Raw genomic sequence first — 57,671 nt, 5'->3', positions numbered from 1 at the left:
TCCGGCACGCGCGCAGAAAGACTGGGCGCATTACGGCAACGATGAAGGCGGCAGCCGCTTCGCCGCGCTGGACCAGATCAACCGCGACAACGTCAGCAAGCTGGTGCCGGCCTGGACCTACCACACCGGCGACGTCGCCCTCAGCGACGGCAACGGCGCCGAAGACCAGATGACCCCGCTGCAGGTCGGCGACAAGGTGTTCATCTGCACGCCCCATAACAACGTCATCGCGCTGGACGCCGACACCGGCAAGCAGCTGTGGAAGAACGACATCAACGCCAAGTCCGCCGTGTGGCAGCGCTGCCGAGGCCTGGCTTATTTCGACGCCAGCGCCCCGGTCGCGCCACCCACCGATGGCAGCACGCCTGCGGCGTCGGTCGCTGTGCCGGCTGGCGCCAACTGCCAGCGTCGTCTGCTCACCAACACCATCGATGCGCGGCTGATTGCCGTGGACGCCGACACCGGCGAGTTTTGCCAGGGCTTCGGCAACAACGGCCAGGTCCACCTCAAAGCCGGCCTGGGCAACGTGCCCGATTCCTACTATCAACTGTCATCGGCACCGCTGATGGCCGGGACCACCGTGGTCGTCGGCGGACGCGTGGCCGACAACGTTCAGGCCGACATGCCCGGCGGCGTGATCCGTGGCTTTGACGTGGTCACCGGGCAGATGCGCTGGGCGTTCGATCCGGGCAATCCCGAAGACAAACAGGCGCCGTCCGCTGACAAGACTTACGTGCGTAGCACGCCGAACAGTTGGGCGCCGATGTCCTACGACCCAGCCATGAACACGCTGTTCCTGCCGATGGGCAGCTCGTCCACCGACATTTATGGCGTCAAGCGCACTGAGCTCGACCACACGTACGGCGCATCGGTGCTGGCATTGAACGCCACCACCGGCGTACAGAAGTGGGTGTATCAGACGGTCCATAACGACCTATGGGATTTCGACCTGCCGATGCAGCCGAGCCTGATCGACTTCGCCAAGCCTGATGGCAGCAAGGTGCCGGCGCTTGTGATCGGTACCAAGGCTGGGCAGATTTTCGTCCTCGATCGACACACCGGCCAGCCGCTGACCAAAGTGACGGAAGTCCCGGTCAAGGCGTCGAATATCCCTAACGAACCGTATTCGCCGACCCAGCCAAAATCGGTCGGCATGCCGCAGATCGGTGCGCAGACGCTGACCGAATCGGACATGTGGGGCGCCACACCGTTCGACCAGTTGCTGTGCCGGATCTCGTTCAAGAAGATGCGCTACGACGGCCTGTTCACTGCGCCGGGCACCGATGTCTCCCTGAGTTTTCCGGGATCACTGGGCGGGATGAACTGGGGCAGCCTGTCGACCGATCCGGTTCACGGCTTCATCTTCGTCAATGACATGCGCCTGGGCCTGTGGATTCAGATGGTGCCGCAGCTGAAGGACGCCATCGCAGCCTCCGGCGGTGAGGCATTGAACACCGGCATGGGCGCTGTGCCACTGAAAGGCACGCCGTACGCCGTCAACAAAAACCGCTTCCTGTCCGTGGCGGGCATCCCGTGCCAGGCGCCGCCGTTTGGCACCTTGACTGCCATCGACATGAAGACCCAACAGATCGCCTGGCAGGTGCCGGTCGGCACCGTCCAGGACACCGGCCCGATGGGCATCAAAATGCACCTGCCGCTGCCGATCGGCATGCCGACGCTGGGTGGCACGCTGTCGACTCAAGGCGGGTTAGTGTTCATCGCCGGCACCCAGGATTACTACCTGCGTGCGTTCAACAGCGCCAACGGCGAAGAAGCCTGGAAAGCCCGCTTGCCGGTAGGGAGCCAGGGCGGCCCGATGACGTATGTATCGCCGAAGACCGGCAAGCAATACATCGTCGTCACGGCTGGCGGCGCCCGTCAGTCGAAGGATCGCGGTGATTACGTGATTGCCTACGCGCTGCCTGACGGCAAGTAACCGCCCCCACAAAAAAACCGCTGACGCCTTGAGGAGGGCGCAGCGGTTTTTTGTTGCATCAGGGGATAGGCTCAGGCCGGATTCACCTGGTAGGGACGCATTCAACTTGTAGGACCGGCTTCAGCCGGGAAGGCGTCGGTTGTCACACTGCAAAATCCAGGGTGATTACACTGGCCTCTTCCCGGCTAAAGCCGGTCCCACTAAACACCGAGTGCAGTCTGTAGGACCGGCTTTAGCCGGGAAAGCATTGGATCTGACACCGCAAAAATTGGAGGAATACGCAGCAATCAATTACTCGCCACTTCCGCCGAGTTACCTGTGGTCACCAGCGCTTTGAGCGAAGCATCGAACTGCTTCAGGGCATTGATCTGCAGGTCGCGCTGCTGGTTGATCTGAGCGGCGATCTCCGGCGCGGCCTTGCCGCGGACCCACACCGAGGTCAGCTCTTTCGCACCGAGGCCTTCAGCCTTGCCGATGTATTGCAGGTTCGAGTCGTAGAACTTCGCGATGAAACGCGCTTCCACTTGGGAGTTACGCTGGGACACCAGCCGGCTGTAGGTGTCGAGCATGACCACCACCTCCGGCCGCGCCTGCATCAGCGCATCGAGGTTGTCGTACACGGTCACCGACGCAAACTGCTTCTGCAGCGAGCCTTTCAGCCAGTCCATCGCCAGCTTCGGATCGGAACTGCTGACAAACGCCTCGCGAATGCGCGAATCCAGCCCGCCATTTTTGACGCCTTTCAGCGCCACCGCGTGATAACGCTCAAGGTATTCGAGGGTGCCGACGGTGTTTTCGCTGTACAGCACACCAACGCTTTGGGAGGACTGCAGCGGCACGCGGCTTTCAACCACCGGCAGCAAATGGCACGCCTCGGCGTCCGCCGCTGAAGCGGTGCCTGCTGCAACAGCAGAACCCGTAGCGAAGAAACCGCTGGAGAGCACGGCGACAAGGGTCAGCAGGGTTGAAATGTTCATCGCGTGGCGTCCTTCAAAAGCAAATTCGGTACGGGGCCATCCTCCTCTCTTCCGGGAAAAAGAGAACTCGCCTACCGTGATGTTCACTATCGATTTCAGGAATGATATGGACTTTGAGAAACACCTTTACCGATGCGTCAACAATGCCGGATCGCCCTAGGAACGCCGCATCCCCCGTAAAAATATGACGCCAGGCGGTGGAGGGACGTTCAACCTGATTTGCACGCCTCGGTCAGAAGGTAAATAGCCCCCCCAAACGAAAAATGCCGGTCATCATCACCGGCATTTTCCGTTTATTACTAAGGCATCACTTGGCCTGACTGACGCGCCAGACCTTGTTGCCCACATCGTCTGCGACCAGCAACGCGCCCTGCTTGTCGAGGATCACACCGACCGGACGGCCCTGTGCGTCGCCGTCGGCGTTGAGGAAGCCGGTCAGGACGTCCACCGGCAGGCCGGTCGGACGGCCATCCTTGAAGCCGATGAACACGACTTTATAGCCGGCCTGGGGATTGCGGTTCCACGAGCCGTGTTCGCCGACGAATACGCCGTCAGCAAATTTGGCCGGCATGCCACGCGGGTCGGACCAGGTCAGGCCCAGCGGCGCGACGTGGGTGCCGAGGGCGTAATCCGGCGCGATGGCCTTGGCGACCATGTCCGGGCGCGGCGGCTGCAAGCGGCTGTCGACGTGGTTACCGTAATAGCTCCACGGCCAGCCATAAAACGCGCCGTCCTTGACCGAGGTCAGGTAATCCGGCACCAGGTCGCTGCCGATTTCGTCACGTTCGTTGACCACCGTCCACAGCTCGTTACTGCCCGGCTTCCACGCCAGCCCGTTGGGGTTGCGCAGGCCGCTGGCGAACAGGCGCTTTTGCCCGGTCTTGACGTCCACTTCCCAGACCGCCGCACGGCCCTCTTCGGCTTCCATACCGTTTTCGGCCACGTTGCTGTTGGAGCCCACGGTGACGTAGAGCTTGGTGCCTTCGCGGTTGGCAATGATGTTCTTGGTCCAGTGGTGATTGATGCCTGCCGGCAGGTCGGTGACTTTCACCGGCGTGGCCGTGCTTTCGGTCTGGCCGTCGTTGTACGGGACCTTTACCACGGCGTCGGCGTTGGCGATGAACAGCTCGTTGCCCACCAGCACCATGCCGAATGGCGACGTCAAGCCGCTGATGAACACCTTCTTCATTTCCGCCCGGCCATCGCCGTCGGCATCGCGCAGGATGCTGATGCGATTGGCGCTCTCGGCTTCGGCACCGACCCGGCTCATGACGATCCCGGTGGCGGTGCGCTTGATCCAGGCCATTACGCCCGGCCCGCCGTCCGTCGCGCCTTCAGGCTTGGGCGGCTTGTTGCTTTCGGCGACCAGGATGTCGCCGTTGGGCAGGCTGTACAGCCAGCGCGGGTGATCGAGGTTCTCGGCCAGTGCGCTGACCTTGAAGCCTTCGGCAGCCTTGGGCGTGTCGGTACCCTTCCAGCCGACGGCCTTGGACACCTTCACCGTCGGAATCAGCGTGCTGTTGGGCTCGGGGAGTTGCGGCTGAGCGCCTACGCCGGCCTGAAACGGCAGCTTGGCGGTCTCGCCACAGGCACTGAGCATCGCAGCAGTGGTCATCAACAGTGCAAATCGGTGCATCGCAATCATCGTTCAACCTCGCGGCGGCCATCCATGGGCCCATTGTTTTAAGAATTAAAAAGCGCTGAGAAACCGAGAGCTTTAGAGAAGCATAAGCTTCGAGGGACATAAGACTGACAAGTATCGCCACGTCGACCAACAGCAAACAGCCCATGGGACGCAAATGACATTTGCCCTTGGGGCACCCATAAAACGACCCCGCCATGGGCGCGAGGGTTCAATAATCCGCGTCGACACCTCGCTTGCGGGACCGAGGGGTTAGCCATGCTGGCCGATTTTAGATACGCTCCCTTCTATTACCCCCAGAGCCAGATCCAATGACCCGCCCAGAGTTTGCCTTGGATGTTGAGGCGATCCTTGAAATCCCCGCTGTGCCCGTGATTCTGAGCATGGTCAAGCACATGACGGGCATGCGCTTCGCCGCGATCGCCAGGGTCACGGAAAGTCACTGGGTGGCCTGCGCCGTCGACGACTCCATCAATTTCGGCCTCAAGCCGGGCGGCGAACTGGTGCTGGAGTCGACCATCTGCCACGAGATCAGGCAGCATCAGCAGCCCGTGGTGTTCGGCCACGCCAGCGCCGACCCGCACTTCGCCACTCATCACACGCCCCTCACCTACGGGCTGGAAAGCTACATCTCGATCCCCATCGTTCAGGCCGATGGCCGCTTCTTCGGCACGCTGTGCGCGATCGATTCGGTACCGGCCGATCTGACTGATCCCGCCATCGTCAAGACGCTGACCCTGTTCGCGCAGTTGATCGCCATGAGCCTGGACACACAGGGTCATCTGGACAGTGTCCGCGCCGAGCTGACCGACGCCAATGAGAACGGCCGGCTGCGCGAGCAATTCATGGCGGTGCTGGGGCACGACCTGCGTACACCGTTGAGTGCGATCCGCATGAGCGCCGACCTGCTTGCGACCAAAACCGAAGACAAGCGCTCCCAGGGGCTGGTCGCTGCCATACGGCAGAGTTCGATCCGCATGGGCGCGCTGATCGAGAACGTGCTGGACTTCGCCAGGGGCCGTATGGGTGGCGGCATTCCGGTGAAGTGCCAGGCCACCGACGATCTCACCGACGTACTGAAAGCGACGGTGGACGAGATCCGCGCCTCGCACCCGCAGGCGACGTTCAACGAAGCCATCGACCTCACCGAGAGTGTGTACTGCGACCCTCTGCGCATCAGCCAGTTGCTGTCCAATCTGCTGGGCAACGCGGTGACCCATGGTTCACTCACGTCGCCGATTGACCTGCACATCTGGCAGGAATCCGATCAGGTCATCATTTCCGTCATGAATCGCGGCGCGCCCATCTCGCCACGGCTGATGCCGTTGCTGTTCGAGCCATTCACCCGGTCCGAAGCGGGCGGGCGCGGCGAAGGCCTCGGTCTTGGGCTGTACATCGCGTCGCAGATCGCCAGCGCTCACAACGGCACCTTGACCGTGAGCTCATCGGCGCAGCTGGGCACCTGTTTCATCGCGCGCTTTCCCTGTGCCCAATCCGCTTGAGTGCTGAGAGGTGATGGCGCCACGTGCGCGCCATAGCATCGCGGGCACACTGATTTTTCGCTCGCCCCATTTTTCTGAAGACCACTTTTCTGAAGCCCACTTTTTTGAGGAGAGCACCTGACATGCTTCTGCACCAGTCCACATGGATCGAGATCGAGCAGTTTCTCAAACGCAGCCGCACGGTCGTCGTGCCCATCGGTTCGAACGAACAACACGGCCCCACCGGCCTGCTCGGCACCGACTGGATGTGCCCGCAGATCATCGCCCATGAAGCGCAGAAGAGCGCCGATATCCTGATTGCGCCGACCTTCAACATCGGCATGGCCCAGCACCATCTGGGCTTTCCCGGCACGATCTCGCTGCGCCCCTCGACGTTCATCGCCGCCATTGGTGACTGGGCGCGCTCGCTGGCGGGGCACGGGTTTGAAAAAATCCTCTTCCTCAACGGACATGGCGGCAACGTCGCGTCCATTGAGGCCGCGTTTTCCGAGCTGTACGCGGAGGCCAGTTTCGCCGGACGTTCTGCCGGCTTCGCCCTGAAGCTGACCAACTGGTGGGACCTTGAGGCCGTTGGCGAACTGGCCCATCGGCAGTTTCCGGTGGGCCACGGCTCCCACGCGACGCCGTCCGAGATCGCGGTGACCCAGTGGGCCTACCCGGACTCGATCAAATCAGCGCACTACTCGCCGCAAATTGCCCCTTCAGGGCCGATCCGCGAGGCGAAGGATTTTCGCGCGCGCTTCCCCGATGGCCGCATGGGTTCTGACCCTGCGCTGGCCACACCAGAAAAAGGCGGCGAGCTGGTGGCGCTGGCGGCCAAGGGGCTGGTGCGTGCGGTCGATGCGTTCAGTCGCGAACCGGCGCTGCATTAACGTCGCTAGTTGACAGGGGTAGCCGTGCGGCAATAGCGCGCGGGCGTTGAACTCGTCCGCCAAACGGCGGCCATAGTGGTATGCGCTTTTTGAAACGGTATGGGATCTGGGGCAGTCTGCAGCGCAACGACCTCGCCCGATCCCCTTGGCTGACAGGTGATATGTGAATACTTTTATCCCACTGGACAAAGTTGAAGAAATTGATCTGCAGGATTACCACGAGGTCTGGCTGACCACGTCGGAAACCTGGCCACAGGACCCGGCGACTGTTCACCGCAAGTGCCTGTGGCGCCAGGATCGCGAGATGACCGCCGATGTGGAAATCGACGGCGTGTACTTTGAAAATCTTCCGCACCTGTGGCTGCGTGTGGACGATCTCGATGACCAACAGGACATCGATCTGGTCATCGAAAAGCTTAAGACACGCATCGCCGCACTGAATCTGAAGGGCGAGTTCTACCCTGCAGAGCTGCCGACCGCGGCGCCTCACAAGGACGAAGACGAAATCAAGAAAGACCTGCGCAGCTAATCCGCCTCACCCCCCCGCTTCTCAGACGCGCGCCGCTGCTGATCTTCAGCACGGCGCCGTTTTTGTTTCTGCTGCACCCATTTCCGGTCAGTCCTACCCAGTTCACGCGCTGTATCAATGGGACCGGCTTCAGCCGGGAAGAGGCCTGTATGAACACCCTCAATTTCCCGGCGTGGCATCCGACGCCTTCCCGGCTAAAGCCAGTCCTACAGGTGCACGCAGTCCGTTAGTGAGACCGGCTTCAGCCGGGAAGAGGCGCGTGTGAACACCATCAATTTTGCAGCGTGGCATATGACGCGTTCCCGGCTAAAGCCAGTCCTACAGGTGCACGCAGTCCGTTAGTGGGACCGGCTTCAGCCGGGAAGAGGCCTGTGTGAACACCATCAATTTTTGCAGCGTGGCATCCGACGCCTTCCCGGCTAAAGCCAGTCCTACAGGTGCATGCAATCCCTCAAAGGGACCGGCTTCAGCCGGGAAGACGCCTGTGTACACACCATCAATTTTTGCAGCGTGGCATCCGACGCCTTCCCGGCTAAAGCCAGTCCTACAGGTGCACGCAGTCCGTTAGTGGGACCGGCTTTAGCCGGGAAGAGGCCTGTGTGAACACCATCAATTTTTGCAGCGTGGCATATGACGCCTTCCCGGCTAAAGCCAGTCCTACAGGTGCATGCAATCCCTCAGTGGGACCGGCTTCAGCCGGGAAGAGGCCCGTGTGAACACCATCAATTTTTGCAGCGTGGCATCCGACGCCTTCCCGGCTAAAGCCAGTCCTACAGGTGCATGCAATCCCTCAGTGGGACCGGCTTCAGCCGGGAAGTGGCCTGTGTGAACACCGCCCTTATGAAGTCTGGGCTAGAATCGCCCGCTCAGATCATCAAGGAGTGAGCCCCTGTGCAGATGTCCCCGGCGATACCGCTGATTCGTATTTTTTCCGAAGCCAAGGCGAAAGAGTTCTACGTGGATTTTCTCGGCTTCAGCCTGGAATGGGAGCACCGCTTTGAACCGGGTCTGCCGCTGTATGCCCAGGCCCGTCGCGACCAACTGGTTATCCACCTGACCGAACACCATGGCGACGCAACGCCAGGCTCGACGCTCTTCGTGCCGGTCAGCGACATCGCCGGACTGCAGCGCGAACTGCTGGCAAAAAACTACGGCTATTCACGGCCCGGCATTCAGGACCTGGACTGGGGCAAGGTCATGGAAATCGCTGACCCGTTCGGCAACCGCCTGCGCTTCTGCGAGCGGTCCGAGGACTGAACCGCGCCGCCCTCAGAGGCGGAAATACTGCCCGATCGCCCGCCGCAGCAAATCCACCGCGTCATCGCCGTGGGAGGCTGACGAGCGCACGACGATGATGTCGTGGTCGGCGATCAGCGGCAGGCCATCAAGGATGCGCATGCCGTCGGTGACCCGGGCGCGGTCGATCACGCTGATGCCCAAACCTGCTTCGACACAGGCCTTGACCGCTTGATTGGACGAGCTCTCGAGCACGATGCGCATGCGGTGGCCGCTGCGTTTGAGCGACTCGATCATCGCTTGCCGATACGAGCATTGCGCGGCATGCACGGCGAGGGGCAACGGGTCCGGCCAATCCCCGGCGTGATGTGCGGCGCCGACCCACACCGGCGTCGTCGACACCAGCAGTTGATCGTCCACGCCCAACTCGCCTTCCGGCAAGGCGATGACCGCCACTTGCAGACGCCCCCGCCGCACCTGATCACGCAGAATGAAGCTGGGTGCAGTCTTCAGCTCCAGGACGATGTTCGGCCACGCGGCGGTGAAAATCGGCAGCACGTCACGAATCAGGTGCGTGGCGTATTCATCCGGCACCCCGAGGGTGATGCGTCCCGCCAGCTGCGTGCCCTGCAGTTCGGCCAGCACGTGATCGTGAGCGCTCAGCAGCGCCGCAGTGGAGGTCAGAAAACGCTTGCCCAGCGGCGTCAGCGACACCGACTGATTGTCGCGATTGAGCAGTCGCCCGCCCGCCACCGCTTCCAGCCGCTGCACATGCACGCTGACCGCCGCCGGGCTTTTGTGCAGCTGTTCCGCCGCCGCGCTGAACTTGCCGATGCGCGCCACGGCGTGAAAGGTGCGGACCTGTTCGATATCCAGAATGGCGCTCATGGTTTACGTATCCCGAAGCACTGCTGTCGTTTATTTTGATTTATTAGATTACGGCGGTTGAGTACGTTGGGTCCATGAACACTTCAAACGAACTGACCAACGTGAGCCTCACCCTTCCGTCCCCACACCGGGCGATCCCCTTGCCGCTGCTGGAAGCCGGGCTGGTGGTCATCTGGAGTTCGGGCTTCATTGGTGCGCGCTTCTCCATCGATTACGCGCCGGCGTCGTTGGTGGTGTTCTGGCGTTGCCTCCTGGTCACGCTGTTGCTCTTCCCCTTCGTCGCCCGACAACTGCGCCAGACGCCGCCCGCCGTGCTGCTGAAAAACGCCGGCATCGGCCTGCTGGCCATGACCGGTTATCTGTTCGGCGTGACCGAGGGGATTGCCCTTGGCGTGCCCGCCGGGCTGGCGGCGCTGTTCGCCGACCTGCTGCCGATCGGCATGGCCGTGCTGGCGGCCGTGGTGCTCCGCCAGCGATTGACCCGCAGCGTATGGATCGGCTTGCTCATCGGCCTGGCGGGCGTGATGCTGGCGACCCACGACGCCCTGGCCTGGGGCACCGCACCGCCATGGGCCTATGCCCTGCCGGTGTTGGGCATGCTGTCGCTGGCGGTCGCCACGCTGTGGCAAAAACATTCCCCCGATCCGCAAGCGCTGGGCCTGCTGCCCAACCTGTGGGTGCAGTGCTTCGTCTCGACCTTCGTGTTTGCCCTCGTTGCCGGACTGCACGGGAGTCTCGCGCCCGTCCCCAATGCCGGCTTTGCGATGAGTGTGCTGTGGACGTCGGTGTCGACGGTCGGCGGTTACGGTCTGTACTGGATGTGCCTGCGCCGGGCCACGCCGACCCGCGTCGCCAGTGTGCTTTACCTCAGCCCGCCGCTGACGCTGCTGCTGGCCTGGGCCATGTTCGACGAGCCGTTGTCGTGGCTGATGGCCCTGGGCATGGCGGTCTCGGGGGTCGGCATCGGTCTGGTGATACGCGGCGAGGCGCGACAGGCGGCAGAGCATGCGTGATGTCACGTGGAATGGGCGGGCACGCTGCTAGAGTGACGCGGTCCCATGCTTCACGAAGGTGAGCTGCACAGGTCGTGAACGATCTTGCTCGCCCCGTTCGGCGCTTTCTCGCGCTGTACTCCCATCGTCTACTGGAGCGCATCCCCATGAAAATCGGCTTTTTGGGCCTCGGCAATATGGGTCAGGCCGTGGCTGGCAATCTGTTGAAAGGCGGTCATGAACTGCTGGTCTGGAACCGGTCCCCCGAGGCGGCGCAGCCGCTGGTCGAACAAGGCGCCACGGCGGTCACCGACCCTGCCCAGGCGTTCGCCGCCGACGTGGTGTTCAGCATGCTCGCCGACGACAAGGCCTTACGCAGCGTGCTGCTGGATTCCGGCCTGCTCAAGCCACTCAAGGGCCCGCTGATCCACATCAACATGGCGACCATTTCCGTGACCTTCGCCGACGAGCTGGCCGAGCTGCACGCCGCACAGGGCATCGACTACATCGCCGCGCCGGTGATGGGCCGACCTAACATGGCCGCCGCTGCGAAGCTGAATATCATGGCCGCCGGCGCTGCCCAGGCCATCGACAAGGTACAGCCGCTGTTCGACCTGATCGGCAGCAAGACCTGGCGAATGGGCGACAAACCCTCCAGCGCCAACGCCATGAAACTGGCCATGAATTTCATGCTGGTTTCGGCCATCGAGGCGATGAGCGAGGCTGCTGTGCTGGTCACCCGCCACGGTCTGAAATCCGCCGATCTGGTGGAGCTGGCGTCGGGGACGATCTTTCCCGGTCCGGTGTACGCCGGGTATGGCGCGCTGATCGGCGAACGCACCTACGAGCCGGCGGCATTCAAGGCGGTGCTGGGGCTCAAGGACGTGGATCTGGTGTTGGCGGCGGCCAGCCAGGTTTCAGTGGAGATGCCGAGCGCCGAGATGATTCGCGCCCACTTGCAGGACGCCATTGACCACGGTCAGGGCGAGATGGACCTGGCGGTGTTGGCCGAAGTGGCCGAGCGACGCAATCCGCGCTGAGTGCTTTGTCGTTTGCCTTTAATGTGGGGTGCAGACCTCTGCTCATGGCCGGGCGACGTGGAGCCGGTGCAGGGTGATCTTGCGCACTTCCTGCTTGCTGATTTCGATGTGCCGAGTCAGCAACTGCTGGGCCTGCGCGGTCTGGCGGTTGAGCACGGCGTCGAGAATCTGACCGTGCTCGTCGTAGGTGGCCTCAATGCGCGCCGCCTGGGTGAAATCCAGGCGGCGAATGATGCGGATCTTCTCGGTGATCTCCAGGTGCAGGCGTGCCATCTCGGTGTTGCCTGCCGCCTCCAACAGTGCGCAATGGAAACGCTCGTCCAGCGCTGAGACCCGCTGGGTGTCTTCAAGGCGCTCGGAGGGCGCAACGAGCCAGGTGTGTTGCAGCTCGGCGATGACCGGATGCAGTTCCAGATCCAGCGCCTGCAGACGCGCCAGTGCCGCGCATTCCAGCACGATGCGCACATCGTAAAGCTCTTCGAAATAGTTGAAATCGAACGCCCTCACCCGCCAGCCGCTGCGGAAATACACCTCCAGATAGCCTTCGCGCTCCAGCCGATACAGCGCCTGCCGCACCGGCGTGCGGCTTGCCGCCACGCGCTCGGCCACCTCGCCTTCGCTGAAGCGATCTCCCGGCAGCAGACGGAACTCGAAGATGTCGTCCTTGACCTGCTGATAGATGCGCTCGGCCATGTTGTCCGGGCGCTGTTTGGGTGTCTGTGAAGGGATGATGGCCTGGGTGCTCCGTCGGGTGATCTTTGCGCCTGACGCGGCGGCGTTTCGGGGCCGCGTCAGGCGTCAGGTCAGGCCTTTTTCAGGCTGGCGATGTACGCGCGCCAGCCACCGAACGAGGTGATGTCCAGCGCGTCATCAATCGCCCAGGGTTCGCAGATGAAGCCCTTGACGCTGCGGCCGTCCTTCAGCGTCAGGTTGCCGATGCCCAGTGGGGCGGGAATCTCGGCGACAAACTCGCCAAAGCGCGCCAACGGGATGTCCCACAGCTCGACGATGATCGACGCACCGCTTGCGGATTTCACCAGCCCCGGCTTGGGTGGCACGGTGCCGGGCAAGGCGTAGAGCCGGTAATCGCCTGCCGTGAGCGTCTGCTCAACGAGCACGGCATCGCGTGTCGTGAGCTGAACGTTCAGCGGCATGCCGGTCAGGTGTGCGCCCACCACGGCAACGCGGACGCTGCCGCGCGGTGCAGTCGCTGGCGAGAGTGTCGGCGCAGGGAGTGAGCGACCTGTGGCGCCCAGCGGCAAACCGACGCTTTGCTGCCAGCGCTGGCCGAATTGAGCGAGCGCTGTGTCGTGCCAGGCCGGCGCAATCAGCGTGATTCCCGAAGGCAAGCCATCGGCGCGCATACCGGCAGGCAATGCCAGGGCCGAGAGGTCCGCCAGGTTAGTGAAGTTGGTGTAGAAGCCGAACTGCGAGTTGTACAGCACCGGTTCGGCGGCCATTTCCCCCTGGGTGCGCAGGGTCGCGGAAGTGGGCACCACCAGTGCGTCGAAACCGGCCAACGCGTCGTTGATCTGCCGGCTGAGCGTGGCTCGCAGGTACTCGGCGCGGTAGGCGTCACAGGCGCTGTAAGCCAGGCCGCTTTCGACAATGCCCCGCACCACCGGGTTGATGGCGTCGGGGTTGGTTTCCAGCATCGTGGTCAAAGCGACTGTGCGTTCGGCAACCCACGGGCCGTAATACAACTGCTCGGCCAGGGCCTTGAACGGGGCGAAATCGATGCGGGTGATCTCGGCGCCCATGTCGCTCAAGCGATGCAGCGCCTGTTCGAACACAGCTTGATTTTGCGTATCGCCGAAGAACTCCAGGGTGTCCGGCACCGCCAGCTTCATCGCGACGCGAAAACCCACCGGTGCCGTGCCCGGGTTGTGGCGGGAATAGGCGTCGTCGCCATCGAAGCCTTCGGCCAGGCCGGCGACCTTCTGCGCGTCGTCCACGGTCAGCGCGAAGATGGAAACGCAGTCCACCGTCTTGCACGCTGGCACCAGTCCGGTGTTGGGCAAACGGCCCTTGGTCGGTTTCAGGCCGACGATGTTATTGAACCCGGCGGGCACCCGACCCGAGCCGGCGGTGTCGGTGCCCAGAGAAAACGCCACCAGCCCCCGCGCCACCACCGATGCAGACCCGGAGCTGGAGCCGCCGCTGACGTAATCAGGGTTGAAGCTGTTGGGCACGGCGCCGTAGGGCGAGCGGGTGCCGACCAGGCCGGTGGCGAACTGATCCAGGTTGGTCTTGCCCATCAAGATCGCCCCCGCTGCGCGAAGTCGGGCAACCACGGTCGCGTCTTTGCTCGCTGTGTAGGCAAACTCCGGGCACGCCGCCGTCGTCGGCCAGCCGGCTGCGTCGATGTTGTCCTTGATCGCGAACGGCACGCCGTACAACGGCAGTTGAGTGATGTCGCCGTTGACCGCGGCAAGACGCTCAGCGAGGGCATCGAGCTGCTCACCGAGCTGCGCCTGACTGGCCCGGGCGATCCACGCGGTGTCGGTTTCCGGGTAGGCGCTGGAGAGCGAAAGCAGGACTTCAGGCGACAACTGCCCGGTCTGATAGGCATTCAGCCACTCGTTGATTGTCCAGCCGAAATGAGCGTTTGGGAGGTCGTGCATGGGAGGCTTCCATCTTGTATCCAAGTTTGGATTCAACAAAAGCAAAAGCCGGGCCATGGGGGTGGAAGTCCCCTGCTGACGTGGGGTGCGGGTTGTTTTCAGATTATTGGAGCAGCCACCATGCGCTTCAAAGAGGCACTGCGTGCAGGGTTTTGGTGCCTCCCGCCAAACCGCGACCACCCAGTGGGACCGGCTTTAGCCGGGAAGGCGTCGGGTGGCATACCGCGAAAGTGATGGCGAACACACTGGCCTCTTCCCGGCTAAAGCCGGTCCCACAATGAGTGCGCGTTCCTTCAGCCAGACCGGTGCCGCGGAGCGTCAGGGGATGCATTCCCACGCGGAGCGTGAGGAACGATCAACAAAAGTGATGGCGAACACACTGGCCTCTTCCCGGCTAAAGCCGGTCCTACAATGAGTGCGCGTTCCTTCAGCCAGACCGGTGACGCAGAGCGTCAGGGGATGCATTCCCACGCGGAGAGTGAGGAACGATCAACAAAAGTGATGGCGAACACGCTGGCCTCTTCCCGGCTGAAGCCGGTCCCACTAAAAGCAGCGCGTGCCTTCAGTGGGACCGGCTTTAGCCGGGAAGCTGTTGATCTTGATCTTCGTACGCAAAAAGTCCAGACGACACCAATCGCGACTTTGGTGCAGGCTGAACGCAGGTCTCGCGCAGTGGGTCGAGCCGCATGGATGCGGCGAGAGCGCCGTCAGGACATGGATGTCCGTTCGGCGCGGGCCCACGGAGCGAGACCGGAGTGAAGGAACCCTGACGAAGGAAGGGCCCAACCAGGAGCAGGCACTTTTGCTTACTTTTGGTGCTGTTCAAAAGTAAGTCGCCGAAGGCGAAACAGTCTGCCCCCAGGCCGACGCTCTTGATCTTCTCCCAGCCTCACCTCAGACCAGATACTTCTTGAACCAATCCAACGTCCGGCTCCACGCCAATGTCGCGGCAGCGTCGTCATACCGCGGCGTCGAATCGTTATGAAAACCATGGTTGGCGCCCTTATAAATATGCGCCTCATACGTCTTCCCCGCCGCCTTCAATGCCGCCTCATACGCCGGCCAACCATCGGTGATCGGCTTGTCCAGCTCCGCGTAATGCAACAACAACGGCGCCTTGATCCGGCTGACATCTTCAGCCTTGGGTTGACGGCCATAAAACGGCACCGCCGCCGCCAGCTCCGGATAGGCCACAGCGGCGGCATTGGCGACGCCTCCGCCGTAACAAAACCCCGTAATCCCGACCTTGCCAGTTGAAGCGTGATGGGCCATCAACCACTCGATGCCGGCGAAGAAATCGTTCATCAGCTTCTCCGGATCGACCTTCTGCTGCAGCTCGCGACCCTTGTCGTCATTGCCCGGGTAGCCACCGACCGAGGACAAACCGTCAGGCGCCAGAGCGATGAACCCGGCTTTGGCCACACGGCGTGCGACGTCTTCGATGTAGGGATTAAGGCCGCGGTTCTCATGCACCACCATCACCGAGGCGACTTTGCCGTCAGCCTTCGCCGGCCGCACCAGATACCCGCGCACCTGGCCGTGACCTTTGGGCGACGGATAGGTGATGTACTCGGCGATGATGTCCGGGTCGGTGAACTCGACCTGCTCGGCCAAGGCGTAATTGGGGCTCAGCGAGGCAAGAATCGTCGTCGCCGCAAGCCCGCCCACGGCGAACACCGCGGCGCGATCGAGAAACTCGCGGCGGTTGATCTTGCCGTGAACGTAGTAGTCGTAAAGCTCAAGCAATTGCGGGTCGAAGTCTTTGGCGGTGAGACGGGTCATCTGTGCGCATCCTCATCGATATTTCAGCGGCCACAGGCGCGAAAGCGAGCGCCTGAACGTGCCGCGCCGAGCCCTCAGTAAAGCAGTATTTCGCCGGCCTGTACCACCCCGCGCCGCGGCCGGCGTCCGCTTTCAACCGCTCCCTTTCCAACACGCCCATTGTGGGCTAGCCTGAGCGGCGCAGTTGTACGACGACGTACAAAGCATCTTTCGAACGAAAGCCGCTCCTGCATGACGCTCCATCAACAATAAAAAGGGATGCACCCATGACCAGACTCAAACTGACCCTCGGCTTCTTGTGCCTGTTCTCAGGCTTCGTCGCAGCAGCCCCCTCCGCCGATGAGCAAGACGTCGCCAAGGCCGTCGACAAAATGACCCAGGCCATGCTGCACAAAGACATCGCCGCCCTGGGCGCGCTGACGGCCGACAACGTCACCTACGGACACTCCAGCGGCAAGGTGCAGAACAAGGAAGCGTTCATCGCCGACATCGAAACCGGTCGCAGCGGTTTCAATACCCTCGAAATGAAAAACCAGACAATCAACATGAATGGCGACGTCGCCCTGGTGCGCAACCACTTCTCGGCCGAGGCGGTGAACAGTGGCAAGGTCGTGCCGACCGAGATCGAAAACTTTCAGGTCTGGCAGAATCAGAAAGGCCAATGGCTGCTGATCGGGCGCCAGGCGTTCAAGTTCTGACGGACTGATCGCACCGTTCTCGCCGACCGCGCCTGACAAAATCATGGGCCGGTCGGCGACCGCACCCGCTCCCCCCCAAAAAAAGCTACAACGCCTCCAGCTCCTGCAACACCGCCAGCACATACGCGGTCGAGCGTTCGACGCTTCCGGCCCGGTGCGCGATGCCCAACTCCCGCCACAACGCCGGCTGCAACGCACGCATGACAATGCGGCTTTCCGGCGCCGGGGTGGACGCCTCATGGGGCAGCAACGTCGCGCCGTAGCCCGCCCCCACCAGACTCTTGATCGCATCGTTGTAATTGAGCTGAATGCGCGGCGTCGGCTGCGGCCCCTCGCCGGCAAACCACTCTGCCACCTGACGGGACAGACGGGTGGTGGCGTCGTTGAGAATCAGCGGCTGACCGGCGAGCCATGCCGGCGTGATGACCGGCGGACAGTCCCAGCGCGCCGGCAGAAACGCCATCACCGGGTCGCGCCGCCACGGCTGAATCGACAGGCCCTTGACCGGCGCCTGGGGCAGCGCAATCACGCCGATGTCCAGGCTGCCGTCCGCGAGCTTTTGCAAGGTCTGTTGCGACGTCAGCACCGCCACCTGCACGTCGATGCCGGGATGCAACTGCTCCAGGGTTTCCAGCGCGTGGGGCAGCAATTGCGCGATGACGCCGGTTGACGCCCCGAGTCGCACCCTTCCGGCCAGCCCTTTGACCTGACGCTCGACGTCTTCCAGCGCCTGCTCGGCATCGGCCAGCAAGCGCCGCGCGCGCTCGATCAGGGTGTCACCAATGGCCGAAGGCTGAACCCGCCCGCGGGTGCGCGACAGCAACGTTCCGCCCACCCGTTGCTCGAGGTCGGCGATGTGCAGACTGACCGTCGGCGGCGCGAGATTCAGCACCCGCGCCGCTTCGGCAAACGAACCGTGGTCGGCGATGGCCACCAGGGTGCGCAAACGATCCAGACTGATTTCCCGCACTGGCCAATCCTTCCTTCAGAAAAGCTGAAGTGTACCGTCATCAAATTCAACTTTCGCTATCAGCGAGCAGAATCGAAGATGTCGGTCATTGACGACCTCCTGCGGAAACCTAAACCCATGTCACAGCCCATCATCTTCATCGACGGCGACCAAGGCACCACCGGCCTGCAGATTCACCAGCGCCTGCAAGGCCGCACCGACCTGCACGTCGTGACGCTGCCGGCCGAGCATCGCAAAAACCCGGCCAGCCGCGCCGCCGCGATCAACGCCTGCGACATTGCCGTGCTGTGCCTGCCTGACGATGCTGCCCGGGACGCAGCGGCGAGCATCACCAATCCCGACGTGCGGGTTATCGACGCCAGCTCTGCGCACCGCACCCACCCCGACTGGGTCTACGGTTTCGCGCAGATGAGTGAAGCGCAGAAACAACGCATCGCCACCGCCCGCCGCGTCAGCAATCCCGGCTGCTACCCCACCGGGGCGATCGGTTTGTTGCGGCCGTTGCTGGAGGCGGGTCTGCTGCCGCGCGACTACCCGATCAGCATTAACGCGGTGTCGGGCTATTCGGGCAAAGGCCGCGCCGGTGTCGATGAATTCGAAGGGCCGGACGCGGCCCAGGCGATTCCGTTTCAGATTTACGGCCTTAGCCTGGCGCACAAGCACGTCCCGGAAATCCAGCAGTACAGCGGGCTGAGCGAGCGGCCGGTGTTCGTTCCGGCCTATGGCGCGTTTCGTCAGGGCATCGTGCTGACCATCGCGCTGCAAACGCGCTTGCTGCCCCACGCCGTAACCGGCAAGACGCTGCATGCCGCGCTGGCGGAGCATTATCAGGGCAGCGGGTTTGTTGAAGTGATGCCGATGGAGCAATCGCGCGCGCTGACCGGGATCGACCCGCGCCAGCTCAACGGCACGGATAACTTGAGGCTGATGGTGTTTGAAAACGATGGCCACGTGTTGCTGGCCGCCGTGTTCGACAACCTCGGCAAAGGCGCGGCCGGGGCGGCAGTGCAGAATCTGGATTTGATGATTGCGGGTGGCTGACGCGCGTTCGACCCGTTACGCGTTACAGCCATCTCGCGTCGCCACTGCCCAGTGCGCTCGCCGGTAAATCCCAGTGGGTCGGCGTGCCGTCGATCTGCCCGGCGGGTTTGAGGCGCAGCGCCGGTCCCCAGGCGGTGTGCTCGATGTCTTCGGAATAATCGCTCGGATTCAACGGCTGTAGGGCTGAAGGCTGCGCCTCGGTCGGGGCAAACGACATCAGCGATAACGCGGTGCGCGCCAGGGATGCCTGGACTTGAACGCCGTTGCCGGTGATCAGTCGCTGAGTCAACCCGCGCACCGCTGCCGCCGCCATCAAATACCCCGTGGCGTGATCCAGCGCCTGCACCGGCAGCGGCACGGGCCGATCACTGCCCGCTGCGACCTTGCCGGCGTCGGCGATGCCGCAACTCATCTGCACCAGGCTGTCGAAACCCCGTCGCTCGCGCCACGGGCCGGTCCAGCCGTAGGCGTTCAGCGAGACATCCACCAGACCGGGATTGAGCTGGCGGCGGCGTTCAGCACCGAGGCCAAGGCGCGCGAGGGCATCGGCGCGGTAACCGTGAATCATCACGTCTGCTTCGCTGATCAAGCCCTCCAGCACCGCGCGATCGGCAGGGTCGCGCAAATTCAGCCGCGCGCAGCGTTTGCCGAGCACCACTTCGGGCGCGGTGCCCGGCTCGTCCCAGCCAGGGGGATCGATGCGCAAGACCTCGGCGCCGAAGCCGGCAAGAAACCGCGTCGCCACCGGGCCGGCCAGAATGCGCGTGAGGTCGAGCACGCGGATGCCTTGCAAGGGCCGTTCGCGCGGCACACGCCATTCGGGTCGGATGCGGCTTGAAGGATGCGCCCCCTTCCCGGCTGAAGCCGGTCCCCCTGACGCATCAGTGCGATGCAACAGAGGTTCCGCAGCGACGGCGCGACCCTGGGGATGCTCGCGCCAGGCAAGCGCACTGCCCATCGCGGCGGCGCAACCCTGATTGTCGACCACAGCCTGTTCCAGTTCACGGGTCTTCCAACCCAGCACCACCTGACCGACCGCGTCGCGCTCGGCGGCGGTTTTCAGCACGGCGAGAGCGGCCTGACGATGGTGCGGTGCGTTGGTGTGCAAACGAATCCAGCCATCCGCCGCGCGGTAATCCCCCGCCACCGCATCCCACAGCGCCGGCAGCAGCCAGCCTTGGGGTTGGAGCGAGATGCTGAACCAGAACGAGGCCAGCCGCCGATCGACGGTGATCAGAGGCAAGGTGCCGTGGGTCTGATCGATCAGTTCGCCCACCGCCAGGTGCGCGGCAGCGATGGCGGCTGTGGCGAAATCGGTGACCGGGAATGCTGACGGCAGCGCGCCTTCGCCGGTGATCTGAAGATGATCGAGATAGCGAGGCTCGCCGCCAAGGGCCAGCCAGAATTCGCGCAGGAAATGCGTGCAGGCAGTGTCGGAATGGGCAGTGGGCATAAGGCGGCGCTCTCGGAAGTGGTGAGAGCAGCCTAGCAAATGAGTGTGGGAAGGGGCGTGAAGCTGGCGTATCTGCCGCTGGAGATGCGGCGGATGTGATGGCGTCTTCCCGGCTGAAGCCGGTCCTACTAAAAGCACCGCGTGCATCCAGTCAAACTGGCTGTGACCTAAAATGTATGACCGGCTTTAGCCGGGAAAGCGGTGTCTCTGCCAGTGGAGATGCAGCGAATGCACTGGCCTCTCCCGGCTGAAGCCGGTCCCACAAAACCCCGCAGTGTCTGAGACATTCACCCACCCAGCAAAAAATTCCCCGGCCGGCTGCCCTCTCCCGCTTCCAGCACCGGCACTTGCGCGTCGTCTTTCAGGTTCACGCCGGACAATTGCCGGCGCCAGGCCTCACGCATCAGGTACAACAACTTGTGCGCCGCCATGGCGTAGCTCATCCCCTCAAGGCGCACATTGGAAATGCAGTTGCGCGCCGCGTCGTTCAGGCCCACGCGCGGTGCGTAGGTGAAATACAGCCCGAGGCTGTCCGGCGAGCTGAGGCCCGGCCGCTCGCCGATCAGGATCACCACCATGCGCGCCTTGAGCAGCGCGCCAATTTCATCGGCAACGGCGACGCGACCCTGTTCCACCAGCACCACTGGCGCCAGGCTCCAGCCCTCCGCCGCCGCCATCTCGTCAATACGCTCCAGCATCGCCGGGCTGTGACGCTGCACCGCCAGCGCAGACAAGCCGTCTGCGACCACCAGCGCCAGATCAAATCCGTCAGGATGGGCCGCCGCGTACTCCTTCAGTTGCGCAGCCGACGCCTCGGACAAACGCCGCCCCAGATCAGGCCGTTGCAGGTACATATGGCGGTCGGTGGCCGAGCTTTGCAGGGTCAGCGTCTCGCGGGAGCGGCTCGCGAGTTGCTCGGCCAGCGCCCCGTGATCGAACGCCAGGTGCACGGCATCGCGGGCCTGGGCGTGGGCGAACTGGAAATCCAGCTGCGCCGCCGTCGGCAAACTCGTGCCCGCATGCCCGAGGGCGATTCGCGCCGAGGTCAGCGAGCGCAACTGCTGCCAGGCATCCGCGTGTGCGGGTGATTTCTTGTCATCGCTCATGGCTCAGGCCCTTATCTCAACTGCTGATCAAGCGACTAATTCAATTGGGCCAGCGCCTTGCGGAACAGCGGCGGTACGCCCTGCCCCAGCCGCACGCCGCCGTCATCCTGGCGCAGGATGTCCATGCGCGTCAGCCATTCCTCGAACTCCGGCGCCGGGCGCAGGCCGAGGGTCTTGCGGGCATACAAAGCGTCGTGAAACGAGGTGGTCTGGTAATTTAGCATCACGTCGTCAGACCCCGGAATGCCCATGATGAAGTTGATTCCGGCGACGCCGAGCAAGGTCAGCAAAACGTCCATGTCGTCCTGATCGGCTTCGGCGTGGTTGGTGTAGCAGATGTCGCACCCCATGGGCACGCCGAGCAGCTTGCCGCAGAAGTGATCTTCCAGGCCCGCGCGAATGATCTGCTTGCCGTTGTACAGGTATTCCGGGCCGATGAAGCCGACCACGGTGTTGACCAGAAACGGGTTGAAATGCCGCGCGACGGCGTAGGCGCGGGCCTCGCAGGTCTGTTGATCGACGCCGTGGTGAGCGTTGGCCGACAAGGCGCTGCCCTGACCGGTTTCGAAGTACATCAGGTTGTCGCCCAGAGCCCCGCGCTTGAGACTGAGGCCCGCTTCATAGCCTTCACGAAGGATTTCCAGGCTGATGCCAAACCCGCTGTTGGCCGCTTCGGTGCCTGCGATGGACTGGAACACCAGGTCCAGCGGCACCCCTTTTTCGATGGCCGCGACCGAGGACGTGACGTGGGTCAGCACGCAGGACTGGGTGGGAATCTCGTAATGACGGATGACGCCGTCGAGCATCTTCAGCAGCTCGCTGATGGCGCTGACGCTGTCGGTGGCCGGGTTGATACCGATCATGGCGTCGCCGTTGCCATAGAGCAGACCGTCAAGCACGCTGGCGGCGATACCGGCCGGGTCGTCGGTAGGATGATTGGGTTGCAGCCGTGTGGACATGCGCCCACGCAGGCCGACGGTGTTGCGAAAGCGGGTAACGACGCGAATCTTCTGTGACACCAGCACCAGATCCTGCACGCGCATGATCTTCGACACCGCCGCCGCCATTTCCGGCGTCAACCCCGGCGCCAGCTCCTTGAGGCTGGCCTCGGTGGCGTCGTCCCCCAGCAGCCAGTCGCGAAACCCGCCGACCGTAAGATGGCCGACCGGGGCGAAGGCCGCGCGGTCGTGGCTGTCGACGATCAAGCGGGTGACTTCATCCTCTTCGTAGGGAATCAGCGCCTCGGTGAGGAAGCGCTTGAGCGGCACATCGGCCAGGGCCATTTGCGCCGCCGCACGTTCGGCATCGCTGCTGGCGGCGACTTCTGCGAGGAAGTCGCCGGAGCGTGCGGGGCTGGCCTTGGCCATGAGTTCCCGCAGGCTGTCGAAGCGCCAGACCATGCCACCGATGCTGTGGGAAAAGCTCATGCACACCTCTTCATTGGAACTGCGTGATTAACCGGTGACCGTGACCGACGCACTGCGCCCGCGGACCATTTTGCAGAACAGCGCGCCCACGGCCATCAGGCAGATGAATATGGCGCAGATCAGCAGGTTGAACCAGACCATGGCGACGAGGCACACCACCGCCAGCACCAGGGCGATGCCCGGCACGATCGGATAACCCGGCGCACGAAAGCTGCGCTCTAGGTTCGGTTCGCTGCGGCGCAACTTGAACAGGCTGAGCATGCTGATGATGTACATCACGATAGCGCCAAACACCGACATGGTGATCATCGCGGCGGTCAGCGTCATGCCCTGCAGGTTGATCACGCCGTCGCTGAGGATCGCGATGATGCCGATCACACCGCCCGCGAGGATGGCGCGGTGTGGGGTCTGGAAGCGCGACAGCTTCGCCAGGCTCGGTGGCAGAAAGCCCGCCCGCGCCAGGGCGAAAAACTGCCGCGAGTAACCGAGGATGATGCCGTGGAAACTCGCCACCAGACCGAACAGGCCGATCCACACTAGCATGTGCATCCAGTTGGAGTTGCCGCCGACCACGGCCTTCATTGCCTGTGGCAGCGGGTCATTGATGTTCGCCAGGGTGCGCCAGTCGCCGACGCCGCCGGCGAAGATCATCACCCCGATCGCCAGCACCACCAGGGTCAGAATGCCGCCCACGTAAGCACGCGGAATGGTGCGTTTCGGGTCTTTGGCTTCTTCCGCCGCCATGGCTGCGCCTTCGATGGCGAGGAAGAACCAGATGGCAAACGGGATCGCCGCGAACATGCCGCTGATGGCCGGCAGCCCGAAGGTGTCGGACCCGGCCCAGCCGCCCAGCACGAAATTACTGAAGCTGAAGCCCGGGGCGACCACGCCCATGAACACCAGCAGTTCGGCCACCGCCAGAATGGTGACCACCAGTTCGAAGGTCGCTGCGATGCTCACGCCCAGGATGTTCAGGGTCATGAACACGAAATACGCGCCGATGGCCGCGACCCTTGGATCAAGGGCCGGGAATTGCACGTTGAGGTAGGCGCCAATGGCCATGGCGATGGCCGGCGGGGCGAAGACGAATTCGATCAGCGTCGCCAGGCCCGCGATCATCCCGCCGGTCACGCCGAAGGCGCGCAAGCTGTAGGCAAACGGTCCGCCTGCGTTGGGAATCGCGGTGGTCAGCTCGGTGAAACTGAAGATGAAGCAGGTGTACATCACCGCGACCATCAGCGTGGTCACCAGAAAGCCCAGCGTCCCGGCGGTGCCCCAGCCGTAGCTCCAGCCAAAGTATTCGCCGGAAATCACCAGGCCCACGGCCAGCCCCCACAAATGCAGGGTTCCCAACGTTGGTTTGAGTTGTGAAGCAGTCATGAGCGTGTACCCCGGTAGCCAGGCGACGGTATTTGTCTGACGTCGAGCATAGTCACAGCTGGCAGGCCAAGGCTTGACCGTACGGCGCGCGGATTGTCGTCTGCGGTCAAGTTTTTCGGGTATCTGCCGGGGGTGCGCCACCGTGGCGCGTGAAAATGGCCCGGTGCTTTATTGAAGGTCACGCTTTGCCTGTGTTTGCTGACCGGCGTGGCACCAGACTTCCCAAATACCCGGTCGCCGAATGGGTCGCCAGGTAGCACCGATGCCCATGTAGGAGTGAGCTTGCTCGCGATGAGGTCGATACATTCGCCGAGTATGCAGCGGCTGGAATGCAGTCTTCGCGAGCAAGGTGGAGCGCCACCCCGGTCACTCCCACAGGACCGTTGATTCCCCGCCGACAAGGCCTGCGGCTGCAACAAGGTATGACATTTGCTTGCAAGGTCTGCCTACACACCGTCAGAGCCATCATCCCCCATGCTCCAGACCCTCGCCCCCGCCGCCGCATCGAACACGCCCGCCGCCAGCAATCGCGGCGTGCTGTCGGCTGCAGCCAATGGGCTCGATGGTTTTATCGTGCAGCACGGCGGTGATCTGGACCGGGTGTTCGGCCGCTCCGGCATCGACCCCGAGCAGCTGCTGCACCCGACCCTGAGCCTGCCGCTGACCAACTACTGCAAAGTGCTGGAAGAAGCCGCGAGTCAGACCGGCTGCGACAATTTCGGCCTGCGTTACGGGCAGCAATTCCGGCCCCAGGCGCTGGGCCTGCTGGGCTATATCGGCCTGTGCTCGGCGACGCTGGAAGACGCGCTGATCAATTTCTCCGCCGCCTTCCCGTTCCACCAGCACAGCACGCTGATCGAACTGGTCGATCAAGGCGAGTGCTACCGTTTCGATTACCAGGTCCGCCACGGCGCGATCAACGAACGCCGCCAGGACGCCGAGCTGACCATGGGCATGGCGCTGAACCTGGTGCGTCACGTGCTCGGCCCGAACTGGGCACCTCGGCAAGTGGCCTTCGAACACGCCCAACCCGAAGGCTGGCACGAACACCGCGACGTGTTTCACGCTGACGTGTGTTTCAGGCAGGGCTGCAATTCACTGCTGATTCCCAAACACGATGTCGTGGGCAAAGCCATGCCCGGTAGCGACCCGGTCCTGCTGATGCTGATCAAGGACGCGATCCGTCAACTGGGCGATACCGGCAGCGGCACAGGCACCGGCCAAGAAGCAACGCTCCTCGACCGCGCCCGCCAGACCCTCCTCGCCACCCTGCATCTGGGCGAACCGGCGCTGGACGACATCGCCCACACCCTGGGCCTGTCCGAATGGACCCTGCAACGCAAACTGCGCGAACACGGCATCAGCTTTACGCAACTGGTCGACCAGATCCGCCAGGACCTGGCCCTGAATCACCTGAAACAACAGAACCTCAGCATCACCCAACTCGCCTCGCTGCTCGGTTATTCGGAAACCAGCGCGTTCTCGCGGGCGTTCAAAAGATGGTTTGGCGTGAGTCCGAAGCAGTGGCGGGGTGGCGTGACAGCGCACCTTTGACGGTGCTCGACACTGCCCATCCTCTACCGTGAACACGATTCCGTAGGAGCCGGCTTGCTGGCGAAATCATCGTATCGGTCGACTACGATGTCGAATGTGCCGACCTCTTCGCGGGCAAGCGCGCTCCTACAGGTCTTGCGCACGACGTCAGTTGTGAGGCGGGCGGAATCTCCATTGTAGGAGCGCGCTTGCCCGCGAATACGTTTTCCCGGACGGCCCTGCCTGCACTGACGAAACGCGGTTTACTTACGCCCCAAATCCTGCAACCAGTCATTCATGTTCCCCGGCAGCAGCAGTTCGTGCCGGGCGCGGGAGCTAGCGGTGTAGAGCAGGGAACATACGCTGGCCAGTGAATGCGTCGAGCCCTCGCGCGGTGGGCGCATGAGGTCGCGGGAGAGCAGCACCGAGTCGAATTCCTGGTTTTTCACGTCTTCGACTTTCGCCAGTTTGAGGATCGCGGCCGGGTCGTTGCAGAACCGCTGGGTGGTGTCGAGGAAGTCCTGCAGCCGGTTGCCCTGGCCGAGCCACTCGTGCATGGCTTTGAATTCATGGCTGCCGCCCATGGCCGAGGCCAGCGCGTCCCAATAGGCGTAGCGGAAGATCAGCCGGTGTTGCGGGCGCAGGTCTTCGCGATAGAGCAGGTCCAGGCCTTTGACGAACAGCGTGAGGTTTTCAAGGGTGCGCGGCGGCATCTGAAAACGTGCCCCCGCTTCGGTCAGACGCTTGAACCAGGCGAACAGGCCCCATTCGTTGGCGACCAGAATCGTCGTGGGTTTTTCCGGAATCGGCATGACGCCGTGGCCGATGATCCGTGTCGGGTGGGGCGCGCGTCCGACGAAGCCTTCTTTGATGTCGCTGGGGTGCAACTGAATCATCGGGTTGAGCACGTCGGCCATTTGCTTGCCGGCGCGAATCGACTGGGTCATGAAACGCTGGCGAATGAAGCCGCCGTGACGCGGGGTCTTGCCGCTGAGCTGCTGGAATTCGTCGCCCAACGTAATGACCGCCTGGGGACTGCGATCGAGGATCTGCACCATTGGCGCCGTCAGCTCATGGCTTTCATCGATGATGATGTGGCTGTAGTTCTCGGGGATGACTTCGCTGGTCAGCGCCAGAAACTTGATCCGGTGGCTGTTGCGGATCGGCAGACGAATGTGCGGCGCGGACGGCCTGACCGTTTCGCGCCAGAGCAGGCGGCTGTATTCCAGCAGCAGGGCGATGTCCGCCTGACTCGCCGCGTGGCCCAACGACGGCAAGTGCCGCGCCTCAATGTTGGCCAGCGGCGACAGGCTGAAACTGTGCACGGTGCTGCGGCAGACCCGCGCCACATCCCGCGGGTGCAGCTTGCCCACGGCTTGCAGGTTCAGCCACTGCGCCACTTGCCGGTCATCGACCAGCGAGCTGGCGCCGGAACGCTGAAGGTCGGTATTGCGCCAGCCCCGAGCGGTCAAGTCGCGGTTGAGCAGCAGGTTGGCCATGTGGCCGAAGGTGCAGGCGTTGATCCGTGCGTCGGGGTTGGCCTGACGCACCCGCGCCTGAAGCGCGGCCACTTGACCCGGAAAGGTCGCCATGAGCAAGGTCTTTTCCGGGACCAGCACCTCGAAGAACTTTGCCAGCAGGTACGTCTTGCCCACGCCGGCGTAGGCCTGCAGGTGGAACGACTCTTCGTTGCAGACCTTGAACTCGTCGAAGATCCGGCTCTGCTGATCACTCAGGTGCAGGACGTCGCCGGACGGCATCACCACCTCGCGGGTCAGGGGTTCCAGTTTGGCGCGATGACGCAGTCCAAAGCCGAAGTCCCACCGCCCTTCCCCGTCGAGGTAATCCTGCTGCTCGACGTCCGCGTCTTCGAGCAGACTGACGCCGGCGACTTCAAGCACCGAGAGCCCTGCGGCCAGGTGGTCGACGGTGAACCTGCCGCGCACCAGATCGGCAAAACGACCGCCCGCTTCTTCAACGGAAGCGGCCGCGCGCAGCACATCATCGAGCATACGTTCGAGCTGTTCGACGGCGGTGTTTTGCGCGACCAGCGCGTTGAGATTGAGCAGCAGCATCAGCGCAGCGAGTTGCGCCCTGCCCGCCTCACTCAAAAAATCGTCCAGCGATTCGCCCGCGGCCAGGCCTTTGCACACCTCTTCGGTCAGGGGCAGAAACAGCGACGGCGGTGGCGCGAAAGCAGCGGGTGATCTCATTGCGGGCGTAGGGTCCTGTTCGGCGCGTAGGCGCGGGCAGTCAAAAAGGAGCACAGCTTACTCCTGCCGCCCGATCACCGCCCACTTGCATGTCGCCGTCACCTGCCCGTCTTAGTTGTCCTGCGGGCAATTCTGGGCAACGGTCTCGTAATTCAGGGTCCGTTGCTGACCCTGGGAATCGAGGTAGCGCAGGTGGGCATTGACCACGCCACAGGTCGGGCTCGCGTCGACTTCGGTGGACAGCGCCTTGGCGATGTCCAGGTGATCGCCGTACATATAAGTGTGAGCTTGAGCAACGGGTTGGGCTTGGGCTGTCAGAGCGCCGAGGCTCAGGGCGGCAAACAGGGTGGCGATGCTGAGGTTCTTCCAGTTCATGGTGTTCTCCGGTATTCAAAGGGTCGTTCGGTTGGGGTTCGAGAAGGTGTGTGTCCGTCGTCTCGATGGGTCCCATTGAACGCCCCGCAGGTATCTCGCTTGTGTCGCGAACCGCCGGAAAATCATCCTGACGTGTCAGAGCCCGCCGCAGATACACAGCGATACATTCGCATCGAAAAACCCGCTATTTGCATGCGCATGTATGCCCGGCAGCGCCAGATACACTGGAATACAAAGCCCGGCAGGCAAGTCACGCGCGACTGGTTAAGATGCGCCACACACATGAATACGGGAACTGCGGCAATGGAGCACGTCGATCACATTCTGATTGTCGATGACGATCGCGAGATCCGAGAGCTGGTGGGCAACTACCTGAAGAAGAACGGCCTGCGCACCACCGTGGTGGCGGACGGCAGGCAGATGCGTTCGTTTCTGGAATCGACGCCTGTGGACCTGATCGTGCTCGACATCATGATGCCGGGCGACGACGGCCTGCTGCTGTGCCGCGAACTGCGCACCGGCAAGCACAAGACCACGCCCGTGCTCATGCTCACCGCCCGCAGCGACGAAACCGATCGCATCATCGGTCTGGAGATGGGCGCCGACGATTATCTGGTGAAACCCTTCGCCGCCCGGGAACTGCTGGCGCGGATCAATGCCGTGCTGCGCCGTACCCGCATGCTGCCGCCGAACCTGATCGTCAGCGAAGCCGGGCGTTTGCTGGCCTTCGGCAAATGGAAGCTGGACACCACTGCCCGCCATTTGCTCGACGCCCAAGGCACAGTGGTCACCCTCAGCGGCGCGGAATACCGCCTGCTTCGCACCTTCCTCGATCACCCGCAACGGGTCTTGAGCCGCGATCAGCTGCTGAACCTGACCCAGGGCCGTGACGCCGATCTGTTCGACCGTTCCATCGATTTGCTCGTCAGCCGCCTGCGCCAGCGCCTGGCCGACGACGCCCGCGACCCGGCCTACATCAAGACCGTGCGCAACGAGGGTTACGTGTTCACTTACGCCGTGGAAATTCTCGGGGAAAGCCCATGAAGCTGAGCTTCGGATGGCCGCGCACCCTGGCGTCACGGCTCTCGCTGATTTTTCTGATCAGCCTGGTGCTGGCCCACGGGCTGTCGTTCGGCCTGCAATTCTATGAGCGCTACCAGAGCGCCATGACGCTGATGCTGGGTAATCTGGAACGGGACTTGAGTAACGCCGTGGCCGTTCTGGAACGCTTGCCAGCCGACGAGCGTCAAGCCTGGCTGCCGCGCTTTGAGAGCGCCAATTGTCGTTACATCCTGGGTGCCGGAGAGACCGGCGCGCCGATGAACATGAGCAACGCGCCGATGTCAGTGCATTCCATGCAGCGCAGCCTTGGCCGTGATTACGCGCTGACCTTCACGGACATCCCAGACACCCGACTGCACTATCAGGCGCACCTGACGTTGAAAGACGGGAGCCCGCTGACGATTGACATGCACCCGCGGGTCACCCCGCTCTCACCCTGGCTGCCGTTGTTGTTGATCGGCCAACTCGTGCTGCTGTTTGTCTGCACCTGGCTGGCCGTACGCACGGCCATTCGCCCGCTGACGCGACTGTCCCACGCCGTCGACAACCTCGACCCGAATGGCGAAGGCATTCGCCTGGATGAAAGCGGCCCGACCGAAGTGGCCTTCGCCGCCGTGGCGTTCAACACCATGCAGCAACGGATTTCAACCTACGTGAAAGAGCGCATGCAACTGCTGGCGGCGATCTCCCACGACCTGCAAACCCCGATCACCCGCATGAAGCTACGCGCCGAGTTCATGGACGATGGCGTCGAGAAGGACAAGTTGTGGAGCGACCTGAGCGAGATGCAGCACCTGGTCCAGGAAGGCGTGGCCTACGCGCGCAGCATGGACACCTCGACCGAGACCGCGCGGCGTGTGGACATGGATTCATTCCTCGACAGCCTGGTGTTCGACTATCAGGACGTCGGCCGCGACGTGCAATTGAACGGCAAGACCGGCGCCGTCATCGACACCCGCCCCCACGCCCTGCGCCGGGTGCTGGTGAACCTGACCGATAACGCGTTGAAGTTCGGTGGAGCGGCGGAGATTAAAGTGATCGCCCACGCCTACCATAGCCTGTCGCTGCACGTGCTGGACCGCGGGCCGGGGATTGCCGAAGGGGAATTATCCGAGGTCATCAAACCCTTCTACCGCGTCGAAAGCTCACGCAACCGCGACACCGGAGGCACCGGGCTCGGCTTGGCGATCGCGCAGCAATTGACGATTGCACTGGGCGGCACGTTGAGCCTGACCAACCGCGAAGGGGGTGGGTTGTGTGCGCATTTGAAGCTGCCTGCGCGGATAACAACGGCGGCAGTGAAGATCACCGATTTGTAGGAGCGGGCTTGCTGGCGAACGGGTTTCGTCAGTCGACGCCTTCGGTTCTGACCTACCGCATTCGCCAGCAAGCCGGCTCCTACAGTGGATCTCGGCAGCGATCAGGATCTTCGGCGCACCGAAATCCGTTGGCGTGTGATCGTCCCCACGCTCCGCGTCACTTCTCCAGGCTTGAGTGCGCAGCGCCTGCGGGACGCAGGGCGTGAGGCGATCGGGATCAGGGATGCGCATTATGACCGTCTGACTATTTGTCGAACGATACAACCGTGATTTTTCCATTATCAGGGTTCACGGAATAACTCACTCCATTCCAGTTGCCCGCAATAAGATCGTGGTTCTGGCCTATGTTGATATTCACATACGGCTTGTCTTCTTGAGTTCCATGGGGGCTTTCTTCTATCTGCCAGAGAACTTCGCCCTCATGGCTAATCCCATAGACATTCCTGTTGAAAATGACACCGGCTGGAGGTTCGGCGCGAACGACAATCAAATCATGATAAGTAAGTGCCTCTTCTACAGGATGCGGTAGATCGAATGTTCGGTCGCCGATGGTGAGTTTTCCGTGGACTATCAAAAATGCAATGTTATTCATTGGCCAAGCCTTATCGTGTTTTTAAACGCGGAGGTGGGCAGTCGTTGAAGCAGCTCTCACTGCGTGGCGTTTCCTGTCCCACCAAACACTGGATTTAGTCCCCGGCAAAAGTATTCACTTATGGCTGCCAAGCCGAGAGCCGTCAGGATTAGGTTGCCCACCTGCAAGCCAATGCTCCCACCGATCATGGCTCCAGGCGCCGCGCCTGCACCAAACGCCATCGACCCTGCGATGCCGCCTGCAAGGGTCCCGACCGCGACGCTCCCACCCACTATCATTACGACTTCTCGAATTAACTGCATCAAGACCGGAAAAATCTTTTCGATTTCGATCGATGCCCACTTTCGCGTCAGGTCAGCATGAACAATCGGGTAAGACATGGCCACTGCGAGCCGTAAAGAGTCAATGTGGCTGCCGCCCGCGTAGCCGTAAGCCGTCGTAGCGGCACTGCCGATACGACGAGTGAATCCGTCCCAGCTATCGTTTGCGCTTTGCAAACCATGATCGATGCTCTGATTTATCTCGTTGAATCTATGATCGAGGTTTCGCTCCACGTCATCCCAACTTGGAACGTTTTTTAAAAGATCCATTTATTACCTCAGTCCTTCGCAAAGAGCGGTAGCTGCCTCCAATGCGGGTTTGAATTTACCGAAAGCCTACGCCTGAGCTAGAAAACCATTTAGCCGGAAAGGTCGAATGCCTCAAGCCGCACCGGTACCTTAGTCATCACCCCGGATGCATGCGGCAATTGCTCCATGCAGTGATCCTGGCCCTGCATAATGTTCAGCAGTTTAAAAGCACTGCGTACACTTCGTAGGACCGGCTTCAGCCGGGAAGCCGTTGATCTGCTCTACGCTTTTGATCTTCCTACGCAAAAAGCCCAGTCACCACCAAGCGCGACTTGGGTGCAGGCTGAACGCAGGTCTAGCGCAGTGGGCCGAGCCGCATGGATGCGGCGAGAGCGCCGTCAGGACATGGATGTCCGTTCGGCGCGGGCCCACGGAGCGTGACCGGAGTGAAGGAACCCTGACGAAGGAAGGGCCCAACCGAGAGCAGGCACTTTTGGTTACTTTTAGTGCTTTTTAAAAGTAACTCGCCGAAGGCGAAACAGTCTGCCCCCAGGCAGACGCCCTTGATCTTGATCTTGATCTTGATCTTGATCTTGATCTTGATCTTGACCTTAAACCTGAAAAATCAAAAATCCAGCTTCACCCGCGCCACCAACTGCCTCGGCTCGCCGATGGAAATAGCCGGCGATCCCAGCCCACTCGCCGAGGTGTAATACTTCTCGTCGAACACATTCTTCAGATTCAACTGCAACGTCACATCACGCTCATCCAACTTCACTTTATAAGCCACAAACGCATCGGCGACTTTCGACGACGGCAGGTAATACTCCTTCCCCGCGCCATCGTTGACACCCCAGCGGCTTGCAAACCGTGCACCGGCACCCGCGCGCAAATCACCCACGCCGACGTGGCCGAAGTCACGGGTCAGATACACCGCGCCGGTGTGCTTCGACACACCATCCAGCGGCTCACCCTTGAGTATCGGGTCCTCCAGCACTTTGGTGTCGGTGTAGGCGTAACTGCCGGTGATACTCCAGAACTCGTTCAACTGCCCGGTGATGTCAGCTTCCAGCCCGCGCGAGCGCACCTCCCCGGATACTCGCGTGCAAGTCTCGGTGCCGCACGCTTCACTGGTCTGCACGTTCTGCTTGTTGATATTGAACAGCGCCACTGTCGCGGTGATCGCGTCGTTCTGGAACTTGGTGCCGATTTCGTAAGCCTTGCCCTCCTCCGGCGGCAGGTCGCCGATCGGTGAGGCAATCGACGTGTTCGGGCGGAACGACTCGGTGTAGCTGCCGTACACCGACCAGTCCGGCTGGATCAGGTACACCAGCCCGACGCGGGGCACCACTTTGCTGTCCTTCACATCGGCGCCAACCACGAACGGCCGGCCCTTGCCGGTCAGCTCGTCGAACGCGTCATAACGCAGGCCGGTCTGCAGAATCCACTTCTCGCCCAGGTGCATCGCGTCCTGAACAAAGAACGCATGGGTGCGCAGGTGATCGGTCTGGTCGCTCTGGGCGGCATTGGCCGTAGTCGGTTGCTGAGTGACGCCGTACACCGGGGCGTTGTAATTGAAGTCGACCTTGTTGGCACTGCGGTACAGGTCGCCCAGGTCGCGGTCGTTCTTCATGTAATCGGCGCCAATCAGCACTTCGTGGCGCACATCGCCCCAGTACAGATTGCCGAGCGCGCTGACGGTGGCGGTATGGGCGAACTGCACCGCATCGCGGGTGGCGTCACCGCGACGGGTGACGGCGCCGGTGTTGTAGTTGGCCGAAATGAAGCGCGACTGGTAGTCGTTGTAGTAATTGCGGCTGTAAGCGTAGCCGGTGCGCAGGGTCCAGGTGTCGTTGAGGCGATGGTCCATGCGCAGGTCGAGGGAATCGGAGCGCCCGGTGGTGACGTTGAACGGCTCGTCCAGACGGCGGCTGCGCGGGATGTCCAGCACCTTGCCGGTCTTGGGGTTGATCTGCGTGCCACGGTCGAACGGTACCGAATACTCCATGTGCTCGTAGGCGACCGACACCGTAGTGTCGTCGCCGTACCAGGCCAGCGAAGGGGCGATGACCGACTGATCGATGCTGCCGAAATTGCGCCAGTAATCGTAATTCTGCTTGTCGGCGATCACCCGGTAGGCCAGGCCGTTGGTGCCGATCGGGCCGGTCAGGTCGATCTGCTCGCCGCCGCCGCCAAAGCTGCTGCCGAACGCAGAAATGGAACGGGCCTCGACCAACTCCGGTTTCTTTGTCACAACGTTGATCACGCCGCCCGGGTCCTGCACGCCGTAGAGCATCGACGCCGGCCCCTTGAGCACTTCAATGCGCTCGGTGGTCGGGGTGAAATTGCGCGCGCGCACCGATTGCATGCCGTCGCGCATGATCGAGTTGTCGCGGTTGGTGCCAAAACCGCGCTTCTGAATCGCGTCCTGGGTGCCGCCCAGGGTGTTGCCCGGCTTGACCCCGCTGACCGCGTTGATCGCCTCGTCCAGGCTGGACGGCTGGCGGTCTTCGATGACCCGGTTTGTCACCACGTTGACGCTCTGGGGCACTTCCACCAACGGTGCTTCGGTGCGCGTGGCCACGGTCGCCTTGCGCGCCTGATAGCTGTCGCGGCTGTGCTCGGTCTCGCTGACCTCCGGCTGGGACGTGGCGTCGATATTGACCGCGTCCAGCTGCATTTCTTCAGCCCCGGCAACGGGACTCATACCCAGCGAGCACAACAGCGCCGTGGCTGAACACATGCCCAACAACGATGCAGGACGAAGCACGGGAAAAGCGGGCACGCGAAAACCGGATTGAGCTGTCATGGAAGCAAGAACCTGAGGCGTCGAGAAGCGATGCGCCCGTTACGAAACGCATCTGATTCTCACTACACGGATGCCGACGGGGTTTACCTCACATGAATCTGAAAATAATTTTTTATACAGGCGCCAGTGGCCCTCAGTGGATCAGGCGAAACACCCTGTATCATTCCCCGTGCTCACCCTCTTCTTACGTAGCGAAATCAAGGATTGTTCATGCGTATCCGCTCCCTGACTCCTCTTGCTTTGATCATTGGCGCGACGATGGGCGGCCAGGCCCATGCCAGCAGTGATGACTCCTGCTACCCCAACTGGTCGCTGTTGCGCGATTCGCTGGACGTCTGCAACAACCTGCCCTTCCTTACGCCCGGCAATGACAGTCGGGTCAACCTGCGCCTGCTCCTCGCCGATCAGAAGGCGCTGACGCTCCAGCCCAACGCGTTGACCGAGCAGGAGCTGGCCGAGGGCTATGGCGCGGTGCCGTTTGCGGCATTCAGGTTGGCCAACGAAGAGATCGAGGGCGACGAAAGCGAAGAATCGGGCGCCGCTGCCATGGCCGACCTGCTGGGCAAGCTCGGCCTCAGCCGCGACAGCAACGACACCGCAGGCCAGGCCTTCCTGCAAGGTGAAGGCAGCCGCTGCCGCAGTAACCGCGACGAGAGCGCCGCTGATTTCATCGGCCAATTGCTCGACACCGCAGGGCTGTCCGCCACCGAGCGCCAATCCTTGGCCCGCGCCCGCCTGCAACTGCTGGACGCGTGCACCTGGGAGGCGGACAAACAGGCCAGCCTGTTGCCGCCCGATGTTCAGTCGTCTGAAGCCAAGGCCTTCGTTGCCTACCTTCGCGCCGCATCGGACTTCTACAGCGGGCGCTTCAGCGATGCGGAGACCGGATTCAACACCCTCGCCCAAAGCACACAACCGTGGCTCAAGGAAACGGCGCTTTACATGGTCGCCCGCACCCGGCTCAACGCCGCGCAGCAGGATGCGTTCGACGAATACGGCAGCCTGAAGGAAGACCACGATCGCACCGCCTATGCCGGCGTCGGGCAAGCCATCGAGCGGTACCTCAGCGCTTACCCCGACGGCCGCTACAGCCGCTCCGCCACCGGACTTCTGCGCCGGGTCCACTGGCTGGCGGGAGACACCGATAAACTGGCCGCCGATTACGCCTGGCAACTGACGGAAGCTGGCGACGCCCGCGCATCCGCTCCGCCGGAAGCGTTGATTCAGGAAGCCGACAACAAACTGCTGACCGCCCTGACCGGCGCCACGCCATCGCCTTTGATGACCGCGACCCATGACCTGATGATCATGCGCCCGGACCTGCCGAACCGGTTGACCCGCGAGCAGCTCGACGGGCAAAAAGCCCTGTTTGCGGCGCAACCGGCGATGTTCGATTACTTGCAGGCCGCTTTCGCGTTCTACGTCGACAAAAATCCGGCCGAAGCGCTGAAACGCCTGCCGAACGACGTCCCCGAAAAACTGGATTACCTCGTTTTCAGCCAACAGACCCTGCGCGGCCTCGCTCTGGAAGCCGGCAACGACCTGCCTGCCGCCCAGGCTCTGTGGCTGAAATTGCTGCCGCTGGCGCAGCAACCCTTGCAGCGCGAGCAGTTGGAACTGGCGCTGGCGATGAATTACGAGCGCAGCGGGCAACTGACGAAGGTGTTCGCCAGCGATTCGCCGATCACGTCCGCTCAGGTGCGTCTTATCCTGCTGGGCAAGGTGGCCGATGCGCCGCTGCTGCGCCAGCAGATCGGTCAGGGCATCAGCGACACCGAAAAGTCCACCGCGCAATTCGTCCTGCTCTACAAGGAGCTGCTGCACAGCCAGTACGCCGCGTTCGCCGATGACTTGAAAGCCCTGCCGGACACGCCTGCCGACACCAAACTCGGCACCAGCCTGGGTTATGTCTACGGCGCCGGCCAGACGCTATCGTTGTTCCACTGGAACGGCGCCAAGGCCGAGTCGGGTTACGCCTGCCCGAGCATCGGCGAGATCGCCGCCACGTTGCAGGTCAATGACAAGGACGCCAAGGGCCTCAACTGCCTGGGCGAGTTCATCCTGCGCAACGGCCTGGACGGAATGCCGCTGGATCAGAAGCCCGACGCGGGTGATCTGGGCAGCAGCGAACCGGGCTTCAAGGGCGGTGTGTTTTCACGCCTGAACGGCTATCAGACGGTGATCGCCGACAGCAAGGCAGCGCGGGACGACAAGGCCTACGCGCTGTTCCGGGCGATCAATTGCTACGCGCCGTCTGGCTACAACAGTTGCGGCGGCAAGGACGTGGCTCCGGCCGTGCGCAAAGGCTGGTTCAAGCAACTGAAAACCAGCTACGGCGCCACCAGCTGGGGCAAATCGCTGCAGTATTACTGGTGATGACCACGCGGTTTCGCTGGCGGATGATCGCCGGCGGATTGATCGGTTTGTTGATGGCGGGGTTGAGCAGCGGCATGACGTGGGCGGCGGTAGACGCCCGCGAGCACGATGCCTTCTGGTTGTGGAGCGGCGTGGCGACGCAGCCGGTACTCGATCAGGCGCGGACTCTGTACGTGCTGCAAGGCCAGATCAGCGCAACCCGTCGTGATCGGCAAACGCCGGCGCTGATTGCCCAGGGGATGAGCGTGACGCGTCTGCCCCAACGGGAGGTGTGGATCGTCTACCGCGCCCACACCCTGCGCTGGCCCGAGCCTGTTTACAAACAGCTACTGGGCCAAGTGCAACGCTGGCGGGACACGGGCACAGCGGTGGCTGGGGTGCAGATCGATTTCGATGCGCGCACCCTTTATCTGCAGGAGTACGTGGTGTTTCTCAAGGACCTGCGCCAGCGTCTGCCACCTGAGCTGAAGCTAAGCATCACTGGGTTGATGGACTGGAGCAGCAATGCGGATTCCCGGGCGATCGGCGAGTTGAAAGGTGTGGTCGATGAAGTGGTGGTGCAGACCTACCAGGGCCGCCACAGCATCCCCGACTACGCCGCATACCTGCCACGCATCAGCCGGCTGGGCCTGCCGTTCAAAATAGGCTTGGTGCAAGGCGGGGAATGGCAAGCGCCCCGGTATTTGCAGGACAGCCCGTGGTTTCGCGGGTATGTGGTGTTTTTGCTGAATCAGAAGTGACAAAAGTCCGCGTCGAAACGCAAAACCCTGCAGGAGCCGGCTTGCTGGCGAACCTGCTGTGTCAGCCGACTGATGCCAACCTGGCCCACCGCATTTGCCAGCAAGCCGGCTACGGATTTTTATGCGCCGACGATTGTGTGCGTTGCCACACTCCACTGTAGGAGCGCTTGCCCGCGAACGCGTAATGCCTGTGACGAATCGATCGCCTGACACAACGCGTTCGCGGGCAAGCGCGCTCCTACAGTTTGATTTCATCCAACCGAGATTATTGCGTCGAGCACCATTCGTTGATTGTGGGGCAATCAGGCAACTGCGCCGTGATCACTGGCCTTTTCCCGGCTAAAGCCGGTCCCACTAAGGACCGCGTGCACTTCGTAGGCCCGGCTTGGAGACACCCGGTATGGCTGACACGCCGCGCACCCTGTGGGACCGGCTTCAGCCGGGAAGGCGTCAGGCGCTGCGCCACAAGACTTGCAGCCTCACACGTCGATATCCAGCAACGCCGCCCCCAGCGCTTTGCCATGGGCATCGAGGGCGAGCGATCGTGTGACGCCGCCCTTAAGAATGCCCGGCAGCACAAAATTAAGCGCACCCACCTTCGGCAGTTCATACCGAAGCACCCGCGAGGCATCGTCCCCGAGCAGCTCGGCGAAATGCTCAGCCACCCGCTCGGCCGTCAGCACATGCACCAACCGCGTATAGTCTTCCGCCTTGAAAGCGATGACCGAAATATTCGAGGTGTCGCCCTTGTCGCCGGTCCGGGAATGGGCCAGTTCGCGCAATTTCATGGTGCTCACGATGCGTCCTCCAGATGAACCTGCGCCTTGATGGCATCCCGCGGCATCAGCAGCGACGCCACCGCCACCACCTGGCGCACGCCCTTGGTTGCGCCGCCGCCGCCATAAGGTCCGTTGGTGTACAGCGTTTCGACTTCATTGCCGATACGCACGGCTTCGGCCTTTTCTGCACAGCGCGCGGCGACCCGCAGGCGCACTTCCCACGGCTCGGCCGCTGCCCGCGACCCCAGCGCCCCACCGTGCAACGCGTCCACGCCGATCAGCTCGGCACGGACGTCATCGAAGACCACGCCGGTCAGCTGCAAACGCTCCAGCACCACGTTCCGCGCCAATTGCGCCCGGGCCAGCGCGCCGGGGCCGCCATAGGAAATCTGCCCCTCGCCGATCCAGCCGTCGAGATAACCCACCGACACCTTGAGCGTCCCGGGTCGAGAACGGCCATCGGCGCCTTCAGCCCGTACTTCGTCAGTGGCAACTGGATGAAACGACACGCCGGAAAAATCCGCCGTCACGTCCGGGGTCAGGTACGCCGCCGGGTCATGCACTTCATAAATCATCTGCTCGGTGCAGGTCGCCGTATCGATGCGCCCGCCGGAGCCGTCGACCTTGCTGATCACCGCCCTGCCCTCGGCGTCGACTTCAGCCAGGGGAAACCCGAGGCGCGCCAGGTCCGGCACCTCTTTCACACCCGGATCCGCGAAGTAGCCGCCGGTAATCTGCCCGGCACACTCCAGCAAGTGGCCGATCAAGGTGCCGCGTCCCAGCCGCGTCCAGTCGTCTGCTGCCCAGCCGAACTCAAAGAGCTGCGGGGCGAGGAACAACGACGGATCGGCAACCCGGCCGGTGATCACCACATCGGCATCGGCCTTCAGCGCCTCGACAATCCCCTCGGCGCCCAGGTACGCATTGGCCGAGATCAAGCGATCACCCAACGAAGCAATCGTCGCGCCGTTATCCAGCATCTGTTCAGGACTTGCCTTGAGAACCGCCAGCACGTCATCCCCTGTTACCGCGGCGACCTTCAGCCCGTGCAGGCCCAGCTCGACCGCGATGCGCCTGACTTCCCGCGCCGCTGCCAACGGATTGGCCGCGCCCATGTTGCTAATCAGTCGCAGCCGGCGCTGCCCGGCCTCGCGTCCTCGGCCTGCAAATGGCAGCACCCGACGCATGCGCTCACTGAGCAGCGGGTCAAAACCGGCTTCGGGATCGCTAAGCCGCGCCTGTTGCGCCAAGGCAATGGTGCGTTCGGCCAGGCATTCGAAAACCAGATAATCGAGGTCGCCCTTCTCGGCCAGCTCCACTGCAGGCTCGATACGGTCACCGGAATAACCGGCGCCAGATCCGATACGTAAGGTCTTCATTTAAAACACTCCCAGCAGCAGTGCGGTCAGGGTCATCAGCACCGATGCGGCAAACAGAAACGGAATGGTGAAGCGCTGGTGGTCGGCCAGCTCGACCTTGCACAGCCCGACCAGCAGAAAGGTCGCCGGCGTTAGCGGGCTGACCGGAAAACCGGTGGTGTGCACGCCCAGCAGCGAAGCCTGGGCCACTTGCAGCGGGTCGACGCCCAGGGAGCGGCCGACTTCAGCAATCACCGGCATCACGCCGAAGTAGAAGGAATCGGGATCGAACAGCAGGCTCAGCGGCATCGACACGAAGCCCACCACCATCGGAATCAATTTGCCGTGACCGGCCGGGATCTGCGCCACCGCCACTTCGGCCATGGCCTTGAGCATGCCGGTGCCCTGCATGATGCCGGTGAACACCCCGGCCGCCAGAAGAATGCTGGCCATGGTCAGGGCGGTCTTGGCGTGGGCATCAATGCGCGCGCGCTGGGCGTCGACGTTGGGGTAGTTGATGCACAGCGCCAGCACCGTGCCGACCATGAACATCACCACCGGATCGACCCAGCCGGAGATCATTATTCCCATGACGGCGATGGTCAGCAGCAGGTTGAGCCAGAACAGCCGCGGCCGGCGCAGCACCGCTTCCTGTTCGGTCAGCACACGCTGCGGCACCACATCGATGTGCTCCGCCGTGGTCTGAAAGCGGCCCAGCCCAAGACGCTTTTCTTCACGCCGCCCGAGCATCCAGGCGCAGAAGAAGACAAACGCCAGGCCGACGATCTGCACCGGAATCAGCGGCTGAAACAGCTCGGACACCGGCACGTGCAGCGCCGCAGACGAGCGCAGCACCGGCCCGGTCCACGGCAGGAAATTCACCCCCGCCGCCATCGCCGCGACGCAGGCCAGGATCCGCCGATCAATGCCCAGCCGCGTGTACAGCGGCAGCATCGCAGGGATCGTCACCAGAAAGGTCACCGCGCCGGAGCCGTCGAGGTGCACCAGCAACGCCAGCAGCGCGGTACCGACGACAATCCGCGTAGGACGCGTGCCCACGGTGCGAAGGATGCGGTCGATAATCGGGTCGAGCATGCCCGCGTCGGTCATCACCCCAAAGAACAGGATGGCGAAGACGAACATGCCGACCACCGGGGCGACGTTCTTGATTCCGGTGATGATGAAGCCGCTGGTTTGCAGGCCGAATCCGCCGATCAGCGCGGCGATGATGGGCAAGGCAATCAGGGCGACCAGAGGCGAGAGGCGCTTGCTCATGACGGCAGCGAGCAGGCAGAGGATGGTAATGACACCGAGGATGGCGAGCATGGTTTGATCCTTTGTCGTCCCTGACCGGCGTGCGGCGGGATGAGCTGTTGTTGTTTTCATCGAGTATCGAAACGGGGGTAAGCTTTGTAAATTGAAATGTTCGGCGTCCTGCGTTCGGAAAATCCGAATGGCGTGCGTACGGCAACTTCTTCGGAAAACTCAGCCATGAAGAACTCGATCCAGCACATCCGCGCCTTTCTTGCCGTCGCCCGCACAGGCAGCTTTGCCAAGGCGGCCCTTGATCTGAACCTGTCGCCCTCCGCGCTGACCGTGCAGATCCAGCAGCTGGAAGAATGGCTCGGCGTTGCCTTGCTGGAGCGCAGCCCGCGCCAGGTCAGCCTGACCGCTGCCGGCCAGAACAATCGCGGGCCCATGGAGAAACTGCTGCTGGACCTGGACAACATCGTCAGCGGCTCGCGGGATCTCGCGGCGCTGCGCCGGGGCGTGGTGACCATCGCTGCCCTGCCCTCAATGTGTTCCGGCACGCTGCCGCCGATGCTGAAAGCCTTCCGCGAGCAATTTCCCGGCGTTGAGGTGCGTCTGCGTGACGTGGTCGCGCAGCGGATCGATGCGCTGGTGCGCGAGGGCGAAGTGGATTTCGGGCTGGGCGTGCGATCGCGCATGGGCCACGGGTTGACGTTCGAGGTGGTGATGGTCGACCGGCTCAGCCTGTTCGTTCCCGTTGATCATCCGCTGGCACGGGAACGCTCGATCGCGCTGCAGGCGCTGGCCGGGCAGCCGATCATCCTCACTGGTCGCGACAGCAGCGTGCGCGAGCGGGTGGAACAGTTATTTGCCGAAGAAGGGCTTGTGCTGACGCCGGGGCTGGAAGCGAACTACATGTCGACGGTCATGGCGCTGGTGCGGCATGGCCTGGGGATGACGTTGCTGCCGGAATCCGCCGACGAAGGCCGCGGCGATTTGACGCAGGTGCGGGTCGAGCATCCCGGGGTGTGTCGGGAGATCGGGCTGATTACCCGGACGGGTGTGAGCCTGAGCCCTGCCGCCCAGCGATTCGTCGAAACCATGAAGGACGCCCTGTCACCGCAACTACCGTAGGGGCCGGCTTGCTGGCGAATGGGCCGCCTTGGAGACGGATAGCGAATGACACACCGCGTTCGTCCGATCGCGGCCCGCAGCAAGCCGGCTATTACAGCCCGCGATTACCCGCGCCTGAACGGCAGCTGAACGCCTGCAACACAAGCAGGGTTTTGCAAAAAAACCAGTACAGCCATTCAATAATGAGTATCATTATGTTACACAATGGCTGAATGCGAATGGCTACATGACGCATTCACGTCGCACACCCTACCAGATCTGCACCGGTGATAAATGCTCGTTCCTTTTTTGATCATGTTGCGCGAAGGGATTGAAGCCGCGCTTATCGTTGGCATCATTGCCAGTTACCTGAGACAGACCGGCCGTGGCGAGTGGATGCCCGCGGTATGGATCGGCGTGTTCCTGGCCGTCGCCCTGGCGCTGTTCGTCGGTGGTGGTCTGGAGATGGTCAGCGCTGAATTCCCGCAAAAGCAGCAGGAACTGTTCGAAGGCATCGTCGGCCTGGTTGCCGTGGTGATCCTCAGCTCGATGGTCGTGTGGATGCGCAAAGTTGCGCGCTCGGTCAAACATGACCTGCACCAGTCCCTGGACGCCGCGCTGGCCGGTTCGAGAAACCAGACCTACGCCCTGATCGGCATGGTGTTCTTCGCCGTGGCCCGCGAAAGCCTCGAAACCGTGTTCTTCCTGCTGGCAGTGTTCCAGCAGAGCGAAGGCGTGTCCGGCCCGCTGGGTGCGCTGTTCGGCCTGATCATTGCGGTGTGCATCGGCGTCGCCATCTACAAAGGCAGCATGCGCCTGAACCTGGGCAAATTCTTCCGCTACACAGGCCTGTTCATCCTCGTCGTGGCGGCGGGCATTCTGTCCAACTCCGTGCGGTCCCTTCACGAAGCCGGGGTCTGGAACCATTTCCAGGACGTGGTTTTCGACATCAGCGCGACCCTGCCGATGGATGGCCCGACCGGTTCGGTGCTGGCCGGCATGTTCGGTTATCAGGATGCGCCGACCGTCAGCGTGCTGGTGGCGTACCTGGCGTACCTGTTCTTTGCGCTGTTCCTGTTCTTCAAGCCTCAGGCGCGGGTAGTGAGTCTGCCTACCCGCCCGGCCCATGAACACGGTCACACTTCTTCCGTTACGAATTCAGTTACGAACAAATAAGGGCTCTCATGAACTCCACCGCCAACGGCCTTCCTCCGAAGAAAGCCAAGCCCTCTCGCGCCCTGCAGTTTGCCGTTGCAGGCTCGGTGATTTTGATGATCGCCGCGGGCGCCATGTTTTATTTCGCCTCCCAGGCCGCGCAGAAAAAGCGCATCGCCAACAGCGGCAATGAAACTGTCGTGACCATCAACGCGAAAAACTGCGAGCCGAATGCGATCACTGTGCCGGCCGGCAAGAACGCTTTCCGCATCGTCAACGCATCGGATCGCGCTGTGGAGTGGGAAATCCTCGACGGCGTGCTCGTGGTGGAAGAGCGGGAAAACATCGTTCCGGGCCTGAGCCAGATCATCAACGCCAACCTGCAGCCGGGCGACTACGCCATCACCTGCGGTCTGCTGAGCAACCCGCGCGGCACCCTGCACGTGACGCCGACCGCAGAATCGGATGCCGCCGCCAAAGCGCGTCCGTCGATGGTCGCCTTCATCGGCCCGCTGTCCGAGTACCGCGTCTACCTGAGCACCCAGAGCAGCGCGCTGATCCGCGCGACGAACGATTTGCAACAGGCCATCGACAGTGGCGACCTGGTCCAGGCGCAGAAGGCCTACGCCCCGGCCCGTGCTGCCTATCAGCGCATCGCCCCTGCGGCGCAGCGCCTGTCCGAGCTGGACAACGCAATCAACGCCCGCGCCGATTACTACGAAAAACGCGAGCAGGATGCGGCCTTCGGCGGCTTCCACCGTATCGAATTCGGCCTGTTCTCGCAGAAATCCGTCGATGGACTGACGCCGGTCGTGCAGAAGCTGCAAACCGACATCGCCAGCCTGAAACAGCAACTGCTGGCCCAGAGCATCGCCCCGGAACAACTGGCGAGCATGGTCGTGCGCAACATGCGCAGCATCGCCGAGGTCCGCAACAACGGCGAAGAAGAACGCTACAGCCACCTCGACGTGAACGGTTTTGCCGCCAACCTGGAAGGCACGCGCAAGGTCATCGAGCTGCTGCGTCCACTGCTGGCCAAGTCGTCCGGCGACGTGCTGAAAAAGATCGACACCGCGAGCACCGCCCTGGATGACCAGTTGCTGATGCTCAAGACCGCTGACGGCTTCAAGCCGTACGACCAGGTCAGCACCGAACAACGAAAACAAATAGCAGACAAGGCCAAGGCACTGGCCGATGCACTCGATGGAATCGATCCGGCCCTCGGCCTCTCAGGCCTGTGAGCGTGCCCGGGCGGGTGCCCCATGCGCCCGCCTGGCCTTGAAACCAGAGCGAAGACAGCATTCACATGAAAGATTCCGATTCGAAAAACGCGCCGATCTCCACTGACCGTCGCCGTGTCCTGATGGGCCTAGGCGCTGCAGGCGCAGCGGTCGCCGGTGCAAGCCTGACCGGCAACGCCTTCGCCGCCACCGCGCCGGCGCAGGTCACCGAAGCACCGAAGAGCGAAAAGACCCAGGACCACAATGCGTTCCACGGTCAGCATCAAAACGGCATCGTCAATCCGCGCCCTGCGGCCGGGATGATGGTCTCCTTCGACGTCCTGGCGCAGGACCGCGAAGACCTTGAGCGCATGTTCCGCACCTTGAACGAGCGCATTACGTTCCTCATGACCGGCGGCGCCGTGCCTCAGGTCGACCCGAAACTGCCACCACTGGATTCCGGTATCCTCGGCCCGGTGGTCACGCCGGACAACCTGACCATCACCGTGTCGGTGGGCGACTCGCTGTTCGACGACCGCTTCGGCCTGGAATCCGTCAAACCCAAGCGTTTGCAGCGTATGGTCGGTTTCCCCAACGACGCGCTGGAAGCCGATTGCTGCCACGGCGACTTGAGCATTCAGTTCTGCTCGAACGCCCCGGACAGCAACATTCACGCCCTGCGCGACATCGTGAAAAACCTGCCGGACCTGCTGCTGGTGCGCTGGAAACAGGAAGGCACCGTGCCCGCCCAGGCCCCGCTGAAACCGGGTCAGGCGCCGGAAAGCGCGCGCAACTTCCTGGGTTTCCGCGACGGCTCGGCCAACCCGGATTCGAACAACCAGAAAACCATGAACGAGCTGGTCTGGGTGCAACCAGGCAGCGACGAACCGGCCTGGGCCGCCAACGGCAGCTACCAGGCGGTGCGCATCATCCGCAACTTCGTCGAGCGCTGGGACCGTACCCCGCTGCAGGAACAGGAAGCCATCTTCGGCCGGGTCAAAACCACCGGCGCGCCAATGGACGGCAAGACCGAAGCCGACGTCCCGAATTACCACAATGACCCGGCAGGCAAGATCACCAAGCTGGACTCACACATCCGCCTGGCCAACCCGCGCACGGCTGAAACCCAGCGCAACCTGATCCTGCGTCGCCCGTTCAACTACTCGAACGGCGTGAACAAGAACGGTCAGCTGGACATGGGGCTGCTGTTCATCTGCTACCAGGCGGATCTGGAGAAAGGCTTTATTACCGTGCAGACACGCCTCAACGGCGAGCCGCTGGAGGAGTACCTCAAGCCCATCGGCGGCGGGTATTTCTTCACCCTGCCGGGCGTGGTCGACAGCAACGATTTCATTGGCCGGTCGCTGTTGGCCGCCTCTGCCCACACAACAAAAACTGCCTGACACCCCTTACCTCACAGGAAGAGCTCTATGAAAAAGTCGCCTCTCGCGTTGTTGCTTACCTTTGGCGTATTGCAGACATCGATGTCCGCGTTCGCTGCCACCGCGCCGCTGGACCTGGTCACGCCGGTTTCGGACTACAAAATCTACGTGACGGAAAACGTCGACACCCTGGCTGCCGACACCCAGAAGTTCACCGACGCGATCAAGAAAGGCGACCTGGCGACCGCGAAGAAGCTGTTCCCGACCACGCGTCTGTCCTATGAGTCGATCGAGCCGATTGCCGAGCTGTTCAGCGACCTCGACGCGTCGATCGACTCCCGCGAAGACGACCACGAGAACGGCGTGAAAGCTGAAGACTTCACCGGTTTCCACCGTCTGGAGTATGCGTTGTTCTCGCAGAACACCACGAAAGATCAGGGTGTGTTCGCGGACAAGCTGTTGGCTGACGTGAAAGAGCTGCAGTCGCGTATCGCCGGCATCACCTTCCCGCCTGAGAAAGTGGTGGGCGGTGCTGCTGCGCTGATGGAGGAAGTGGCGGCGACGAAGCTGTCGGGCGAGGAAGATCGTTACAGCCATACCGATCTGTATGATTTCCAGGGCAACGTCGACGGTTCGAAGAAGATCGTTGATCTGTTCAAGCCGCAGCTGGAGCAGTCGGACAAGGCGTTCGTGGCGAAGGTGGAGAAGAACTTCGCGACGGTGGACAAGATCCTGGCGAAGTACAAGACCAAGGACGGTGGCTATGAGACGTACGACAAGGTGAAGGAGCAGGATCGCAAGGCGCTGGCAGGTCCGGTCAATACGCTGGCGGAAGATCTGTCGCAGATGCGCGGGAAATTGGGTCTGAACTGATTTCGATGCGATGAAAAGCCCGTTTGCCGAGTGATTGGCAAGCGGGCTTTTTGTTTTTCAGGGTTTGGGGGCTAGATCAAGTGCGTCGGCCTAACGGCCTCGGTTTCGCCTTCGGCGAGTTACTTGGAAAAGCACCCAAGTAACCAAAGGTGCCTGCTCCTGGTTTGGCCCCTCGTTCCTCGGGGGTTCCTTCACTCCGGTCCCGCTCCGTGGGCCCTGCGTTCAGCCTGCACCCAAGTCGCGTTTGGCGGTGTCCGAGCCTTTTGCGTATGAAGATCACAAGCACAACGAAGACAGATCAAAAGCACATCAGAAGCAGATCAAGGGCTTCCCGGCTGAAGCCGGTCCTACTCGGTGAGCGCGTTGTTTCAGTGGCACCTGAGGTAGGTGCAGGTAAGCATCCTCCAGGGGGCGGGCCCGAGAGGGTTATCAATTCAATTCCGACGATTGATTCTATAAATGTTAAGACTATTAGCACGGCGATTGTGAAATGAACTCTGTTAAATACACTACTAAGGCCTACGTTGCGGAAGGCGCGCTATCAGAAGTTGTGGTGAAAGTCATAGATGAGAGTGTGACTGACCTACTCAAAGCGTTGGGTTTCTCCCCCGCGCCGGATAAGGGACAGAGAGCGCTGTCTGTAACAACCCCAAATCAAAGCGCTAAAATAAAGGTTTTTGAAAAACTACGAGATGAAGGAGTGTGCTTTTCCGCTGGCCCGGATTGGTGTCCTGCCGACGTATTTGAATTCCTAAGAGATAACAACCTGTTGACGGGGCCGTACCGAAAAATAGCGTGGCGCGGACCGGGTGAGCCGGAAATAATTGAAAACTGTTAGCCAGCGATACAAAGTATTCGGTAAAAGTGTACCTGTCCTATTGGTGCTAAAACGCTTCCCGGCTCAGCCGAGAAGCTTCCGCTTTCGCCTTTGATCTTCTACGGGATAGTACAGACGCCGCAAAACGCGACTTAGGTGCAGGCTGATCCGGCTTATGCCTGAACCCATTGGCAAACGCACACAGAACGCATTCCTTGAACCCCTCACCGCGCGGGTGAACATGGGTGACGACCTTACGCTACTCATCGCTGAACTGCGCGTAAACCCAGGTTCGCGCTGCGGTGCTTCTCCACCAGACCCAAGTCATGAAACATCGCCCCGACGTAAAGCTGCTCGCCGTCGTGAGTCAGCCCTTTGCGCTTCCCGGTCAGCGCGCCCCACAAAAACACCCGGCGCGAGTGATTGAACAGCAGGTCATCTTCCTGCTCGCGGATGTACTCGGTGGCGGCGCGGGCCAGCGCGCTGTCGGGGATTTTGATACCGGCGATTGATTGACTCATGGGAAGTCTCTCCAGCGACGCCGCCAGTGTGGCGCGTTGAAGAGAAGTCTGGGTGACGGCGCAGGCCGGCTCGATCGGCGCGCGGTCTTGTTCTCTGGCAAACGTGCATCGTTTACTGCCAGCCCACCTGCGGTTTACCAGATTGCTGCGGACCGACGGCACGACCTCGGATAAACTCTGCGCGGTTGTGATGCCCAGCGCTTCAACAAGGGCTATCAAAGCGTGCCGTCAGAGCCCGCCGATAAAAGCATTCCTGCACCCCAATTTTGATGCATCGAAAACAAGGAGCCCCTGTGTACAAGGGTGTTGCGTTATCGGTCATGGCCTCCTGCCTGTTCGCGGTCATGTACTACTACACTTCATTGCTCACGCCATTGAGCGGTGAAGAAATCTTCGGTTGGCGCATGCTGCTCACCCTGCCCTGCGTGACGGTGTTCATGCTCTCCACTGGAGACTGGAAACTCGCCCGCGCCCTCGCCGTACGGGTGCGTCAGACGCCTGCCCTGCTGGCGGCAATGGCGCTGTCGGCGACGTTGATGGGCGCGCAGTTGTGGCTGTTCATGTGGGCGCCGCTGCACGGCCGCAGCCTGGAGGTCTCGCTGGGGTATTTTCTGTTGCCGCTGACCATGATCCTCACCGGGCGTGTGGTGTACGGCGAGCACCTGTCGCACCTGCAGAAAATCGCCGCCTGTTGCGCGCTGGTCGGGGTCGGCAACGAACTGCTGCGTCTCGGCAGTTTCTCCTGGGAAACCCTGCTCGTCTGCCTGGGGTATCCGCTGTACTTCGTACTGCGGCGCAAGCTCAAGACCGATAACCTCGGCGGTCTGTGGTGGGACATGCTGCTGATCCTGCCCGTTGCGGTGCTGTTCATCTGCCAAGGCAACCCGTCAGTGGTGGAACAATTCCCACGGTTTTATGTGCTGATTCCGGTGTTGGGAGCGATCAGTGCGTCGGCGCTGGTCAGCTACATCCGCGCCAGCCGCCTGCTGGCGTTCAGCGTGTTCGGCTTGCTGAGCTACGTCGAGCCGGTGCTGCTGGTGGGCGTCGCGCTGCTGCTGGGTGAATCCATCGGCCGCGATGAATGGATGACCTACCTGCCCATCTGGCTGGCGGTCATGGTTCTGGTGGGAGAAGGCGCCAAACACGTGCTGGCGCAGCGGCGACGCAACCGCGTGTGAAGTGAAGTTCGCCCGGTCGCAGCGTTAATGCCCGAACCGCGCCAGTTGCATTTCCTTCAAGCGGCTCAACGTGCGCCGATACGCGAACGCCAGATAGCCTTCGGTGTACAGCTCGGCCATCGGCATCGCAGCTTCGATGTAGAGCGGCACCTTGCGGTCGTAACACTCGTCCACCAGCGCAATGAAGCGCCGCACGCCATCGTCGTAAGGCGATAGCTGCGGCAGCTCGCGGTCCCCCGCCGTGACCTGTTCCACACCGTCCTCGGTACCACGGGCAATGCGCCCCTCGCGCTGGGGTGCGCTCAACGCCGGCACTTCACTCAACAGGACCGCTGTGTAGCGATCGCACAGCTCGATGAAATCCATCGCCGCCAGCGGCTGTTCGCACAGGTCGGCATAACGGCACCAGATCACTGTTCGACTGCTGCGCACCACCGGCACATGTCGACGGCCTAACGGCACCGGCTGAGTCGACACCGATTCGCCGCTGCTCAGCGCCTCGAACACCTCGACCAGCGCGCTCGGCTGCGTCTGCGCCTTCACCCAGTAACGCTGCTGCGCCTGACCGGGATGCAGCCGGTGGTCCTCGCCGCCGTCAACCGACACCACTTCCATGAAGTGGTTGATCGCCGTAATAGCGGGCACGAAACGCTCGCGGTTATGCCCCGTGGCGTACAGCTGCTCGGGCAACTGGTTTGAGGTGCAGACCAGCACCACGCCCTCGTCGAACATCGCGCGCACCAGACCGCCGAGGATCACCGCATCGCCGATGTCGTTGACGAACAACTCGTCGAAGCACAGCACCCGCACGTCCTGGGCCAGCTCCCGGGCCAGCACTTGCAGCGGTTTGGCCACGCCAGTGAGCTGAAACAGGCGCTGATGCACCCAACGCATGAAGTGATGAAAATGCTGGCGCCGGGCCGGGACCTGCAGGCTGTCGTAAAAACGGTCCATGAGCCAGGTCTTGCCGCGCCCCACCGGGCCCCACAGATAAACACCTTTAACCGCGCCGCCGCGCTTGCCGTCGTTCAGGGCCTGCCAGCACCCCTGCAAGTGCAGCGCAGCACTGCGCTGAGCTTCGTCCGGCTGAAAACCCTGGGCATCAACGGCCTGCTGCCAGGCCTCAAGTGGAGACAGAACGGTCATCGAAACGCTTCACTGCACACTGGAATTTTGGTCGTGGCGCCTGGAATAAGAGGCGCCCAACAGATAGAAACAGCCGCCGGCAATGATGAACGCCGCCAGCATGTAAAACATGAAATGCGCCGACTGGGTCGCCAGTGCGAAGCCGCACAGCACCGGCCCCAGCGCGCCACCGAGGTTGGAGAGGTTCTGCGCGCCGTAATACATGCCGCGCAAATGGGTGGGTGCGATGCGGTCGATGAACATGTACTCGGCGGGAAACACGATGATCTCGCCGAGGGTGAACACCGCCACCGCCAGCGACCAGTGCAGCACCGTGGCCGACAGGGCAAAGCCCACCACGCCCATCAGGAACAGACTGAAACCTGCGGTCAGCCACTGATTCAGGTACTGGTGGCTGATGCGTTTGCCGACCAGATACTGCAAGCAGATCACCACCGCCGCGTTCACCGCGACCACCGAGCTGATCACCTGATAAGTAAATTCCGGCGTGCTGGTGGTCACCAGGTATTGCGACAGGTAAGCGGTGAATTGTCCGAACACCACAGCGCTGAGCACGCCGCCGACGGTGAAGCACACCAGTCGGTAGTCCTTGAGCAGGATGCGTCCGACGGCAATGAAGGAAATCGGCGCATTGGCCGGGTCCGCCGAGCTCAGCTTGCGGTCGCCGTACATCGCGTAAACCAGCAAGAAGCCCAGGCCCAAAACGGCCGACATTACGAACGGCAGCTTCATGTTCCAGTGCGCCAGCCCCGCACCAATGAACGGCCCGACGGCATAGCCGATGTTGATCAGCGTGTAGCGCACCGAGAACACTTTGCTCTGGTCGGCCACCGGCAACAGCTTGCCGAACGCCGCCTTGACCACGATATCGATAACCGAATACGCGAAATTGAACGACACCAGAAACAGGAAGAACAGCCACAGCTTGCTGGTCACGCACATGCCGATGAAGCCGGCGACGAAGAACCCGGTGAAGCACAGGATCAACCGATAGCTGGACAGCTTGTCGGTGAGGTAGCCGCCATACAGGCTCAGCAGCGAGCCGACAATCAGCGCACCGCCGACGACCATGCCGATGTCGCTCATGCTCAGGACGAAATTCGAAGACAGGTAAATCACCAGGTACGGCAGAGTGATCGCCCTGCCCAGCGTCAGAAACAGCGACGACGAAAGCAGGAGATTGACTGAAGCCGGGTAGTGTCTGAGCGCAGCGAGCATCCGTGTTCTGTCCTTGATGACGTGCCGAGCCTAGGCGACAGGAATCGGCGAGCGGTTTGAGTCAAACATCGTTACACAATCGGCAATGAGAGGACACCTGCAGAATGAGTGAAGCACGTCAGGGTGCGGCATTCCTCCGACTGGTCGTCTGCGTTCACATTCCGTAACATCCGCATTTTTTGCACGCCGCCCGCTAGGTACTCAATGAAACCCGCCCGTCTTCGCGCCGATGTCCTCGCCGGACTCACCACCTCTTTCGCCCTGGTGCCCGAGTGCATCGCCTTCGCGCTGGTCGCGCACCTGAATCCGCTGATGGGCCTGTACGGGGCGTTTATCATCTGCACGCTGACCGCGCTGTTCGGCGGCCGTCCCGGCATGGTCTCCGGCGCGGCGGGTTCGATGGCCGTGGTCATCGTGGCGTTGGTGGTGCAACACGGCGTGCAGTACCTGCTGGCAACGGTGTTGCTGGGCGGATTGGTGATGATCGCGTTCGGATTGCTGCGCCTGGGCAAACTGGTGCGGATGGTGCCGTATCCGGTCATGCTCGGGTTCGTCAACGGCCTCGCGATCGTCATTGCCATGGCGCAGCTGGAGCATTTCAAAAGCGGCGAAAGCTGGCTCAGCGGCACGCCGCTCTATCTGATGATCGGCCTGGTGGCCTTGACCATGGCGGTGGTGTATGTGCTGCCGCGTCTGACTCGCTCGGTGCCGCCGGCGCTGGTCGCTATCCTCGGTGTCGGCCTGCTGGTGTACCTGTTCGACCTGCCGACGCGCACCCTGGGCGACATGGCGCACATTGCCGGCGGTCTGCCGGGCCTGTCGCTGCCGGACGTGCCGTGGAATCTGGAAACCCTGCAGATCATTGCGCCCTACGCGATTCTGATGGCGCTGGTCGGTCTGCTGGAAACCCTGCTGACGCTGAACCTCACCGATGAAATCACCGAGAGCCGCGGCTACCCCGACCGCGAGTGTGTCGCCCTCGGCGTCGCCAACCTGGCGTCCGGCCTTTGCGGGGGCATGGGCGGCTGCGCGATGATCGGCCAGACCGTGATCAACCTGAGCTCCGGGGGCCGGGGTCGTCTGTCCGGCATCGTCGCCGGGGTGATGATTCTGATGTTCGTGCTGTTCCTGTCGCCCCTCATCGAGCGCATTCCGCTGGCGGCGCTGGTCGGCGTGATGTTCGTGGTGGCCCAGCAGACTTTCGCCTGGGCCTCCCTGCGCGTGCTGCGCAAAGTGCCGCTGAACGACGTCTTTGCGATCATCGCCGTGACCATCGTCACCGTCCTCACCGACCTGGCCACCGCCGTGCTGTTCGGCATCCTCATCGCCGCGCTGAACTTCGCCTGGCAACAGGCTCGCGAGCTGTACGCCGACAGCCATACCGAGGCGGACGGCAGCAAGATGTACCACCTGCACGGCACGCTGTTCTTCGCTTCCACCACGCCGTTCCTCGATCAGTTCGACCACGTCAACGACCCGCAACACGTCACGCTCGACTGCCGTCATCTGATCTTCGTCGACTATTCCGCGATCGCGGCGTTGAAAACCCTGCGCGAGCGCTACCACAAGGCGGGGAAACACCTGCGCGTGGTGCATCTGTCGGAGCGCTGCAAGAAGCTGCTCAAGCGCGCGGGCGTGCAGCACGCCTGAGCCGCGTGTTGAGCCTGGCAATGCGGGTTAACTGATCGCCCGCAAAATAGCCTCGGTCGTCACCACCTGCGCGTACTCACCGTGCAGGTTAGCCAGCGACATGGCGTGGATGTCTTCGGCACTGCGCGGCTGTCCGAAGAAGTCCGCGCCGTCGAAGGTGAAGCAGGCATCGTGGGGCACGATGACCTCGAAGCCGAGATTGCCGCCAGTGCGCGCGGTCGACTCCACGGAGTTGTTGGTCACCACGCCGACGATCACCGCCTGATTGATCCCGTCCGCCCGCAACCAACCCTCCAGCGCCGAATGACAGAAGGCATCGGGCACCTGTTTGTGCAGCTCGCCTTCGTCGTCCCACGGCATAAACGCCGGTTGAAACTCGACACCGGACTGCTGCGGCCAGAACACCGAGTCCGGTGAGCGGGAGAAATGCCGCACGTGAATCACCGTGCGCCCGCTATCGCGCCAGGCGCTCAAGAGTTCCAGCATCCGCTGCTCGGCGTCAGGGTTGTTGCGCCGGCCCAGCTTGGGGTGGTTGATGCCCTGCTGCATGTCGATGAGGACCAGCGCCGCTTTGTGATGGATGTCCACTGCTCTTCCTTTCATGACTGGAGGGGCGTACCCCGCGTTGCTGATTATTTGACGCTGAATTCAATGGGACCGCACCTTCCGTAGGAGTGAGCTTGCTCGCGATTGCATTTTTTCAGCGACATCAATGTCGGCTGAAAGAACCTCTTCGCGGGCAAGCGCGCACCTGGAGATTATTTGTCGCTCACTGACCGCAATCGCGAGCAAGCTCACTCCTACAGGGGCTGCGTCAGCAACTAATGTTTGCGTAATTACACGGCACTGAAATGCCGCGCCCATTGGTGTTCGGCGAACTGCTCGATGATGAAGTCGACGAACGCGCGGGTCTTGCCCGGCAGTAGTTTGTGCCCACTGTAATAGATGGAAATGTTGCCGTCCTCGACATACCACTCGGGCAGCACCCTTTGCAGCGCACCGCTGCGCAGGTACGGCAGGGCAAACGGCATGCTCACCAGCGCAACGCCCAAGCCCTGACTCGCCGCGCGGCAGGCAGCCTCGGAATCGCTCAGGGTCATGCGCACCTTCATGCGCAACGGGCTTTGCTCATGACTGCGATGGCTCAACGGCCAGGAGCGGATCCGCCCGGTTTGCGGCGAACGGATCAGAATGCCGTCGCAGTGGTGCAAGTCGTCCGGATGCCTGATCCCTTCGTGGTCTTGCAGCCAATGGGGCGACGCCACCAGCACGCGGTGGGCAGGCGCGAGTTTGCGCGCAACGACGCCCTGGGGCAGGTCGAAGCCGCCGCCAATCGCGGCGTCGAACCCCTGCCCGATCAAGTCCACCTGGCGGTTATCGAAATGCCAGTCGGGGGTGATGGCCGGGTAGCGCTGCAGAAACTCGGCCAGCAGCGGCACCACATAAAGACAGCCGAACACCGTGCCGACGCTGACTTTCAAGGTGCCGGCGGGACTGCCTTCGGCGCTGGCCAGGTTGGCGACAGCGTTCTGAATGGTATTGAGGCTGGCACTGACCTCGCCGAGGAAACGCTGGCCCGCCTCCGTCAGCGTCAACTTGCGCGTACTGCGCTGAAACAGCCTCACGCCCAGCTTCGCTTCAAGTTTGGCGACGCTCTTGCCCACGGCAGCAGGCGTCAGGCTGAGTCGGCGCGCAGCCTCGGCAAAGCTGCCGACCTCGGCACTGCGCACGAAGCATTCAATGCTGCTGAAGTTTTCCATCGCGCTCACTCACAACTTCCGGTTTACACAGACTATCTCGATTACCGGCTACCGGACGGGTAATCCTCGGCAGATACTCGTGTCCATCAACTCACTCCTCACATTCATCGGAGATCGACATGACCCATCCCACCAACCTGATCGGCAAAACAGCACTGGTCCAAGGCGGCTCACGCGGCATCGGCGCTGCGATCGTCAAACGGCTGGTCGAACAAGGCGCAGCAGTGGCCTTCACCTTCGTCAGCTCGGAAGCCAAAGCGCAGGAGTTGCAAGACAGCATCACCGCAGCCGGCGGCAAAGCCCTGGCGATCAAGGCCGACAGCGCCAACGCCGAAGACATCCGCGACGCCGTCGCCCAGACCGTGGAGACGTTCGGCGGCCTCGACATCCTCGTCAACAACGCCGGCGTGCTGGCCATTGCGCCGCTCGACGAATTCACCCTCGAAGACTTCGACCGAACCCTGGCCATCAACGTACGCAGCGTGTTCATCGCCAGCCAGGAAGCCGCACGGCACATGAAAGAAGGCGGTCGCATCATCAACATCGGCAGCACCAACGCCGACCGCATGCCGTTCGCCGGTGGCGGCGTCTACGCCATGAGCAAGTCGGCGCTGGTCGGCCTGACCAAAGGCCTGGCCCGTGACCTCGGACCGCGCGGCATCACCATCAACAACGTCCAGCCCGGCCCGGTCGACACCGACATGAACCCGGCCGACAGCGACTTCGCCGAAACACTGATGGGCCTGATGGCCATTCCGCGCTACGGCAAATCCGAAGAAATCGCCGCCATGGTCGCCTACCTTGCCGGCCCCGAAGCGGGCTACGTCACCGGCGCCAGCCTGACCATCGACGGCGGCTTCGGCGCCTGATCTCAGCGCCCTCGCCCTCGACGCGAAGCCCCGGACCTCAATGACGAGCCGGGGCTTCGCGCTTTTTGCTTAAGCGCATGAAAATTCTGAAAAAAAGTTTTGCCTTCGCCAAAGCTTTCGACTACATTAGCGCGCCTCGACAGACTGAACGTCTGAAGAGATACGGTGAAGTGTCCGAGTGGCTTAAGGAGCACGCCTGGAAAGTGTGTATACAAGAAATTGTATCGAGAGTTCGAATCTCTCCTTCACCGCCACATTAAAAAGATCCCCGCAACGCTCATGGCGTGCGGGGATTTTTGTTTGTGTCGCTCAGCAAATAGTGTCTATGTGGGAGTGAGCTTCTCACGAAGGCGGCATTTCAACCGCTGGATATTCTGCATTTCAACGACGCTCTTCGCGAGCAAGCTCACTCCCTCAGTTCTTTCATCGACTTGTAAAGCGGCGATGTATCTGCCCACCTCGCGCCATCCGACCATGTCACGACCGCCTGACCCACTCCATTGGAAAGAATAGAATCGCGCGCTGTTGATTTTTCCACGCAAAACGTCGGAAAAATCTCCATTTGGGTGCCTTAGCAGCTAAGGTCTAGCCGTTGTACAGTGTGAATGAATCCAATTCCCATACGCGGCTAGCTTTATATTAAAAACCAGCGCGTATTCCGGCCCCCATTGCGCACCCGCGGGAGATACGAGCAGGGTGCGAATTCGCAGGAGTAGGTTGATGAATGGCATCGGTAAACGTTTGCGCCAAGAAAGAAAACGTCTGAAATTGACCCAAAGCGCACTGGGCGCCATTGGTGGTGTGGAAGCCAACGCCCAAGGGCATTACGAAAGCGGGCAGCGATTGCCCAGAGCGGATTATCTGTTCAAGATCGCCGCCGCCGGCGTGGACATTAACCGCGTCGTCACTGGGGTCGAGGCCTCGGGCCGCGGAGAAGCGCCCTTATTTGCGACGATGCTTGCGGATAGGGAGACGGAGACTGAAGCCGATCTCGACAGCTCGGAAAGCATGGTGAAAATCATCAGCCAGTTGCGTCAAAGCCTGTGGATCACGGCGAACGCCTTGTGCGAAGTCACCCGGCTGGTTGATTCCGAGGAGCCGCGCTCGAGCGCCGATCATGTCGAAGATCACCTGAAGGTGTTGCAAGGCGACGCCGACATGTTCGCGGCACTTGCGCTGGCGAAAGTGCAGAAAGCCGCCCACGAGGCCCACTGATCCCGATCAGCGTCACTGACAACCGAACCTCTCAGATGGTAGCCTTGCGCCATCCAGGGAGGTTCCTATGAGCAGATTTCCACTACTGTCCGCAGCGGTCATGGCGTTGCTCTTGTGCGACGCGGCAAACGCGGACGTGTTCAAGTGTGTCGCCGCCAATGGCGCCATCAGTTTCGGCCAAAGTCCTTGCCCCACTTACGTAGGGGAATCCACGGTACAGCGCCCGCCTCCGTCCCGGCTTTCCAGCGAGTGGGAGGAAACCGATTTCCCCTACCGCCTCAACAAGAACGCCACCGAAATTCTACAAGTCAGCCGACGCAGAAAGCTGATTATCACCAATGAGCGGGAAATCGCTGATCGCCTGCAAAGCATCTGTAGTGGTCAACTAATTCCGGACACCTCGATAGGTGGTTTCGACGCCATCGTCCGTTCGTAAACGGTCGGTGGCAGGTACCCCAGTTTCGAGTGCAGCCGCTCGTTGTT

Annotated in this window: 47 protein-coding genes, 1 tRNA gene and 2 pseudogenes (1 of these 50 running past the window's edge); 26 read left to right on the top strand and 24 right to left on the bottom strand. The window is 62.1% G+C overall.

The window, feature by feature from the left end:
* Positions 1–1,936 carry the 3' portion of a glucose/quinate/shikimate family membrane-bound PQQ-dependent dehydrogenase gene (locus ACYAR8_RS15475; RefSeq protein ID WP_463580352.1) on the top strand. The gene continues 488 nt to the left of window position 1, outside the view, so 1,936 of the gene's 2,424 nt are visible here — the last part of the coding sequence; its start codon lies off the left edge, out of view; the stop codon is at positions 1,934–1,936.
* Between the two features lie 287 nt (positions 1,937–2,223).
* Here ACYAR8_RS15475 and ACYAR8_RS15470 read toward each other — a convergent pair whose 3' ends face one another.
* Positions 2,224–2,913: an ATPase gene (locus ACYAR8_RS15470; RefSeq protein ID WP_463580351.1), complete on the bottom strand. Its 690-nt coding sequence runs from the start codon at positions 2,911–2,913 to the stop codon at positions 2,224–2,226.
* 307 nt (positions 2,914–3,220) lie between these two features.
* Positions 3,221–4,558: a PQQ-dependent sugar dehydrogenase gene (locus ACYAR8_RS15465; protein WP_074893475.1), complete on the bottom strand. Its 1,338-nt coding sequence runs from the start codon at positions 4,556–4,558 to the stop codon at positions 3,221–3,223.
* A gap of 308 nt (positions 4,559–4,866) precedes the next feature.
* Here ACYAR8_RS15465 and ACYAR8_RS15460 point away from each other — a divergent pair, with 308 nt between their 5' ends.
* The 4 genes from ACYAR8_RS15460 (at position 4,867) to ACYAR8_RS15445 (ending at position 8,715) form a co-directional block, all read left to right on the top strand.
* Positions 4,867–6,057, top strand: a complete 1,191-nt coding sequence (locus ACYAR8_RS15460; RefSeq protein ID WP_074893477.1) for a GAF domain-containing sensor histidine kinase — start codon at positions 4,867–4,869, stop codon at positions 6,055–6,057.
* 122 nt (positions 6,058–6,179) lie between these two features.
* Positions 6,180–6,929, top strand: a complete 750-nt coding sequence (locus tag ACYAR8_RS15455) for a creatininase family protein (RefSeq protein ID WP_463580350.1) — start codon at positions 6,180–6,182, stop codon at positions 6,927–6,929.
* A 163-nt stretch (positions 6,930–7,092) separates the two neighbouring features.
* Entirely contained in the window at positions 7,093–7,458 is a 366-nt protein-coding gene (locus ACYAR8_RS15450; protein ID WP_108119610.1) for a hypothetical protein, read from the top strand.
* Between the two features lie 891 nt (positions 7,459–8,349).
* Positions 8,350–8,715 (top strand): glyoxalase superfamily protein, encoded by a 366-nt coding sequence (locus tag ACYAR8_RS15445; protein WP_074893483.1) that lies wholly within the window; start codon positions 8,350–8,352, stop codon positions 8,713–8,715.
* A 12-nt stretch (positions 8,716–8,727) separates the two neighbouring features.
* Here the strand turns inward: ACYAR8_RS15445 and ACYAR8_RS15440 are convergent, their stop codons facing one another.
* Entirely contained in the window at positions 8,728–9,582 is an 855-nt protein-coding gene (locus ACYAR8_RS15440) for a LysR family transcriptional regulator (RefSeq protein ID WP_463580349.1), read from the bottom strand.
* 74 nt (positions 9,583–9,656) lie between these two features.
* Here ACYAR8_RS15440 and ACYAR8_RS15435 point away from each other — a divergent pair, with 74 nt between their 5' ends.
* Positions 9,657–10,595: a DMT family transporter gene (locus ACYAR8_RS15435; RefSeq protein ID WP_463580348.1), complete on the top strand. Its 939-nt coding sequence runs from the start codon at positions 9,657–9,659 to the stop codon at positions 10,593–10,595.
* A 146-nt stretch (positions 10,596–10,741) separates the two neighbouring features.
* Positions 10,742–11,614, top strand: a complete 873-nt coding sequence (locus ACYAR8_RS15430) for an NAD(P)-dependent oxidoreductase (protein ID WP_108119607.1) — start codon at positions 10,742–10,744, stop codon at positions 11,612–11,614.
* A gap of 42 nt (positions 11,615–11,656) precedes the next feature.
* Here ACYAR8_RS15430 and ACYAR8_RS15425 read toward each other — a convergent pair whose 3' ends face one another.
* The 3 genes from ACYAR8_RS15425 to yghX all read right to left on the bottom strand — a co-directional run bounded on the left by ACYAR8_RS15425 (position 11,657) and on the right by yghX (position 16,020).
* Positions 11,657–12,307, bottom strand: coding sequence for a GntR family transcriptional regulator (locus ACYAR8_RS15425; RefSeq protein WP_463580347.1), 651 nt, complete (start codon positions 12,305–12,307; stop codon positions 11,657–11,659).
* Between the two features lie 110 nt (positions 12,308–12,417).
* Positions 12,418–14,238: an allophanate hydrolase gene (atzF, locus tag ACYAR8_RS15420; protein WP_463580346.1), complete on the bottom strand. Its 1,821-nt coding sequence runs from the start codon at positions 14,236–14,238 to the stop codon at positions 12,418–12,420.
* Positions 14,239–15,132: 894 nt separating this feature from the next.
* Positions 15,133–16,020, bottom strand: a complete 888-nt coding sequence (yghX, locus tag ACYAR8_RS15415; RefSeq protein WP_463580345.1) for a YghX family hydrolase — start codon at positions 16,018–16,020, stop codon at positions 15,133–15,135.
* A gap of 266 nt (positions 16,021–16,286) precedes the next feature.
* Between yghX and ACYAR8_RS15410 the strand changes: the two genes are divergently transcribed.
* A complete protein-coding gene (locus ACYAR8_RS15410) occupies positions 16,287–16,718 on the top strand; it encodes a nuclear transport factor 2 family protein (protein ID WP_463580344.1) in 432 nt (143 codons plus the stop codon).
* 85 nt (positions 16,719–16,803) lie between these two features.
* Here the strand turns inward: ACYAR8_RS15410 and ACYAR8_RS15405 are convergent, their stop codons facing one another.
* Entirely contained in the window at positions 16,804–17,688 is an 885-nt protein-coding gene (locus tag ACYAR8_RS15405; RefSeq protein WP_463580343.1) for a LysR family transcriptional regulator, read from the bottom strand.
* Between the two features lie 117 nt (positions 17,689–17,805).
* Here ACYAR8_RS15405 and argC point away from each other — a divergent pair, with 117 nt between their 5' ends.
* Entirely contained in the window at positions 17,806–18,729 is a 924-nt protein-coding gene (argC, locus tag ACYAR8_RS15400; protein ID WP_463580342.1) for an N-acetyl-gamma-glutamyl-phosphate reductase, read from the top strand.
* A gap of 22 nt (positions 18,730–18,751) precedes the next feature.
* Here argC and ACYAR8_RS15395 read toward each other — a convergent pair whose 3' ends face one another.
* The 4 genes from ACYAR8_RS15395 to eat form a co-directional block, all read right to left on the bottom strand.
* Positions 18,752–20,182 carry a CoA transferase gene (locus ACYAR8_RS15395; protein ID WP_463580341.1) on the bottom strand — a complete coding sequence of 477 codons (1,431 nt, stop codon included), beginning with the start codon at positions 20,180–20,182 and terminating at the stop codon, positions 18,752–18,754.
* Positions 20,183–20,469: 287 nt separating this feature from the next.
* Positions 20,470–21,288, bottom strand: coding sequence for an ethanolamine ammonia-lyase subunit EutC (eutC, locus tag ACYAR8_RS15390; RefSeq protein WP_463580340.1), 819 nt, complete (start codon positions 21,286–21,288; stop codon positions 20,470–20,472).
* A 35-nt stretch (positions 21,289–21,323) separates the two neighbouring features.
* Complete coding sequence (locus ACYAR8_RS15385; RefSeq protein WP_463580339.1) at positions 21,324–22,715, bottom strand: ethanolamine ammonia-lyase subunit EutB; 1,392 nt, start codon at positions 22,713–22,715, stop codon at positions 21,324–21,326.
* A gap of 27 nt (positions 22,716–22,742) precedes the next feature.
* Entirely contained in the window at positions 22,743–24,095 is a 1,353-nt protein-coding gene (gene eat / locus ACYAR8_RS15380; RefSeq protein WP_463580338.1) for an ethanolamine permease, read from the bottom strand.
* Positions 24,096–24,569: 474 nt separating this feature from the next.
* Between eat and qhpR the strand changes: the two genes are divergently transcribed.
* Positions 24,570–25,649, top strand: coding sequence for an AraC-like transcriptional regulator QhpR (gene qhpR, locus ACYAR8_RS15375; RefSeq protein WP_463580337.1), 1,080 nt, complete (start codon positions 24,570–24,572; stop codon positions 25,647–25,649).
* 242 nt (positions 25,650–25,891) lie between these two features.
* Here the strand turns inward: qhpR and ACYAR8_RS15370 are convergent, their stop codons facing one another.
* Positions 25,892–27,841, bottom strand: coding sequence for an AAA family ATPase (locus ACYAR8_RS15370; RefSeq protein ID WP_463580336.1), 1,950 nt, complete (start codon positions 27,839–27,841; stop codon positions 25,892–25,894).
* A 111-nt stretch (positions 27,842–27,952) separates the two neighbouring features.
* Positions 27,953–28,216: a DUF2790 domain-containing protein gene (locus ACYAR8_RS15365; protein ID WP_108119598.1), complete on the bottom strand. Its 264-nt coding sequence runs from the start codon at positions 28,214–28,216 to the stop codon at positions 27,953–27,955.
* A gap of 303 nt (positions 28,217–28,519) precedes the next feature.
* On the opposite strand from ACYAR8_RS15365, the gene ACYAR8_RS15360 reads away from it, so the two are divergent.
* Together ACYAR8_RS15360 and ACYAR8_RS15355 are read left to right on the top strand one after the other, a co-directional pair.
* The gene (locus ACYAR8_RS15360) at positions 28,520–29,260 is read left to right on the top strand and encodes a response regulator (RefSeq protein ID WP_463580356.1); all 741 of its coding nucleotides are present in this window, start codon (positions 28,520–28,522) and stop codon (positions 29,258–29,260) included.
* Positions 29,257–30,597, top strand: a complete 1,341-nt coding sequence (locus tag ACYAR8_RS15355; RefSeq protein ID WP_463580335.1) for an ATP-binding protein — start codon at positions 29,257–29,259, stop codon at positions 30,595–30,597. Before ACYAR8_RS15360 ends, ACYAR8_RS15355 begins: the two co-directional genes overlap by 4 nt.
* Positions 30,598–30,841: 244 nt before the next feature.
* On the opposite strand, the gene ACYAR8_RS15350 is transcribed toward ACYAR8_RS15355, so the two are convergent.
* The 3 genes and pseudogenes from ACYAR8_RS15350 to ACYAR8_RS15340 form a co-directional block, all read right to left on the bottom strand.
* On the bottom strand, positions 30,842–31,189 hold the full coding sequence (locus ACYAR8_RS15350) for a hypothetical protein (RefSeq protein ID WP_463580334.1): 348 nt from the start codon (positions 31,187–31,189) through the stop codon (positions 30,842–30,844).
* A 95-nt stretch (positions 31,190–31,284) separates the two neighbouring features.
* Positions 31,285–31,779, bottom strand: a pseudogene (locus tag ACYAR8_RS15345) (DUF6861 domain-containing protein); the annotation flags it as partial.
* A gap of 604 nt (positions 31,780–32,383) precedes the next feature.
* Entirely contained in the window at positions 32,384–34,510 is a 2,127-nt protein-coding gene (locus tag ACYAR8_RS15340) for a TonB-dependent siderophore receptor (RefSeq protein ID WP_108119812.1), read from the bottom strand.
* Positions 34,511–34,777: 267 nt separating this feature from the next.
* On the opposite strand from ACYAR8_RS15340, the gene ACYAR8_RS15335 reads away from it, so the two are divergent.
* Together ACYAR8_RS15335 and ACYAR8_RS15330 are read left to right on the top strand one after the other, a co-directional pair.
* On the top strand, positions 34,778–36,943 hold the full coding sequence (locus ACYAR8_RS15335; RefSeq protein WP_463580333.1) for a PA5441 family protein: 2,166 nt from the start codon (positions 34,778–34,780) through the stop codon (positions 36,941–36,943).
* A 23-nt stretch (positions 36,944–36,966) separates the two neighbouring features.
* Positions 36,967–37,683 (top strand): DUF3142 domain-containing protein, encoded by a 717-nt coding sequence (locus tag ACYAR8_RS15330; protein ID WP_463580355.1) that lies wholly within the window; start codon positions 36,967–36,969, stop codon positions 37,681–37,683.
* A 479-nt stretch (positions 37,684–38,162) separates the two neighbouring features.
* Here the strand turns inward: ACYAR8_RS15330 and ACYAR8_RS15325 are convergent, their stop codons facing one another.
* The 3 genes from ACYAR8_RS15325 to ACYAR8_RS15315 are packed head-to-tail and all read right to left on the bottom strand — an operon-like array spanning position 38,163 to position 41,269.
* A complete protein-coding gene (locus ACYAR8_RS15325; RefSeq protein WP_463580332.1) occupies positions 38,163–38,480 on the bottom strand; it encodes an AtuA-related protein in 318 nt (105 codons plus the stop codon).
* The gene (locus tag ACYAR8_RS15320) at positions 38,477–39,841 is read right to left on the bottom strand and encodes an acyclic terpene utilization AtuA family protein (protein WP_463580331.1); all 1,365 of its coding nucleotides are present in this window, start codon (positions 39,839–39,841) and stop codon (positions 38,477–38,479) included. The genes ACYAR8_RS15325 and ACYAR8_RS15320 overlap by 4 nt, the downstream gene beginning before the upstream one ends.
* A complete protein-coding gene (locus ACYAR8_RS15315; protein ID WP_463580354.1) occupies positions 39,842–41,269 on the bottom strand; it encodes a CitMHS family transporter in 1,428 nt (475 codons plus the stop codon).
* A 42-nt stretch (positions 41,270–41,311) separates the two neighbouring features.
* Between ACYAR8_RS15315 and ACYAR8_RS15310 the strand changes: the two genes are divergently transcribed.
* From ACYAR8_RS15310 to ACYAR8_RS15285, 6 genes are all read left to right on the top strand, one after another.
* The gene (locus ACYAR8_RS15310) at positions 41,312–42,205 is read left to right on the top strand and encodes a LysR family transcriptional regulator (protein ID WP_463580330.1); all 894 of its coding nucleotides are present in this window, start codon (positions 41,312–41,314) and stop codon (positions 42,203–42,205) included.
* Positions 42,206–42,478: 273 nt separating this feature from the next.
* Positions 42,479–43,360 (top strand): iron uptake transporter permease EfeU, encoded by an 882-nt coding sequence (efeU, locus tag ACYAR8_RS15305; protein ID WP_074891855.1) that lies wholly within the window; start codon positions 42,479–42,481, stop codon positions 43,358–43,360.
* Between the two features lie 8 nt (positions 43,361–43,368).
* Positions 43,369–44,580 carry an iron uptake system protein EfeO gene (efeO, locus tag ACYAR8_RS15300; RefSeq protein WP_463580329.1) on the top strand — a complete coding sequence of 404 codons (1,212 nt, stop codon included), beginning with the start codon at positions 43,369–43,371 and terminating at the stop codon, positions 44,578–44,580.
* Positions 44,581–44,645: 65 nt separating this feature from the next.
* Entirely contained in the window at positions 44,646–45,962 is a 1,317-nt protein-coding gene (gene efeB, locus ACYAR8_RS15295) for an iron uptake transporter deferrochelatase/peroxidase subunit (protein WP_463580328.1), read from the top strand.
* Positions 45,963–45,989: 27 nt separating this feature from the next.
* Complete coding sequence (gene efeO / locus ACYAR8_RS15290) at positions 45,990–46,814, top strand: iron uptake system protein EfeO (protein WP_074891861.1); 825 nt, start codon at positions 45,990–45,992, stop codon at positions 46,812–46,814.
* Between the two features lie 490 nt (positions 46,815–47,304).
* The gene (locus ACYAR8_RS15285) at positions 47,305–47,652 is read left to right on the top strand and encodes a hypothetical protein (RefSeq protein WP_146175900.1); all 348 of its coding nucleotides are present in this window, start codon (positions 47,305–47,307) and stop codon (positions 47,650–47,652) included.
* 148 nt (positions 47,653–47,800) lie between these two features.
* On the opposite strand, the pseudogene ACYAR8_RS15280 reads toward ACYAR8_RS15285, so the two are convergent.
* Positions 47,801–48,152 (bottom strand): annotated as a pseudogene (locus tag ACYAR8_RS15280) (phosphohydrolase); the annotation flags it as partial.
* Positions 48,153–48,445: 293 nt separating this feature from the next.
* Between ACYAR8_RS15280 and rarD the strand changes: the two are divergent.
* Complete coding sequence (gene rarD, locus ACYAR8_RS15275; RefSeq protein WP_463580327.1) at positions 48,446–49,330, top strand: EamA family transporter RarD; 885 nt, start codon at positions 48,446–48,448, stop codon at positions 49,328–49,330.
* A 24-nt stretch (positions 49,331–49,354) separates the two neighbouring features.
* Here the strand turns inward: rarD and zapE are convergent, their stop codons facing one another.
* Together zapE and ACYAR8_RS15265 are read right to left on the bottom strand one after the other, a co-directional pair.
* Complete coding sequence (zapE, locus tag ACYAR8_RS15270) at positions 49,355–50,476, bottom strand: cell division protein ZapE (protein WP_463580326.1); 1,122 nt, start codon at positions 50,474–50,476, stop codon at positions 49,355–49,357.
* Between the two features lie 9 nt (positions 50,477–50,485).
* Positions 50,486–51,694: an MFS transporter gene (locus ACYAR8_RS15265; RefSeq protein ID WP_463580325.1), complete on the bottom strand. Its 1,209-nt coding sequence runs from the start codon at positions 51,692–51,694 to the stop codon at positions 50,486–50,488.
* 204 nt (positions 51,695–51,898) lie between these two features.
* On the opposite strand from ACYAR8_RS15265, the gene ACYAR8_RS15260 reads away from it, so the two are divergent.
* A complete protein-coding gene (locus ACYAR8_RS15260; RefSeq protein ID WP_463580324.1) occupies positions 51,899–53,344 on the top strand; it encodes a SulP family inorganic anion transporter in 1,446 nt (481 codons plus the stop codon).
* 27 nt (positions 53,345–53,371) lie between these two features.
* On the opposite strand, the gene ACYAR8_RS15255 is transcribed toward ACYAR8_RS15260, so the two are convergent.
* The gene (locus ACYAR8_RS15255; RefSeq protein ID WP_463580323.1) at positions 53,372–53,932 is read right to left on the bottom strand and encodes a cysteine hydrolase family protein; all 561 of its coding nucleotides are present in this window, start codon (positions 53,930–53,932) and stop codon (positions 53,372–53,374) included.
* Positions 53,933–54,180: 248 nt separating this feature from the next.
* Entirely contained in the window at positions 54,181–55,104 is a 924-nt protein-coding gene (locus ACYAR8_RS15250) for a LysR family transcriptional regulator (protein WP_463580353.1), read from the bottom strand.
* A gap of 119 nt (positions 55,105–55,223) precedes the next feature.
* On the opposite strand from ACYAR8_RS15250, the gene ACYAR8_RS15245 reads away from it, so the two are divergent.
* The 4 genes from ACYAR8_RS15245 (at position 55,224) to ACYAR8_RS15230 (ending at position 57,624) form a co-directional block, all read left to right on the top strand.
* Complete coding sequence (locus ACYAR8_RS15245; RefSeq protein WP_074891875.1) at positions 55,224–55,973, top strand: 3-oxoacyl-ACP reductase family protein; 750 nt, start codon at positions 55,224–55,226, stop codon at positions 55,971–55,973.
* A gap of 164 nt (positions 55,974–56,137) precedes the next feature.
* Positions 56,138–56,227, top strand: a tRNA-Ser gene (locus ACYAR8_RS15240).
* Between the two features lie 466 nt (positions 56,228–56,693).
* Positions 56,694–57,188 carry a helix-turn-helix domain-containing protein gene (locus ACYAR8_RS15235; RefSeq protein WP_074891878.1) on the top strand — a complete coding sequence of 165 codons (495 nt, stop codon included), beginning with the start codon at positions 56,694–56,696 and terminating at the stop codon, positions 57,186–57,188.
* 67 nt (positions 57,189–57,255) lie between these two features.
* Complete coding sequence (locus tag ACYAR8_RS15230; protein ID WP_463580322.1) at positions 57,256–57,624, top strand: DUF4124 domain-containing protein; 369 nt, start codon at positions 57,256–57,258, stop codon at positions 57,622–57,624.
* Positions 57,625–57,671 lie beyond the last annotated feature (47 nt).

It is taken from the genome of Pseudomonas sp. HP_01 (assembly GCF_055284355.1).
This window is presented reverse-complemented; position numbering and strand designations above follow the sequence as displayed.

Bases quoted from the DNA above. Each gene is read 5' to 3' on its own strand.
- ACYAR8_RS15470 (WP_463580351.1), bottom strand. From the start codon at position 2,913: ATGAACATTTCAACCCTGCTGACCCTTGTCGCCGTGCTCTCCAGCGGT.
- ACYAR8_RS15465 (WP_074893475.1), bottom strand. From the start codon at position 4,558: ATGATTGCGATGCACCGATTTGCACTGTTGATGACCACTGCTGCGATG.
- ACYAR8_RS15460 (WP_074893477.1), top strand. From the start codon at position 4,867: ATGACCCGCCCAGAGTTTGCCTTGGATGTTGAGGCGATCCTTGAAATC.
- ACYAR8_RS15455 (WP_463580350.1), top strand. From the start codon at position 6,180: ATGCTTCTGCACCAGTCCACATGGATCGAGATCGAGCAGTTTCTCAAA.
- ACYAR8_RS15440 (WP_463580349.1), bottom strand. From the start codon at position 9,582: ATGAGCGCCATTCTGGATATCGAACAGGTCCGCACCTTTCACGCCGTG.
- ACYAR8_RS15435 (WP_463580348.1), top strand. From the start codon at position 9,657: ATGAACACTTCAAACGAACTGACCAACGTGAGCCTCACCCTTCCGTCC.
- ACYAR8_RS15430 (WP_108119607.1), top strand. From the start codon at position 10,742: ATGAAAATCGGCTTTTTGGGCCTCGGCAATATGGGTCAGGCCGTGGCT.
- ACYAR8_RS15425 (WP_463580347.1), bottom strand. From the start codon at position 12,307: ATGGCCGAGCGCATCTATCAGCAGGTCAAGGACGACATCTTCGAGTTC.
- atzF (WP_463580346.1), bottom strand. From the start codon at position 14,238: ATGCACGACCTCCCAAACGCTCATTTCGGCTGGACAATCAACGAGTGG.
- yghX (WP_463580345.1), bottom strand. From the start codon at position 16,020: ATGACCCGTCTCACCGCCAAAGACTTCGACCCGCAATTGCTTGAGCTT.
- ACYAR8_RS15410 (WP_463580344.1), top strand. From the start codon at position 16,287: ATGACCAGACTCAAACTGACCCTCGGCTTCTTGTGCCTGTTCTCAGGC.
- argC (WP_463580342.1), top strand. From the start codon at position 17,806: ATGTCACAGCCCATCATCTTCATCGACGGCGACCAAGGCACCACCGGC.
- ACYAR8_RS15395 (WP_463580341.1), bottom strand. From the start codon at position 20,182: ATGCCCACTGCCCATTCCGACACTGCCTGCACGCATTTCCTGCGCGAA.
- eutC (WP_463580340.1), bottom strand. From the start codon at position 21,288: ATGAGCGATGACAAGAAATCACCCGCACACGCGGATGCCTGGCAGCAG.
- ACYAR8_RS15385 (WP_463580339.1), bottom strand. From the start codon at position 22,715: ATGAGCTTTTCCCACAGCATCGGTGGCATGGTCTGGCGCTTCGACAGC.
- eat (WP_463580338.1), bottom strand. From the start codon at position 24,095: ATGACTGCTTCACAACTCAAACCAACGTTGGGAACCCTGCATTTGTGG.
- qhpR (WP_463580337.1), top strand. From the start codon at position 24,570: ATGCTCCAGACCCTCGCCCCCGCCGCCGCATCGAACACGCCCGCCGCC.
- ACYAR8_RS15370 (WP_463580336.1), bottom strand. From the start codon at position 27,841: ATGAGATCACCCGCTGCTTTCGCGCCACCGCCGTCGCTGTTTCTGCCC.
- ACYAR8_RS15365 (WP_108119598.1), bottom strand. From the start codon at position 28,216: ATGAACTGGAAGAACCTCAGCATCGCCACCCTGTTTGCCGCCCTGAGC.
- ACYAR8_RS15360 (WP_463580356.1), top strand. From the start codon at position 28,520: ATGGAGCACGTCGATCACATTCTGATTGTCGATGACGATCGCGAGATC.
- ACYAR8_RS15355 (WP_463580335.1), top strand. From the start codon at position 29,257: ATGAAGCTGAGCTTCGGATGGCCGCGCACCCTGGCGTCACGGCTCTCG.
- ACYAR8_RS15350 (WP_463580334.1), bottom strand. From the start codon at position 31,189: ATGAATAACATTGCATTTTTGATAGTCCACGGAAAACTCACCATCGGC.
- ACYAR8_RS15335 (WP_463580333.1), top strand. From the start codon at position 34,778: ATGCGTATCCGCTCCCTGACTCCTCTTGCTTTGATCATTGGCGCGACG.
- ACYAR8_RS15330 (WP_463580355.1), top strand. From the start codon at position 36,967: ATGATCGCCGGCGGATTGATCGGTTTGTTGATGGCGGGGTTGAGCAGC.
- ACYAR8_RS15320 (WP_463580331.1), bottom strand. From the start codon at position 39,841: ATGAAGACCTTACGTATCGGATCTGGCGCCGGTTATTCCGGTGACCGT.
- ACYAR8_RS15310 (WP_463580330.1), top strand. From the start codon at position 41,312: ATGAAGAACTCGATCCAGCACATCCGCGCCTTTCTTGCCGTCGCCCGC.
- efeU (WP_074891855.1), top strand. From the start codon at position 42,479: ATGCTCGTTCCTTTTTTGATCATGTTGCGCGAAGGGATTGAAGCCGCG.
- efeO (WP_463580329.1), top strand. From the start codon at position 43,369: ATGAACTCCACCGCCAACGGCCTTCCTCCGAAGAAAGCCAAGCCCTCT.
- efeB (WP_463580328.1), top strand. From the start codon at position 44,646: ATGAAAGATTCCGATTCGAAAAACGCGCCGATCTCCACTGACCGTCGC.
- efeO (WP_074891861.1), top strand. From the start codon at position 45,990: ATGAAAAAGTCGCCTCTCGCGTTGTTGCTTACCTTTGGCGTATTGCAG.
- ACYAR8_RS15285 (WP_146175900.1), top strand. From the start codon at position 47,305: ATGAACTCTGTTAAATACACTACTAAGGCCTACGTTGCGGAAGGCGCG.
- zapE (WP_463580326.1), bottom strand. From the start codon at position 50,476: ATGACCGTTCTGTCTCCACTTGAGGCCTGGCAGCAGGCCGTTGATGCC.
- ACYAR8_RS15265 (WP_463580325.1), bottom strand. From the start codon at position 51,694: ATGCTCGCTGCGCTCAGACACTACCCGGCTTCAGTCAATCTCCTGCTT.
- ACYAR8_RS15260 (WP_463580324.1), top strand. From the start codon at position 51,899: ATGAAACCCGCCCGTCTTCGCGCCGATGTCCTCGCCGGACTCACCACC.
- ACYAR8_RS15250 (WP_463580353.1), bottom strand. From the start codon at position 55,104: ATGGAAAACTTCAGCAGCATTGAATGCTTCGTGCGCAGTGCCGAGGTC.
- ACYAR8_RS15245 (WP_074891875.1), top strand. From the start codon at position 55,224: ATGACCCATCCCACCAACCTGATCGGCAAAACAGCACTGGTCCAAGGC.
- ACYAR8_RS15235 (WP_074891878.1), top strand. From the start codon at position 56,694: ATGAATGGCATCGGTAAACGTTTGCGCCAAGAAAGAAAACGTCTGAAA.
- ACYAR8_RS15230 (WP_463580322.1), top strand. From the start codon at position 57,256: ATGAGCAGATTTCCACTACTGTCCGCAGCGGTCATGGCGTTGCTCTTG.